Here is a 50,821-nt window from a genome sequence, read left to right as displayed (position 1 = left end):
AACTACACCGTGGTGTTCACCATTAACGCTGACGTTCCACCGCCTCCACCGCCTCCACCGCCTCCGGTTGTGGCTAAGCGAGTGGAAACGCCAATGGTGACGCCTGTACCTGTGCAGCCTGGACGCAATCCGTTCAGCGGCAGCCGTAACGGCAGCAGCACGACTAGCGGAAACGACAGCGGCAGCTTCAGCGGCGAGCGCCAGCCAGCGATTGCCAGCACGGTGACGCCAACGCCACGTCCGTCTTCCCGCGCGCGCAGCGTCTCGGGTGATAAAGTGATTATCGCCATTGATGCCGGTCACGGCGGTCAGGACCCTGGGGCGATTGGCCCTGGCGGCACGCGTGAGAAAAACGTCACCATTGCCATTGCGCGCAAACTGCGTGCGCTGCTGAATGATGATCCGATGTTCAAAGGCGTGCTGACCCGTGACGGAGACTACTTTATTTCGGTGATGGGCCGTTCCGACGTGGCGCGTAAGCAGAACGCTTCTTTCCTGGTGTCGATTCACGCGGATGCCGCGCCGAACCGCGATGCGACCGGTGCATCCGTGTGGGTGCTCTCTAACCGTCGCGCGAATAGCGAAATGGCGGGCTGGCTCGAACAGCACGAGAAACAGTCTGAGCTGCTCGGCGGCGCGGGCGACGTACTGGCCAACAGCCAGGCCGACCCGTACCTGAGCCAGGCGGTGCTGGATCTGCAGTTCGGTCATTCCCAGCGTGTAGGGTATGATGTCGCAACCAGCGTGATAAGCCAGCTTCAGCAGGTAGGGAATCTGCATAAACGCCGCCCTGAACATGCCAGCCTTGGCGTGCTGCGTTCGCCGGATATTCCGTCCATTCTGGTCGAGACCGGCTTTATCAGTAACAGCAGCGAAGAGCGCCTGCTGGGCAGCGACGATTATCAACAGAAGATCGCGGAAGCCATTTATAACGGTTTACGTAACTATTTCACGGCGCATCCGATACAATCCGGCCCTCGTGACGAACAGTCGCAGACCGCCAGCGCCGCGTCATCATCCAGGACGCTCGTTAACTAAGGAGTTTTCATGCCGATACAGGTTTTACCGCCGCAGCTTGCGAACCAGATTGCCGCGGGTGAAGTGGTTGAGCGGCCTGCATCGGTAGTGAAAGAGCTGGTGGAGAACAGTCTCGATGCGGGGGCAACCCGCATCGATATTGATATTGAACGCGGCGGCGCCAAGCTTATCCGCATTCGTGATAACGGCTGCGGCATCAAAAAAGACGAACTAGCGCTATCGCTGGCGCGTCACGCCACCAGTAAAATCGCCACGCTTGACGACCTTGAGGCGATTATCAGCTTAGGTTTTCGCGGCGAAGCGCTGGCGAGCATCAGCTCGGTCTCGCGTCTGACTATCACCTCTCGTACCGCAGAGCAGCAAGAAGCGTGGCAGGCCTACGCGGAAGGCCGTAATCAGGACGTCACGGTGAAACCTGCGGCGCACCCGGTAGGGACGACGCTGGAAGTGCTGGACCTGTTCTACAACACCCCGGCGCGTCGCAAATTTATGCGCACCGAGAAAACCGAATTCAACCATATCGATGAGATTATCCGCCGCATTGCGCTGGCGCGCTTCGATGTGAGCATTAACCTGACCCATAACGGCAAAGCGGTTCGCCAGTATCGCGCGGTCGCCGAAGGCGCACCGAAAGAGCGTCGGCTGGGAGCGATTTGCGGTGTGCCTTTCCTTGAACACGCGCTGGCCATTGAGTGGCAGCATGGCGACCTGGCGCTGCACGGCTGGGTGGCAGACCCGAAACACACCACGCCTGCGCTGGCTGAAATTCAGTACTGCTACGTGAACGGCCGCATGATGCGCGATAGGCTCATCAACCATGCGATTCGTCAGGCGTGTGAAGATAAACTCGGTGCCGATCAACAGCCCGCGTTTGTTCTTTATCTTGAGATAGACCCGCATCAGGTAGATGTGAACGTGCATCCGGCGAAGCACGAGGTGCGTTTCCATCAGTCGCGCCTGGTGCATGATTTTATCTATCAAGGGGTGCTTAGCGTGCTGCAACAGCAGCTCGATACGCCTCTGCCGCTGGCGGAAGATGATGAGCCCGCGCCGCGATCCTTGCCGGAAAACCGTATTGCCGCCGGGCGCAACCAGTTTGCTGAACCAGCGGTGGCGCGCGAACCTGATATGCCGCGCTATCAAACGCCAACCGGCGGCGGTAGCGCCAGTCGGAGCAGTGGTGGTGCCAACGGCAGCTGGCCGAACGCCCAGCCGGGATATCAGAAGCAGCAGGGGGCGCTTTATCGCCAATTGCTGAATACGCCGGAAAAAACGCCGGAACCGGTGAAAGCGCCAGTGGCGGATAATCTTGCCGGGCATAACCAGAGCTTTGGTCGCGTGCTGGCGATTGTCGCTGATACCTGCGCGTTGCTGGAGCGCGGCGGCCAATTAAGCCTGCTGGCGCTGCCGGTGGCGGAACGCTGGTTACGCCAGGCGCAGCTGACGCCGGGCGAAGCGACCATCTGCGCGCAGCCGCTGTTGATTCCGCTGCGTCTTAAAGTGACCGACGGCGAGCGTCAGACGCTGGAACGCGCGCAGGAAGCGCTGAATCTGCTCGGCATTGAAATACTGCTCGAAGGGCAGCACGCTACGATTCGCGCCGTGCCTTTACCCTTACGACAACAAAATTTACAAATCTTGATTCCTGAACTGATAGGCTACCTGGTGGAGCAAAGTATCGTTGACGCCGGGAACGTTGCGCAGTGGCTGGCCCGAAATCTGGCAAGCGATCACGCGCAGTGGAACATGGCGCAGGCAATTTCCATGCTGGCAGACGTTGAACGTCTTTGCCCACAGCTGGTCAAAGCTCCGCCGGGTGGTCTGTTACAACCCGTTGATTTAGATTCTGCGATGAACGCCCTGAGACATGAGTGAAGTAACCGAGGCGAGCCTGCCTAAGGCAATTTTTTTGATGGGGCCAACCGCTTCGGGCAAGACGGCGCTGGCGATTGAATTACGTAAAGTTTTGCCAGTAGAGTTGATTAGTGTTGATTCAGCCCTCATTTATCGGGGAATGGATATCGGCACCGCTAAGCCGAGTGCGGAAGAGCTAGAAGCCGCGCCGCATCGACTGTTAGATATTCTCGATCCGTCGCAGGCATACTCTGCGGCGGACTTCCGCCGCGATGCGCTTGCGCAGATGGCGGAAATCACCGCCGCAGGGAAAATTCCGCTGCTGGTCGGTGGGACGATGTTGTATTTCAAGGCGTTGCTTGAAGGTTTATCACCGTTGCCCTCAGCCGACCTGGACGTTCGGGCGCGGATTGAGCAGCAGGCGGCAGAGCAAGGATGGATGGCGCTGCATCAGCAGCTGCGGGAAATTGACCCCGTCGCGGCCGAGCGTATTCATCCGAATGATCCGCAAAGACTTTCCCGAGCACTGGAAGTTTTTTTCATTTCGGGTAAAACTTTAACGGAGCTGACACAAACGTCAGGAGACGCTCTGCCCTACAAGGTGCATCAGTTCGCCATCGCCCCGGCGAGCCGTGAACTGCTCCATCAGCGCATTGAGCAGCGTTTTCATCAGATGTTAGCTTCAGGTTTTGAAGCAGAAGTGCGGGCGCTATTTGCCCGTGGAGATTTGCATACGGATATGCCTTCCATTCGTTGTGTGGGATACCGCCAGATGTGGTCATACCTTGAAGGCGAGATTTCATATGATGAAATGGTTTATAGAGGAGTTTGTGCCACGAGACAGCTAGCGAAGCGCCAGGTGACGTGGTTACGCGGTTGGGAAGGGGTTCACTGGTTAGATAGTGAGCAGCCGGAGCAGGCGTTTAGCCAATTATTACAGGTAGTGGGTGCTAGTGTAGACTGAATGTGTAAAATTGAGTCGTATCGTGCGCAATTTTCAGAATCGTAAGGTTCATACGCAACATCGCTCAAGTTGCCGCAACGCGGCTTGAAAGACGAAGTGTATAAGTACAAATAAGCATATAAGGAAAAGAGAGAATGGCTAAGGGGCAATCTTTACAAGATCCGTTCCTGAACGCATTGCGTCGGGAACGTGTTCCAGTTTCTATTTATTTGGTGAATGGTATTAAGCTGCAAGGGCAAATTGAGTCTTTCGATCAGTTCGTGATCCTGTTGAAAAACACGGTCAGCCAGATGGTCTATAAGCACGCAATTTCTACCGTAGTTCCGTCTCGTCCAGTTTCCCATCACAGCAATAACGCTGGCGGCGGCACTGGCAGCAACTACCACCACGGTAGCAACGCGCAGGGTTCTGCGCCGCAAGACAGCGAAGAAACCGAATAAGGTTGATGGCTGTTTATCCATGTCGGGGAGCCGGATTATCCAGGTTCCCCGCTGGTATTTCAGGAGATATAACGCTTGTTTGACCGTTATGACGCCGGTGAGCAGGCGGTGCTGGTACACATCTATTTTACGCAAGACAAAGATATGGAAGACCTCCAGGAGTTTGAATCTCTGGTCTCTTCCGCCGGTGTCGAAGCAATGCAGGTGATTACCGGTAGCCGTAAAGCGCCGCACCCAAAATATTTTGTTGGTGAAGGTAAGGCTGTCGAGATTGCGGAAGCCGTCAAAGCGACAGGTGCTTCCGTTGTGCTGTTCGATCATGCACTTAGCCCAGCGCAGGAGCGAAACCTTGAAGCCCTGTGTCAATGCCGGGTTATCGACCGTACCGGTCTGATCTTAGATATTTTCGCCCAACGTGCGCGTACCCATGAAGGTAAGCTGCAGGTTGAGCTGGCGCAGCTGCGCCATCTGGCCACGCGACTGGTGCGCGGCTGGACGCACCTTGAAAGACAAAAAGGCGGTATTGGTTTACGCGGCCCGGGTGAAACCCAGCTCGAAACCGACCGTCGTTTACTGCGTAACCGTATTATGCAGATCCTCTCGCGCATTGAGCGCGTGGAGAAACAGCGTGAGCAGGGGCGTCGTGCCCGCGTGAAGGCCGATGTGCCAACGGTTTCGCTGGTGGGTTACACCAACGCCGGCAAATCGACGCTGTTTAACCATATTACGCAGGCGGAGGTTTACGCCGCCGACCAGCTGTTTGCGACCCTTGACCCGACGCTGCGCCGTATTGACGTGGCTGACGTGGGCGAAACGGTGCTGGCGGATACCGTAGGCTTTATTCGTCACCTGCCGCACGATCTGGTGGCGGCCTTTAAAGCCACCTTGCAGGAAACCCGCGAAGCGACGCTGTTGCTTCACGTGATTGATGCAGCGGACGTTCGGGTACAGGAAAACATCGACGCGGTGAACACGGTTCTCGAAGAGATCGACGCGCACGAGATTCCAACCCTGCTGGTGATGAACAAAATCGATATGCTGGATGATTTCGAACCGCGTATCGACCGTGATGAAGAAAACAAACCTATCCGGGTGTGGCTGTCTGCACAAACCGGGGTAGGCATACCACTCCTTTTTCAGGCGTTAACCGAACGCTTAGCCGGCGAAGTCGCGCAGCACACGCTGCGTTTACCTCCGCAGGCGGGGCGTTTGCGTAGCCGCTTTTATCAGCTTCAGGCAATTGAAAAAGAGTGGATGGAGGAGGACGGCTGCGTCAATTTGCAGGTTCGTATGCCGATTGTCGACTGGCGTCGCCTCTGTAAACAAGAACCGACACTGGCAGACTACGTCGTCTGACCGTGCAGCTTGCCTGAACATTAGCCCTTTGGGCACCCAGCGGTTCAGATTGCCTCAACGCGACCGTCGCCACCAGGAAGGGTAGGACGGTTAACCGCGAAAAAATCTGGACTGGGAAAAGGTATATCACCGCATAACAAATATGGAGCATAAACATGGCGTGGAATCAGCCCGGTAATAACGGACAAGACCGCGACCCGTGGGGAAGCAGCAATAATCAAGGCGGCAACTCCGGGGGGAATGGAAATAAAGGCGGTCGCGATCAGGGGCCGCCGGATTTGGATGATATCTTCCGTAAGCTGAGCAAAAAGCTCGGTGGATTTGGGGGCGGTAAAGGGGGCTCCGGCAACGGTAGTTCAACCCAAGGGCCGCGTAGCCCTATGGGCGGACGCATTGTCGGTATCGCTGCCGCAGCCGTTGTGGTTATCTGGGCGGCTAGCGGGTTCTATACCATTAAAGAAGCCGAGCGCGGCGTAGTCACGCGCTTTGGTAAGTTCAGCCACCTGGTTGAGCCGGGTCTGAACTGGAAGCCGACCTTCGTTGACGAAGTCACTCCGGTGAACGTTGAAGCCGTGCGCGAACTGGCCGCGTCTGGCGTGATGCTGACCTCCGACGAGAACGTGGTGCGCGTAGAAATGAACGTGCAGTACCGCGTGACTGACCCGCAGAAATACCTGTTCAGCGTCACCAGCGCTGACGACAGCCTGCGTCAGGCCACCGACAGCGCCCTGCGTGGGGTTATCGGTAAATACACCATGGACCGTATTTTGACCGAAGGTCGTACCGTTATTCGTAGCGATACCCAGCGCGAGCTGGAAGAGACCATTCGTCCATACAACATGGGTATCACCCTGCTGGACGTCAACTTCCAGGCCGCTCGTCCGCCGGAAGAGGTAAAAGCCGCGTTTGATGATGCGATTGCCGCACGTGAGAACGAGCAGCAGTACATCCGTGAAGCGGAAGCGTACACCAACGAAGTGCAGCCACGTGCGAACGGTCAGGCGCAGCGTATTCTGGAAGAAGCGCGTGCGTATAAGACTCAGACCGTCCTGGAAGCTCAGGGTGAAGTGGCTCGCTTTGCGAAAATCCTGCCGGAATATAAAGCCGCACCGCAGATTACCCGCGAGCGTCTCTATATCGAGACCATGGAAAAAGTACTGAGCCATACCCGCAAAGTGCTGGTTAGCGACAACAAGAATGGCAACCTGATGGTACTGCCGCTGGATCAAATGCTGAAAGGCGGTAACGCCCCGGCAGCAAAGAGCGATAGCAGTGGTGCGAACAACCTGTTGCGCCTGCCGCCTGCGTCCTCTTCCAGCAGCAGCGCAAGCAACACGTCGTCTGCCAGTCAGGGCAATATCATGGACCAACGCCGCGCTAACGCGCAGCGTAACGACTACCAGCGTCAGGGGGAATAACGATGCGTAAGTCAGTTATTGCGATTATCATCATCGTGCTGGTAGTGCTTTACACCTCTATCTTCGTGGTTAAAGAAGGCGAGCGTGGGATCAAGTTCCAGTTCAGCAGCGTCGTGCGTGACGCTGATAAGAAGCCGCTGATTTATGAGCCGGGCCTGCACTTCAAGGTGCCGTTCATTCAGTCGGTGAAAATGCTCGATGCCCGTATCCAGACCATGGATAACCAGGCCGACCGTTTCGTGACCAAAGAGAAAAAAGACCTGATCGTCGACTCTTACATCAAGTGGCGCATCAGCGACTTTAGCCGTTACTTCCTGGCGACCGGCGGCGGTGACGTCTCTCAGGCCGAAGTACTGCTGAAACGTAAGTTCTCTGACCGTCTGCGTTCTGAGATTGGTCGTCTGGACGTGAAAGACATCGTTACCGACTCCCGTGGTCGTCTGACGCTGGAAGTTCGCGACGCCCTGAACTCCGGTTCTTCCGGTGCTGAAGACGAAGTCGCTACGCCAGCCGCGGATAACGCGATTGCCGAAGCCGCAGAGCGCGTAGAGCAGCAAGCAAACATCAAAGGGCCAACCATTAACCCGAACAGTATGGCGGCGTTAGGGATTGAAGTTGTCGATGTGCGCATTAAGCAGATCAACCTGCCTGCTGAGGTTTCCGAAGCTATCTACAACCGTATGCGTGCCGAGCGTGAAGCCGTTGCTCGTCGTCACCGTTCGCAGGGTCAGGAAGAGGCAGAAAAACTGCGCGCTACCGCTGACTATGAAGTGACGAAGACGCTGGCAGAAGCTGAACGTCAGGGCCGTATCATGCGCGGTGAAGGTGATGCAGAAGCTGCTAAGCTGTTTGCCGATGCCTTCAGCCAGGATCCAGACTTCTATGCCTTCATCCGTAGCCTGCGTGCGTACGAAGCAAGCTTCGATAGCAACCAGGACGTGATGGTACTGAGCCCGGATAGCGACTTCTTCCGCTACATGAAAAACCCGGGTACCACGACACGTTAATCGCGCGAAAGCCTGAATAAAACCACCGCCTCCTCAGGGAGCCGGTGGTTTTCTTTTTATAAGGACGATGAATGAATTCCACCATCTGGCTGGCGCTTGCGCTGGTTTTAGTGTTTGAAGGCCTGGGGCCGATGCTTTATCCGAAAGCCTGGCGCAAGATGATTGCTACGATGACTCAATTACCCGATACGATGTTACGTCGATTTGGTGGCGGTCTTGTGGTCGCAGGAGTCGTAATCTACTACATGTTGACGAAAACGATTGGCTGATTAAAAAACAGACTCAGAAGCACGATTTTGTGGGTAAAAAGTGCTGTATATCTGAAAAAGCGATGGTAGAATCCATTTTTAAGCAATCGGTGATTTTGAAAAATGGGTAACAACGTCGTCGTACTGGGCACCCAATGGGGTGACGAAGGTAAAGGGAAGATCGTCGATCTTCTTACTGAGCGTGCAAAATATGTTGTTCGCTATCAGGGTGGTCACAACGCAGGCCATACTCTCGTAATCAACGGTGAAAAAACCGTCCTCCATCTTATTCCATCAGGTATTCTCCGTGAGAATGTAACCAGCATCATCGGTAACGGTGTTGTGCTGTCTCCGGCTGCGCTGATGAAAGAGATGAAAGGCCTGGAAGACCGTGGTATCCCGGTTCGCGAACGTCTGCTGCTTTCCGAAGCATGCCCGTTAATCCTCGACTATCACGTCGCGCTGGATAACGCTCGCGAGAAAGCGCGCGGTGCGAAAGCTATCGGTACTACCGGTCGTGGTATCGGTCCTGCTTACGAAGATAAAGTTGCTCGTCGCGGCCTGCGCGTGGGTGACCTCTTCGACAAAGCGACCTTCGCCGACAAACTGAAAGAAGTGATGGAATATCACAACTTCCAGCTGGTGAACTTCTACAAAGTTGACGCGGTTGACTACCAGAAAGTGCTGGACGATGTGATGGCGGTTGCCGACATCCTGACCAGCATGGTTGTTGACGTTTCTGACCTGCTGGATCAGGCTCGTCAGCGCGGTGACTTCGTGATGTTCGAAGGCGCGCAGGGTACACTGCTGGATATCGACCACGGTACCTATCCGTACGTGACCTCTTCCAACACCACCGCAGGTGGCGTAGCAACCGGTTCTGGCCTTGGCCCGCGCTATGTTGACTACGTACTGGGCATCATCAAAGCGTACTCCACTCGCGTGGGTGCCGGTCCATTCCCGACCGAACTGTTTGATGAAACCGGTGAGTTCCTGTGCAAGCAGGGTAACGAATACGGCGCCACTACCGGCCGTCGTCGTCGTACCGGCTGGCTGGACTCCGTTGCCGTGCGTCGTGCTGTACAGATCAACTCCCTGTCTGGCTTCTGCCTGACCAAGCTGGACGTTCTGGACGGCTTGAAAGAAGTGAAAATCTGCGTGGGCTACCGCATGCCGGATGGCCGCGAAGTGACGACCACTCCGCTGGCAGCTGATGATTGGGAAGGTATCGAGCCAATCTATGAAACCATGCCGGGCTGGTCTGAAACCACCTTTGGCGTGAAGGAACGTAGCGGCCTGCCACAGGCAGCGCTGGACTACATCAAGCGTATTGAAGAACTGACCGGCGTGCCGATCGATATTATCTCGACTGGCCCAGACCGTACCGAAACCATGATCCTGCGCGACCCGTTCGACGCATAATTCTGGTTCGTCGTGCAGCGCCATCAGGCGCTGCGCTTATCAGGCCTACTCACTCTGTAGGCCGGATAAGACGCAAAGCGTCACCATCCGGCTTAATCGTGCGTTAAATCCTCGCTTTTTCCTTCCCGAACTGAAATAAATTAGCGGCGCAGTCGCTGGCTGGTTTATCATCAATATAATTAATATCAACAGGCTCACCCTGTTTTTCCCCTTTTTCCTGAGGTTGATGTGCAGTTAACAAGTTTTACCGATTATGGACTACGTGCGCTGATCTATATGGCGTCGCTGCCGGAAGGCAACATGACCAGTATCTCGGAGGTAACCGAGGTCTACGGCGTGTCGCGTAACCATATGGTTAAAATTATCAACCAGCTCAGCCGCGCCGGATACGTGATGGCCGTGCGGGGAAAAAACGGCGGGATCCGCCTGGGTAAACCAGCTAAGGACATCCGCGTCGGAGACGTGGTGCGTGAACTCGAACCGTTATCGCTGGTGAACTGCAGCAGCGAATTTTGCCATATTACGCCTGCCTGTCGTTTGAAACAGGCGCTTGCTCAAGCCGTGCAATGTTTTCTCAAGGAGTTGGATAACTACACACTGGCTGATTTGGTTGAAAAGAATCAACCACTATATAAATTATTGCTGGTGGAGTAACGACTCCCGCCAGCAGCGATGATGACGGAGGAACCGACATGTCAAAAGATCCTTTCCAGGAACGCGAAGCAGAGAAATATTCGAATCCTATCCCAAGCCGGGAATTTATCCTCGAACACTTAACAAAACGCGAAAAACCGGCTAACCGTGAAGAACTGGCCGTTGAACTCAATATTGAAGGCGAAGAGCAGATTGAAGCGCTGCGCCGTCGCCTGCGCGCTATGGAGCGCGATGGGCAATTAGTCTTTACCCGCCGCCAGTGCTATGCGCTGCCGGAACGTCTCGACCTGCTGAAAGGCATGGTTATCGGTCACCGCGATGGCTTCGGCTTCCTGCGTGTTGAAGGCCGTAAAGACGACCTGTATCTGTCGAGCGAACAGATGAAAATGTGCATGCACGGCGATGAAGTGCTAGCACAGCCGCTGGGCGCGGACCGTAAAGGCCGCCGCGAAGCGCGTATCGTCCGCGTACTGGTGCCGCGCAATGCGCAGATCGTTGGTCGCTACTTTACCGATGCTGGCGTGGGCTTTGTGGTTCCGGACGACAGCCGCCTGAGCTTTGATATCCTCATCCCGCCTGAGTCGGTGATGGGCGCGCGCATGGGCTTTGTGGTGGTGGTCGAACTGACCCAGCGCCCAACCCGCCGCACCAAAGCGATTGGTAAAATCGTTGAAGTGCTGGGCGACAACATGGGTACCGGCATGGCCGTTGAGATGGCGCTGCGTACCCATGAAATTCCATACGTCTGGCCGCCAGCGGTTGAAGCGCAGGTTGCCGGGCTGAAAGAGCAGGTGCCTGAAGAGGCGAAAGTGGGTCGTGTCGACCTGCGCGATCTGCCGCTCGTCACCATTGATGGCGAAGACGCCCGTGACTTCGATGATGCGGTCTACTGCGAGAAAAAACGCGGCGGCGGCTGGCGCCTATGGGTTGCCATTGCCGACGTGAGCTACTACGTGCGCCCGCCAACGCCGCTGGACGGCGAAGCGCGCAACCGCGGCACCTCGGTCTACTTCCCAACGCAGGTTGTTCCGATGCTGCCGGAAGTGCTCTCCAACGGCCTATGCTCGTTGAACCCGCAGGTTGACCGCCTGTGTATGGTCTGTGAAATGACCATTTCGTCGAAGGGCCGCCTAACCGGCTTCAAATTCTACGAAGCGGTGATGAGCTCCCACGCGCGTCTGACCTACACCAAGGTCTGGCATATGCTGCAGGGTGACCAGGAGCTGCGCGAGCAGTACGCGCCGCTGGTGAAACACATTGAAGAGCTGCATAACCTCTACAAAGTGCTGGATCAGGCTCGCGCTGAGCGCGGCGGGATCTCGTTTGAGAGCGAAGAAGCGAAGTTCATCTTCAACGCTGAACGCCGCATTGAGCGTATCGAACAGACCCAGCGTAACGACGCGCACAAACTGATCGAAGAGTGCATGATCATGGCGAACATTTCGGCGGCGCGTTTCGTCGAGAAAGCTCAGGAGCCTGCGCTGTTCCGTATTCACGACAAGCCAACGACCGAAGCGATTACCGCATTCCGTTCGGTGCTGTCTGAACTCGGTCTTGAACTGCCAGGCGGCAACAAACCGGAGCCGCGCGACTACGCTGAGCTTCTGGAATCCGTGGCTGACCGTCCTGACGCCGAAATGTTGCAAACCATGCTGCTGCGTTCAATGAAGCAGGCTATCTATGATCCGGAAAACCGCGGTCACTTTGGCCTGGCGCTGCAGTCCTATGCGCATTTTACCTCGCCGATTCGTCGTTATCCTGACCTGTCGCTGCACCGCGCCATTAAGTATCTGTTGGCGAAAGAGCAGGGCCATAAAGGTAACAGCACCGACACCGGCGGCTATCATTATTCGATGGAAGAGATGCTGCAACTGGGCCAGCACTGTTCGATGACCGAACGCCGCGCTGATGAAGCGACTCGCGATGTTGCTGACTGGCTGAAGTGCGACTTCATGCAGGATCAGGTGGGTAACGTCTTTAAAGGCGTGATTGCGAGCGTGACCGGCTTTGGCTTCTTCGTACGTCTGGACGAGCTGTTCATCGATGGCCTGGTCCACGTCTCCTCGCTGGATAACGACTACTATCGCTTTGACCAGGTTGGTCAGCGTCTGATTGGTGAATCCGGCGGCCAGACCTACCGTCTTGGCGACCGCGTGGAAGTTCGCGTGGAAGCGGTCAACATGGACGAGCGTAAAATCGACTTCTCCCTGATTTCCAGCGAACGTGCCCCGCGCAACGTCGGTAAAACCGAGCGCGAAAGAACGAAAAAAGAAGCGGGCGCTAAACCGGGTGGTAAACGCCGTCAGGTTGGCAAGCGCGTGAACTTCGAACCGGACAGCGCCTTCCGCGGCGAGAAGAAAGGTAAGGCGAAAGCTAAACCGGCTTCTACCGAGAAAGGGGCAGCGAAGAAGGCCAAAAAGCCTTCAACCAAAACGCAGAAAATCGCCGCAGCGACCAAAGCTAAGCGCGCCGCGAAGAAGAACACCGAGAAGTAACCTTCTCCAATAACCCCTTCCAACCGGAAGGGGTTATTCTTTTTAGATGTAAGTCATTCCTTAAAAGCCTGAATGTTCTCACAACCTGCCCTTATTTCCTGCTTAGTTATTTTTGTGAAATCCTTATTTATTCTTTTTGATTAGCCATATTCTCCAGATGTGTATAGTGAATTTCACGATTCAGATTTTCCTCTTATTGAGCAAGGAATATATATGCATTTGGCCCGCTTTCCGAGAGTTTCTCTTGGCCATTTTCCTACGCCGCTTGAGCCATTAAATAATTTAAGCAAGCTCCTCGGTGGCCCCCAAATATGGATCAAACGTGACGATGCGACGGGTCTGGCGAGTGGGGGAAATAAAACCCGTAAGCTGGAGTTTTTACTGGCTGACGCATTGGCGAAGCGCGCTGATGTGGTGATCACCCAGGGCGCAACGCAGTCAAACCATGTGCGCCAGACCATAGCCGGTGCGGCGCGTCTGGGCCTAAAAGCCAAAGCGCTGCTGGAAAAGCGCGTTTCTGATTTTGGTGACGATTATCAGCATAACGGTAACGTCCTCCTCGACACGCTGCTCGGTGGCGAAATTGTTGCTCATTTGCCCGGCGGCACTGACATGCAGCAGGTGATGGAAGATTACGCGGCAACGCTTCGTGAGCAGGGGCATAACCCTTATGTGATCCCTGGTGGCGGGTCTAACCCTATTGGGGCACTGGGCTACGTTGCCTGCGCCGAAGAGTTGCTTTACCAGTCATCGCAACAGCGTCTGCGTATTGACCACGTCGTACACGCCACCGGCAGTACCGGCACGCAGGCGGGTCTGGTGGCGGGTTTCACCGCGACCAACAGCCATATCCCGGTACTGGGGATCAGCGTTCGTGCGCCTAAGGCGAAACAGGAAGAGAACGTCTGGAACCTGGCATCAAGAACACTGGAACTACTGGGCGTGGCGGGTGGGCTGTCGCGCGATGCGGTGGCGGCCAACAGCGACTATGTGGGCGATGGCTACGGTCTACCGACCGCCGGTACGCTGGAGGCGTTGACGCTGCTGGCGCGCCACGAAGGTATTCTGCTCGATCCGGTGTATTCAGGAAAAGGGATGGCAGGGCTTATCGACCTTATCCGCCAGGGACATTTTCGTAAGGACGAGAACGTGGTGTTTATCCACACAGGCGGCTCGGCGGGATTGTTTGGCTATCGCCAGGTGCTGGAGCATGTCTAATTCGTTCCTGTTGGGCGTGCTCGGTGGTATGGGACCGCTTGCCACACTCGACTTTCAGCGTCGTCTGCTGGAGGCGACACCTGCGCGTAACGATCAGCAGCAACTGCCGTCTGTGGTGTGGAATGTGCCGCAAATTGCCGACCGGCAGAAGGCGCTGGCGGGCCTGGGGCCTTCGCCATTACCGCAGTTGGTTTATGGTATCAAGAAGCTTAATGAGGCGGGCGCGAGTCATATTGCGATTCCCTGTAACACTGCGCACCACTGGTACGCTGCGCTAGCAGAAGCTAGCAATGCGCCTATCCTGCATATTGTTGATACTACGCTTGATGCGCTGGCAAAGCAGGTAGTTCGTCCGCAGCGAGTGGGGATTGTTGCCACAGAAGGGACGCTAAAAGCAGGCTGGTATCAGCAAAGGCTGGCTGCGCAAAACATTGAGCCGCTGGAGCCAACGGCAGAGGAGCTGCGGGAATGGTTTGTTCCCGGCTGCTATGCCGTCAAGCGCGGGGCGCTGCGAGAAGGTGGGGAGCTACTGGCGCGTCAGGCTAGCGCATTGTTTGCTCGTGGGGCACAGAAGCTGGTGCTGGCCTGTACCGAAGTGCCGGTAGCCCTGGAAGCGGTGCGTGCGCCGTTTCTGCATTTGACCTACGACCCATCGCAGGCGCTGGCGGAGCGATGTTCGTCTTTATGGCTGGCCCATCAATAAAATTTTGATTACCTACTTTCCGGCTTGGTGTCGGGTTAAAAAGACTATTTTAAAAGGACAAATAAAATGAAAAAAGCACTCAGCTTATTAATTGCTGCGGGTGGTTTATGGGCCAATATTAGCTTCGCCGAAAATCCGGCTGAAGTTCGCGTGGCATATAGCGGTGGTTCTCAGGTATTAATGCTGGCAAAAGCCGACGGCTCTTTAGATAAAGCGCTAAACAGTAAAGTGAAATGGGTTCAGTTTGCTTCTGGCGCTGATGCATTAAATTATTTCGCCAGTAACGCCATTGATATTGCCAATTTTGGTTCGAGCCCGGCAACCGCCGGTATTGTGCGCAAATTACCGGTAGAGATTATTGGCGTATCGGGCGTTATTGCCAGCTATGAACGACTGATTGGCAAAGAGGGAATCAGCAAAATCAGTGATATCGTAGGTAAACGCGTAGCCTATCCGCCAAACTCCACGGCGCAGTATGCCCTTGAGGCCGCCATCAGCGTCAATAAGTTAGACCGCAGCAAAATTACGCTGCTGCCGCTGCGTCCGGCGGAAATGGTGGCAGCATGGAAACGGGGTGATATTGATGCTGGCTATGTCTGGGCTCCATTTGCTCAGGAACTGGAGGCCTCTGGCGGTCATCAGGTGTTCGCCACTAAAGATCTGCAAAAAGATGGCTACCTGATTTACAACAACTATGTGGTGCGTAAAGCCTTTGCTGAGCAGTACCCGCAGGCGGTGAGCGCGTTCCTGCGCGTGCATCAGCAGAAAGTTGACGAGTTCAAGAAGGACCCTGAGCGCGCTGCGGCCATTGTGGCAAAAGAGGTTGGTGCACCGGTGACCACGGCGGCGAATACGCTGGGCGGTCTGGAATATCCAACGCTGGCACAGCAGGGTACCGCTGCCTGGTTGGGTAACGGCACACAAACCTCTGACAGCGGCATCGGCAAAGCGCTGACCAAAACATCGAACTTCCTCGCCGGTATTGGTGAGATTCGTCAGCGTGATATTCCGACAAACTGGGATACCGCGATTAATTCCCGCTACATTCGAGATGCGGCGGTGACGGCGCAATGAGATTAAGCCAGCATATCGCCATTAGCGTGCTGTCGGTGGCGGTCTTCTTTACCCTTTGGCAGGTAGCGGCAACGCGGCAGTGGGTTGACCCGCTGCTGTTGCCCTCACTCACCGATATCGGTCTGACCACCGAAGAGCTGCTGGCTGATGGTTACCGCCAGGTGCCGCTGTGGGAGCACATCGCCGTTAGCCTGGCGCGAGCGCTTAGCGCGTTTGCGGCGGCGATTATCATCGGGATTCCGCTTGGGTTGTTAATGGGGCTGTCAGAAGGACTATCGGCGGTGCTGAACCCGTTTGTTCAGTTCCTGCGACCGTTGCCTAAGATTGCGTTGATCCCACTCGCGGTGGTCTGGCTGGGAATCGGCGAATCGTCGAAATTCTTCCTGATCTTTATCGCTACATTTTTGAGCGTGGTGGTGGGGGCATCGGCGGCGGTTGAGCGTATTGGGCGAGCGCGTATCCGTGTGGCGCAAACACTGGGGGCATCGCGTAAGCAAATCTTCCTGAAGGTGGTGATGCCGGATGCGCTGCCGGATCTCTTTACCACCGTCCGGCTCTCTATTGGCATCGGCTGGACATCGCTGATTGCCGCTGAGATGGTGGCGGCCAGTTCGGGTCTGGGGTGGATGGTGATCAACGCCAGTTCCTACTTGCGAACCGATATCGTCATGCTCGGTATCCTGCTGCTGGGCGGCATTGGCTATCTTCTGGATCTGCTGCTGCTTGGGCTGCAGCGTCTGTTTGTACCCTGGGCGGGGAAAGAATAATGAGCGCAATTACGCTGGAAAACGTTTCACTCACCTTTGCGGCAAAACCACAGCCGTTTACGGTGCTGGAGGATATTAACCTCTCTTTGCATCAAGGTGAATTTGTGGTGCTGCTTGGCCCTTCTGGCTGCGGAAAATCGACCATCCTCAATCTGGTTGCTGGTTTCAATAAACCGGATCGTGGACGCGTAGCGGCAAGTGGGAAAACCGTCCGCCAGCCTGGTCCCGATCGTGGAATGATCTTCCAGCAGCCAAACCTGTTTCCATGGCTGTCGGTGTCAGAAAACGTCACCTTTGGACCGCGGCTAGGTAAGCATCGCAAAGAGGAGACGAATGCTGAAGCGCAAATGTGGCTTGAGCGGGTAGGGTTAAAAGGTTTTGAGCATCATGCTCCCTGGCAGCTTTCCGGAGGCATGAAACAGCGGGTTGCGCTGGCTCGTGCCTGGCTTCCCGGTCCGGAGGTCCTGTTGCTGGATGAACCTTTTGGCGCGCTGGATGCGCAGACGCGTCTGATGATGCAAGAACTGCTACGCGAAGCCTGGCTCTCTACCGGTACCACGCTGCTCTTTGTGACCCACGACGTGGAAGAGGCGCTGTTTTTAGCTGACCGCATTCTTATTATGTCGGCAAAACCGGGCAAGATTGTTGAAGAGATCGTGCTGCCGTTTGAGCGGGAACGTGATATTGAAACCCTGGCAGAACATCCGCAGTACAGTGATATTAAGCACCGTGTCCTGCATCGGGTGAGGCAGGAGGCAAAGCGGCATTTGGCTTAATTGCCCGTTACGGGGCGGACAAAAGTCGATTTGAGCGCTTTGTCGGTTATAATAGGCGCAAGTGACCTTGATTCACGGCCTAATTTAACCCGGCGCACACCGCCCCAAACGAGTATGTTCAATGAGTGAAATGATTTACGGCATCCACGCAGTGCAGGCACTGCTGGAGCGCGCGCCTGAACGTTTTCAGGAAGTTTTTATTCTGAAAGGTCGCGACGATAAGCGCCTGATGCCGCTGATCCATGCGCTTGAAGCGCAGGGCGTGGTGATTCAGTTAGCGAACCGTCAGTTCCTGGATGAGAAAAGCGAAGGTGCCGTGCACCAGGGCATTATTGCGCGCGTGAAACCGGGCCGTCAGTATCAGGAAAACGATCTGCCGGATCTGATCGCTTCACTCGACAGCCCGTTCTTGCTGATCCTCGACGGCGTGACCGACCCGCACAACCTCGGTGCCTGCCTGCGTAGCGCCGATGCTGCTGGCGTGCACGCGGTTATCGTCCCGAAAGACCGCTCGGCGCAGCTGAATGCGACGGCGAAAAAAGTGGCCTGTGGCGCAGCCGAGAGCGTACCGCTGATCCGCGTGACCAACCTGGCGCGCACCATGCGTATGCTGCAGGAAGAGAGCGTATGGATTGTGGGTACCGCTGGTGAAGCGACCCACACGCTGTATCAGAGCAAAATGACCGGTGCTATGGCGCTGGTAATGGGGGCGGAAGGTGAAGGTATGCGCCGTCTGACCCGTGAACATTGCGATGAACTGATCAGTATTCCGATGGCGGGCACCGTGTCGTCGCTGAACGTCTCCGTAGCAACCGGCATCTGCCTGTTTGAAGCGGTACGTCAGCGCAGCTAACACACCGCTCCCGGGGTCGGCGCCAAACCATACGCTGTATGACCTAAGCCACCCTTTCGGGTGGCTTTTTTATTGTGCATCTCCCCCGACCGTCCATACTTAAAAGGTTGCCCATTGACGGAGGGAGACACAATGAATTGGCAAACACACACCGTTTTTAATCAACCTATTCCCTTAAATAACAGTAACCTGTTTTTATCTGACGTTGCGCTGCGTGATGCGGTGACCCGCTATGACGCCGGTTGGGACAGCGAACTGCTGGCGAGCATCGGCCAACAGCTCGGCACCGCCGAATCGCTGGAGCTCGGCAGGCTCGCCAACGCTCATCCCCCTGAATTATTACGCTATGACCCGCAAGGGCAGCGGCTTGACGACGTTCGCTTTCACCCCGCCTGGCATCTGCTGATGCAGGGGCTTTGCGCCAACCGGGTGCATAACCTTCCCTGGGAGGAAGAGGCGCGGAGCGGCGCATTCGTTGCCCGTGCCGCGCGCTTCATGCTGCATGCGCAGGTAGAAGCCGGCACGCTGTGCCCCATCACCATGACTTTTGCCGCCACGCCGCTGCTGCTAAAAACGCTGCCGCCGCTTTTTACCGACTGGCGCTCGGCGTTGCTTAGCGATCGTTATGACCCGCACCAGCTACCCGGCGCGCAGAAGCGCGGACTGCTGATTGGCATGGGGATGACCGAAAAACAGGGCGGCTCCGACGTGCTGAGCAACAGCACACGGGCGGAACGGCTGGAAGACGGTAGCTATCAGCTTACCGGGCATAAATGGTTCTATTCTGTGCCACAGAGCGACGCGCATCTGGTGCTGGCGCAGGCCAGCGGCGGGTTAACCTGCTTCTTCGTACCGCGTCTGCTGCCCGACGGCACCCGTAATGCCATTCGCCTTGAGCGGTTGAAAGACAAACTCGGCAATCGCGCCAACGCTAGCGGCGAAGTGGAGTTCCAGCAGGCGCTTGGTTGGCCGCTGGGTGAGGAGGGAGACGGTATCCGGCAAATCCTCAAAATGGGCGGACTGACGCGCTTTGACTGTGCGCTGGGCAGCCACAGCCTGATGCGTCGTGCGCTGTCGGTGGCGCTGTACCACGCTTTCCAGCGCCAGGCCTTCGGCCATAATCTGGTCGACCTGCCGCTGATGCGTCAAGTGCTGGGGAAAATGGCGCTGCAGCTGGAAGGGCAGACCGCGTTTATGTTTCGTCTTGCCAGCGCCTGGGGACAGAATCACCAGCCGCAGGAAGCGCTGTGGGCGCGTCTGTTCACCCCTGCGGCCAAGTTTGCCATCTGCAAGGCGGGCATTCCGTTCGTGGCGGAGGCGATGGAGGTGCTGGGCGGGATTGGCTACTGCGAAGAGAGCGAGCTACCGCGCCTGTACCGGGAGATGCCGGTGAACAGTATCTGGGAGGGCTCGGGCAATATCATGTGCCTCGACGTGCTGCGCGTGCTGGTGAAGCAACCGGACGCCGTGGCGCTGCTGCTGGCGGAATGTAACGAGGTTAAGGGACAGGATCGCCACTTTGATCGGCACTGGCGGCAGTTACAGCAGCGGCTGCGCAAGCCTTCTGAATCACAGGGACGCGAGATAACGCATCAGCTTTACCTGCTGGGCGTCGGTGCGCAGATGCTGCGTCATGCGTCGCCGCCGATGGCTCAGGCCTGGTGTCGAATGATGCTGGACTCGCGAGGCGGTGCGTTGCTGAGTGAACCGGTGATTAATGACCTGCTGTGTCGAGCGACGGGCGGGGGAAGATAGGCAATAGAAGCGGGTGGAAGAGGCGTGACAAGCGTAACGCTTCTTCCACTAGAGGCGGGTATCAAGCATAGAGAATCGCCTGTGCTCGCCAGTTGTCCTGCTGAGGTTCTTCATACATCTGAACGATGCGATACCAGGATGCGCCTTGTTCATCCGCTTTGCGTGCGATGACCTGTTCGACATCTTCCAGGCTTCCGGTGATGTTATTCACCGAAATCAGCCCGATCTCATTCAGCCCGGTTACGCAGTCTGCGCTGGCGAACTCTGCAGATTGTGCCGCCGCCGTATGGCCGCCGCCTGACAAAAGCAGGGTAGATAAGGTAAGTGTTTGTTTCATCGTCAGCTCCATTTCACATAACCCAGTGGGGGCAATCCATAGCAGACGCATATCCTGTATCCAGACAGAGGCGCCATTGTGCATCAGGGAAACGTGAAACGGTGCAAAGCTGCGTAAAGCTAGTAAAACTACTTACGGTAGAGAATCGCCTGCGAGTACCACTGGCCCGGCACGACGGTGTCATCAATCATGACTATCACGTAGTAATCCGCTTTCCGCGCGGTAACTTTCTCTTTGATAGATGCTTCAACATCCATCGGCGAACCGTACACCAGCGAGCTAACCGTGCCTATGCGCTGCAAGCCTGCCGTCTGGTTGCGGCGTATTTCCTGTGGATGGTCGGTGACCGGTGGAGGCGCTTCAGGAGTGCCTTCCAGAATGGTACAACCGCTCAACAAGAGCGCCAGCAACAGTGGGATAAACCGTCGTTTAGCCATTTCCCGTTTCCTGATAGTCATAGTGTAGTGGGGAAAGCATTTCGCTTTAGGCGAATGTTCCTGATTTGTTAACCATAGCGCTATTTTCGAATGAAAATATCACGATTTCGTAACGAGGTTCTCAATGTTATAAATCAGGGGTATTGTCGTCATCATACTGCATCAATTTTCGTATGCCATCTCAGCATAGCTAAAGGAGATAACCCATGATTGAACTGGAAATGCGCACCCTGGCAGGACAGCAAGTTTTGCACGCTTACCCAAGGGGATGTAGTGAAAAGGCGCTTCCCAGCATAGTGTTTTATCACGGTTTTACCTCGTCGAACGTTGTTTATAGCTATTTTGCCGTGGCGCTGGCGCAGGCAGGTTTCCGGGTGGTGATGCCTAACGCCGCCGAGCACGGGGAGCGCTTCAACGGCGATGGGGCCGAACGTCTTCAGCACTTCTGGCAGATTCTGGTGCAGAACTTTACCGAGTTCCCGGCGCTGCGCGATGCGCTGCTGGCAAGTGGGCTGGTGAGCGAAGGGCGCTTAGCGGTGGCTGGTGCCTCAATGGGCGGCATGACCGCGCTGGGGCTGATGGCGCAGCATCCGGAGCTGAAATGTGTGGCGAGCCTGATGGGGTCGGGCTATTTCACTTCACTTTCTGAGACACTCTTCCCACCGTCTGCAGCAAACGGCATCGAGAAGGCGCGCTTGCTGGCACCGCTAGCGAAGTGGGATGTTGGACATCAACTGGTGCGTCTGGCGGACAGGCCGCTGCTGCTATGGCATGGGGAAGAGGACGACGTGGTACCGGCGGGTGAGACGTTCCGGCTTCAGCAAGCGTTGCGGGAGGCTGAACTGGATGAGCATCTCACCTGCGTCTGGCAGGCGGGCGTCCGCCACCGTATTACGCCTGAAGCGTTGGACAGCACGGTGGCCTTTTTCCGCCAGCATCTTTAAACGCGGATAACCTTCACGCCCTGATCCTCAAGCTTCTTGAGGATCTCCGGGTCAGCCTGTTTGCCGGTAATCAGCAGATCGATCTCATCAGCGCGGCTAAACAGCATTCCTGCCCGTTCGCCAACCTTGCTGCTATCGACCAGTACGACAAGTTTACCCACCACGTTCAGCATTTTCTGTTCTGCCATCGCGGTGAGCATGTCGGTTTTATATAACCCTTCCGCCGTCAGCCCTTTGCCGCTGGTAAACATCCAGTGCCCGGCGTACAGGCTGTTTTCGCTGCCCTGTGGGCTGAGTGTGATGGCGTGGCTGCGGTTGTACTGCCCGCCCATAATGATCACGCTGTCGTGCTCTTGATCGATAAGGTAGTTAGCCAGCGGCAGGTAGTTGGTGATTATTTGCACCGGTTTGCCGCAGATCTCCTGGCCGACCAGAAAAGCCGTCGAACCACAGTTGATCACCACGCTTTCACCGGGCATCACCAGCTGCGACGCCGCTTTCGCGATGCGTACTTTCTCGTCGTGATTTTGTGCCTGATGAATGTTCATCGGGGACCAGCGCGGGCGCAGCTGGTTAACGGCCTCGGCGCCGTTGCGCACTTTTTTCAGCTTGCCGCTTTCATCAAGCTTGTTGATATCCCTGCGGGCCGTGGCGGGTGAGATCCCCAGACGGGAAATCACCTGCTCTACTGTTATAAAACCCGCTTGCGCCAGCAGGTCCAGTAGAATCTGATGTCTTTGCGCTTCCGTCATGAGCTAATCCGAAAAAAAATGATGATTAAAGATGATATTTGAAAAATAGCCAAAATACTAAAACTATATAGGGGTCAAGGTGGGTTTCCCGGCGTCGCTGCGCTCGGCCGGGAATACTCAATTACAAGAACGATTTAAACGGCAGATCCGGCTCAATGGTAAAGCAATCGTCGAAGCCACGCGGATAGTGATACTCGAAGTTATCTTTATCCAGTGGCCAGGTAAACTTGCCGCCAACCTGCCAGATAAACGGCTTAAATCCGTATTTCAGGCGGTCTTTTTTCATCTCCCACAGAACGCGAATTTCCTGCGGATCGGCCTGGAAGTTTGACCAGATATCGTGATGGAAAGGGATCACCACTTTGGTGTTCAGCGCCTCGGCCATACGCAGCATATCGGCGCTGGTCATTTTGTCGGTGATCCCGCGCGGGTTCTCGCCGTAGGAGCCCAGCGCCACGTCGATGTGATGCTCGTTGCCGTGTTTGGCGTAGTAGTTAGAGTAGTGGGAGTCACCGCTGTGATACAGGGTGCCGCCCGGCGTCTTGAACAGGTAGTTTACCGCGCGCGCGTCCATACCGTCCGGCAGTACCCCAGCGGCTTTTTGATCGGCTGGCAGCGTAATTAACGCTGTGCGGTCGAAAGCATCAAGCGCATGAATTTCAATATCTTTTACCTTAACCACGTCGCCCGGTTTTACCACGATGCAGCGTTCTTTCGGCACGCCCCAACCTACCCACAGGTCGACGCAGGTTTGTGGCCCGATAAACGGCACATCGTCCGCGCAGTTCTGCATGACGGCTGCTGCGACGTTCACATCGATATGATCGTTATGATCGTGAGTGGCCAGCACGGCGTCGATCTGACGGATGGCGAACGGATCCAGCACAAACGGCGTGGTGCGAAGGTTTGGCTGTAACTTTTTCACCCCCGCCATACGCTGCATCTGATGACCTTGTTTCATCAGCGGATTGCCGTGGCTTTGTTTGCCGGTGCCGCACCAGAAATCGACACAGACGTTAGTGCCGCCTTGTGATTTCAGCCAGATACCGGTGCAGCCCAGCCACCACATCGCAAAAGTACCCGGTGCGACCTGCTCCTGCTCGATCTCTTCATTCAGCCAGCTGCCCCACTCTGGAAAGGTGCTCAGGATCCAGGATTCTCGCGAAATGGTTTCAACTTTACTCATCGTGTTTTCCTCTTAAATTGTCATAAGTAATCATATTGTGATTTGTTATGATTGATATTGTCACCGTTTTTTCATTATTGCAATGATGTATTTTGGCGTGTGAGAGCACGATCTCAATGCAAAGTAACGATAGAACAATAATTGTTAATCTATGTTTTTTGGTTATTTTATTGATTTAATTGGTTTATTTTTGTTTAATTTGAATGGTTATTAATACGATTATTGAAATGTGCTTATTATTGCGGTGCGCGTCACATTTAATCAAATTGAATCTTGTTGTGATTATTTTTGATTATTAGAGTGTGTCACACCACCGCTGAGCAGGGTTGCTGGTTCAGCCACTTCATTTATCGGAGAGCGTTATGGAGATCCTCTACAACATCTTTACCGTCTTTTTTAATCAGGTGATGACCAACGCCCCGCTGTTGCTGGGTATCGTGACCTGTCTCGGTTATATCCTGCTGCGCAAAAGCGTTAGCGTGATTATCAAAGGCACCATCAAGACGATTATCGGCTTTATGCTTTTGCAGGCGGGGTCGGGCATCCTTACCAGCACCTTTAAACCGGTAGTGGCGAAGATGTCTGAGGTTTACGGCATCAATGGTGCTATCTCCGACACCTACGCCTCAATGATGGCGACCATCGAACGCATGGGTGATGCCTATAGCTGGGTGGGATATGCGGTGCTGCTCGCGCTGGCATTGAACATTTGCTACGTGGTGCTACGGCGCATTACGGGGATCCGCACCATCATGCTCACCGGGCACATCATGTTCCAGCAGGCCGGGCTGATTGCGGTGTTCTTCTATATCTGCGGCTACTCCATGTGGACCACCATTATCTGCACCGCGGTGCTGGTGTCGCTCTACTGGGGCATAACCTCCAACATGATGTACAAACCGACGCAGGAAGTGACGAACAACTGTGGTTTCTCCATCGGTCACCAGCAGCAGTTTGCTTCGTGGATTGCCTACAAGGTTGCACCGTTCCTCGGTAAGAAAGAGGAGAGCGTAGAGGACCTGAAGCTGCCGGGTTGGCTCAATATTTTCCACGACAACATCGTCTCTACCGCTATCGTCATGACGGTCTTCTTCGGTGCGATTCTGCTGTCGTTCGGTCTGGACGTGGTACAGGCAATGGCCGGTAAGACGCACTGGACTATCTACATCCTGCAAACCGGCTTCTCGTTTGCGGTGGCGATTTTCATCATCACTCAGGGCGTACGTATGTTCGTCGCCGAGCTGTCAGAAGCTTTTAACGGTATCTCTCAGCGCTTGATTCCCGGTGCCGTGCTGGCGATTGACTGCGCTGCGATTTATAGCTTCGCGCCAAACGCCGTGGTATGGGGCTTTATGTGGGGCACCATCGGCCAGCTCATTGCCGTGGGCATTCTGGTCGGCTGCGGCTCTTCCATCCTGATTATCCCGGGCTTTATCCCGATGTTCTTCTCTAACGCCACCATCGGCGTCTTTGCTAACCACTTCGGCGGCTGGCGTGCGGCGCTCAAGATTTGTCTGGTGATGGGGATGATCGAAATATTCGGCTGCGTATGGGCGGTGAAACTGACTGGCATGAGCGCCTGGATGGGGATGGCCGACTGGTCAATTCTGGCACCACCGATGATGCAGGGCTTTGCCTCCATCGGGCTGATTTTCATGGCCGTCATCATCGTGATTGCCCTGGCTTATATGTTCTTCGCTGGCCGCACCCTGCGCGCTGAAGAAGACGCGGAAAAACAAATGGCAGAAGTATCTGCTCATTAAGGAGAGTTTGATTATGACCGTACGTATTCTGGCTGTATGTGGTTGTGGGCAAGGCAGCTCCATGATTATGAAGATGAAAGTCGACCAGTTCCTCAAAGAGCAGGGCGTTGATCACACGGTGAATAGCTGCGCGGTGGGTGAATACAAAAGCGAGCTGAGCGGGGCCGACATCATTATCGCCTCCACCCATGTGGCAAGCGAAATCACCGTCTCCGGCAACAAATATGTGGTGGGCGTACGCAATATGCTCTCGGCGGCCGACTTTGGTCCGAAGCTGATGGAAGTCATCAGCGCGCATTTCCCGAAAGACATGAAGTAAGGACAACCCATGAAGCTACGTGATTCATTGGCGGAAAATAAATCCATCCGCCTGCAGGCGGAAGCCAATACCTGGCAGGAAGCGGTCAAGCTTGGCGTTGACCTGCTGGTGGAGGCAGAGGTTGTCGAGCCGCGCTACTTCCAGGCAATTCTGGATGGCGTTGAACGTTTCGGCCCTTACTTCGTCATTGCCCCTGGCTTGGCGATGCCGCACGGACGCCCTGAAGAAGGGGTGAAGAAAAACGGCTTTGCGTTAGTCACCCTGAAAACGCCAATGGTGTTTAACCACGAAGACAACGACCCGGTCGATATCCTCATCACCCTGGCGGCGGTGGATGCACGCACTCATCAGGAAGACGGCATCATGCAGATCGTCAACCTGTTTGAAGATGAAGCCAATTTCGACCGTTTACGTGCCTGCCGTACCGAGCAGGAAGTGCTGGATTTAATCGATAGCGCCACCCAGGCGGCGACAGCTTAAGAAGGAATTGAACATGTCATTACCAATGTTGCAGGTTGCGCTGGATAACCAGACCATGGACAGCGCCTATGAAACCACCCGCTTGATTGCGGAAGAGGTTGATATCATTGAAGTCGGCACCATCCTTTGTGTTGGTGAAGGCGTGCGCGCGGTGCGCGACCTCAAGGCGCTGTATCCGCATAAAATCGTGCTGGCCGATGCCAAGATTGCCGACGCGGGTAAAATCCTTTCCCGCATGTGCTTTGAAGCCAATGCTGACTGGGTCACCGTTATCTGCTGTGCGGATATCAACACCGCCAAAGGCGCGCTGGACGTGGCAAAAGAGTTTAACGGCGACGTGCAGATTGAGCTGACCGGCTACTGGACCTGGGAACAGGCCAAAGAGTGGCGCGATGCAGGCATTGGGCAGGTGGTCTATCACCGTAGCCGCGATGCGCAGGCCGCGGGCGTGGCGTGGGGGGAAGCGGATATTACCGCGATCAAGCGCTTGTCTGATATGGGCTTCAAAGTGACCGTTACCGGTGGGCTGGCGCTGGAAGACCTGCCGCTGTTCGCGGGCATCCCAATCCATGTCTTTATCGCGGGTCGTAGCATTCGTGATGCGGCATCTCCGGTGGAAGCCGCGCGTCAGTTCAAGCGCTCTATTGCTCAGCTTTGGGGCTAAGGAGCGGTTATGTTGTCGAAACAGACACCGCTTGGCATCTATGAAAAAGCGCTCCCCGCAGGGGAGTGCTGGCTGGAACGCCTGCGTCTGGCAAAAGAGCTGGGTTTTGATTTCGTTGAGATGTCGGTGGATGAGACCGACGAGCGACTGTCGCGCCTCGACTGGAGTCGCGAGCAGCGTTTAGCGCTGGTGAGCGCCATTGCGGAGACCGGCGTACGCGTGCCGTCGATGTGCCTGAGCGCGCATCGCCGCTTTCCTTTAGGCTGCGAAGATGACGACGTTCGCGACCAGGGGCTGGAGATCATGCGTAAAGCTATCCGCTTCGCGCAGGATATCGGCATCCGGGTGATTCAACTCGCGGGATACGACGTCTATTACCAGCAGGCAAATGACGAAACGCGTCGGCGCTTTCGCGACGGCCTGAAGGAGAGCGTTGAAATGGCCAGCCGCGCTCAGGTTACGCTGGCGATGGAGATAATGGATTACCCGCTGATGAACTCCATCAGCAAGGCGCTCGGCTACGCACACTACCTGAATAACCCGTGGTTCCAGCTTTATCCGGATATCGGCAACCTGTCGGCGTGGGATAACGACGTACAGATGGAATTGCAGGCCGGGATAGGGCATATCGTCGCCGTACACGTGAAAGATACTAAACCTGGCGTCTTTAAAAACGTCCCATTTGGTGAAGGCGTTGTCGATTTCGAACGCTGCTTTGAAACGCTGCGTGAGAGCGGCTACTGCGGCCCGTATCTGATTGAGATGTGGAGTGAAACCTCGGATGACCCGGCACGAGAAGTGGCAAAAGCACGCGACTGGGTGAAGGCCAGAATGGCCCGCGCTGGATTGGTGGAGGCGGCATAATGCAACAGCTAAAACAGCAGGTGTTTGACGCCAATATGGATTTACCGCGCTACGGTCTGGTGACTTTTACCTGGGGCAACGTCAGCGCTATCGACCGTGAACGGGGTCGGGTGGTGATTAAGCCGAGCGGCGTAGCCTATGAGACCATGACCGTGGATGACATGGTCGTTGTGGATATGGACGGCAACGTGGTGGAAGGGCGCTATCGTCCTTCTTCCGACACGGCGACACACCTGGCGATGTACCGCCGTTACCCATCTCTCGGCGGCGTGGTGCATACCCACTCGACCCATGCCACATCGTGGGCACAGGCAGGTCTGGCGATTCCCGCGCTTGGCACCACGCATGCGGACTATTTCTTTGGCGATATTCCCTGTACCCGTGCGTTAACGGAAGCTGAAGTGCAGGGCGAATATGAGCTGAACACCGGTAAGGTAATCATCGAGACGCTCGGTGACGTCGAGCCGCTGCATACGCCGGGAATTGTGGTGTACCAGCATGGCCCGTTCGCCTGGGGGAAAGATGCGCACGATGCGGTGCATAACGCGGTGGTGATGGAAGAAGTGGCGAAAATGGCGTGGATTGCGCGCGGTATCAACCCGGCGCTAAGCCCAATCGACAGCTACCTGATGAACAAACACTTTATGCGTAAGCATGGGCCGAACGCCTATTACGGTCAGTGATCGTTTTATCCAAAAAATATGCTCCGGGATTTGTACGCCTTCGGGATGTTACTGGTCTGATTCCGGAGCCTTTTTACGGCAGGCGTTCTTCGCCCTCGTGGAGGGGGCGAAGAACGAAGCACGGGGTTAGCGATACAGCGCAGCGCTCGCGTGGATCAAACCGTTGCTTCCGGGTTCATGTATCAGGATAGGCTGGAAGTATTTAGCCCCCTGAGCATCGCTCTCCTGACTGAGCGCCTTATCGGCCTCTTGCTCAGTGGCGATATTATGGTTGATATAGATAACCCCCAGGCTCTGTACATCGTCCATGTTACGTGCCTGATGGCCATCGATCTTAATGGCGGCCTGTGCGCTGACGCTAACCAGTAGCGCAGCCATTGCGGCAATGACGATAGTTTTCATACTCGACTCCTTACTGACAGTCCTGACGCTAACGCGGGGGCTCTCCTCTTGTTGTGGTTGACTACTGATGTAATTGCAATCGGTTTTTGGCTGCGGTATGGCGACCTTTTCTGATGCTGTTGTTCAAAAAATTGCCGCATTCGTGGCTGTTTAATTTTAAATCACTGACTTAGACCGACTTTGCCTTTTGTGTGAATTTTTTGTGCAATTCACTTGAGTTTCCTGGGGGCGGCAAGTATTATTACGCGTCATTTTTCAGCCGACCTTTAACACGTTCCTTGCCTCCATGGGCCTCGGCTGACCCAGACAGGAGGCTGAATAATCCGTAAGGAGCAATTCGATGCGTCATTACGAAATCGTTTTTATGGTCCATCCTGACCAGAGCGAACAGGTTCCGGGTATGATCGAGCGCTACACTGGTGCAATCACTGCAGCAGAAGGCACGATCCACCGTCTGGAAGACTGGGGCCGTCGTCAGCTGGCTTACCCGATCAACAAACTGCACAAAGCTCACTACGTTCTGCTGAACGTTGAAGCACCGCAGGAAGTGATCGATGAGCTGGAAACTAACTTCCGCTTCAACGATGCCGTTATCCGCAGCATGGTTATGCGTACTAAGCACGCTGTTACCGAAGCGTCTCCGATGGTTAAAGCGAAAGACGAGCGTCGTGAACGTCGCGATGATTTCGCAAACGAAACCTCAGATGATGCTGAAGCTGGGGATTCTGAAGAGTAATTTCTGATGACCAATCGTCTGGTGTTATCCGGCACAGTGTGCAGAACACCGCTTCGCAAGGTCAGCCCATCAGGAATTCCTCATTGCCAGTTCGTGCTTGAGCATCGTTCTGTGCAGGAGGAAGCCGGCTTTCACCGGCAGGCGTGGTGTCAAATGCCCGTTATTATTAGCGGACAAGAGAACCAAGCCATTACTCACAGTATAACGGTCGGTAGTGCAGTCACCGTTCAGGGTTTTATCTGTTGCCACAAAGCAAAGAATGGCCTGAGCAAAATGGTTCTGCATGCCGAGCAGATTGAATTGATAGATTCTGGAGACTAGCCATATGGCACGTTATTTCCGTCGTCGCAAGTTCTGCCGTTTCACCGCGGAAGGCGTTGTTGAGATCGATTACAAAGACATCGCAACGTTGAAAAACTACATTACCGAAAGCGGTAAAATTGTCCCGAGCCGTATCACCGGTACTCGTGCAAAATACCAGCGTCAGCTGGCTCGCTGCATCAAGCGCGCTCGCTACCTGTCCCTGCTGCCGTATACCGATCGTCATCAGTAATCGGCCGCCGTCTATTAACGACTTTAAGAGGATAAGGTAATGCAAGTTATTCTGCTTGATAAAGTAGCAAACCTGGGCACCCTGGGTGATCAAGTTAACGTTAAAGCGGGCTACGCTCGTAACTTCCTGGTACCACAGGGCAAAGCTGTTCCTGCTACCAAGAAAAACGTTGAATTCTTCGAAGCACGTCGTGCAGAACTGGAAGCCAAACTGGCTGACGTTCTGGGCGCTGCAGAAGCTCGTGCTGCACAGATCGTAGCACTGGAATCAGTAACCATCGCGTCTAAAGCAGGCGACGAAGGTAAACTGTTCGGTTCCATCGGTACTCGCGACATCGCTGATGCAGTTACTGCAGCTGGCGTTAAAGTTGCTAAGAGCGAAGTTCGTCTGCCGAACGGCGTTCTGCGTACTGTTGGCGAGCACGAAGTGGACTTCCAGGTTCACAGCGAAGTATTCGCTAAAGTTATCATCAACGTTGTTGCTGCTTAATCAGCAACCCACGTTTTGATAACAACAAACCGCCGGCCTTGTGCCGGCGTTTTGCTTTTTAGGCCCACCACTTTTCGACTGGCTATCTTTCATCCTTTTCGCGATAATCAAAAAATTAAAACAATATTTTAATTTTTGGTAAAAGAATGGAAACTCTGCGCCAGCACCCTCTGTTTTCCCGTAAAAATATCGTTTATCTCTGTGCCGCATTCTGCTGTCTGCTGTGGGGAAGTGCTTACCCGGCGATTAAGAGCGGGTATGAACTGTTTCAGATTGCCACTGATGATATTCCGAGCAAAATCGTCTTTGCGGGCTACCGCTTCCTGTTTGCCGGGGCGCTGCTGCTCCTGCTGGCGATGGCACAGCGTAAGCCAATTGCTCGTCTGAACGCGCGTCAGTTTGGCCAGCTAACCTTGCTGGGGCTCACGCAGACCTCGCTACAGTACATCTTCTTCTACATCGGCCTGGCTTTCACCACCGGGGTGAAGGGGTCAATTATGAACGCCACGGGTACCTTCTTCAGCGTGCTGCTGGCGCACTTTATCTACCAGAACGATCGGCTGAGCTATAACAAGACGCTGGGCTGTATTCTCGGCTTTGTCGGGGTGATGGTGGTGAACTTCAACAGCGGGCTGCTGGATTTTAGCTTTAGCCTGGGAGATGGCTCGGTGGTGCTGGCGGCGTTTATTCTGTCAGCGGCGTCACTCTACGGTAAGCGTATCTCTCAAACGGTCGATCCTACGGTGATGACGGGTTACCAGCTGGCTTTCGGTGGCCTGGCGTTGGTGGTCGGCGGCTATCTGAGCGGTGGCACGCTGACCTTCCACGGCTTCTCATCGGTGGCGATTCTCGGTTATCTGACGCTACTGTCATCGGTGGCCTTTGCGCTGTGGAGCATTTTGCTCAAGTACAACCGCGTGGGGATGATTGCGCCGTTTAACTTCCTGATCCCGGTATCCGGTTCGGTGCTGTCGGCGATTTTTCTCGGGGAAAATATTTTCGAGTGGAAATACGCGCTGGCGCTGGCGCTGGTCTGTTCGGGGATTTGGTGGGTGAACAAGGTGAAGCGGTAATGCCTGATGGCGCTGCGCTTATCAGGCCTACGTTCACGGTTTTGTAGGCCGGATAAGGCAAAGCCGCCATCCGGCAGTCTGCAAGTTTAACGCGCGCGAATAAAACTACCGTCCTGCTGGCGGGTGAACAGCACCTGACCGTTATCCGATTCGATGGTTAACCCGGTAACCACACCGTTGGCGTTCTTACGAATCTGCACTTTCTGGCCGTTTTTCAGGTTACTCAGCGGCTTACCCGCCCCCTCAACCTGCGCCATGGCATAGACATCGGTTGGCGGCAGGTTATTGTCGCGGAAAAGCTGCGCCAGCGTTTTACCGGCTTCAACCTGATAGGTATGCCAGTCGCTGCTGCTGCGGCTCTCCTGATAGGGCTGCGTTCGTGACGGAGCGGCCTGCTGCTCGCTCGGCTGTTCTTCCTGCACCGGTTCTGGCGCAACAGGGGCGACCTGATCTAAATCGTTAGACGGTGTGACCAGCTGAGCGTGCAACGGCTGAGCGTCTGGCTGCGGCGTTTGCGACTGTGACTGGAAGTCCAGCTGCGCGGAGCGGGTCACCTGAGGCGGCGGGCTGTCGTCAGCGGAAGGCAGCAGGAAGCCGACGATAATGGCCAGCGCAGCAACAATCACGCCGCGACGGTGGGCAGGCGGCAGCGGGTCCAGGATGCGAAGATCGTCCGGCGCATGCCAGATTTTCACCAGCAAAGGTTTTATTTCAAATCTCCCGGGCATGGCTCTCCTCCTGCTCCGTGTCGATGCTATCCAGTATAGATGGCTAACTGCCTGATGAACGTGGCAAAGCGCACTTTCATCATATCCTATAGGCAAAAGGTATTGTTTCTTTTTCCCGGTAATTTGTCATCTTTCCTGACACAAAGTTTTACCCTGTGCGGCGTGGCTGCTATGCTGCCCGCTACTTTATACCCGAAGAAAGGAAAGACGATGGCCACCCCGACTTTTGACACTATTGAAGCACAGGCAAGCTACGGTATCGGCCTGCAGGTAGGGCAGCAGCTGAGCGAGTCCGGTTTGCAGGGTTTACTGCCGGAAGCACTGGTTGCCGGTATCGCCGATGCGCTGGAAGGCAAGCAGCCTGCTGTGCCGGTAGACGTTGTTCATCGCGCGCTGCGTGAAATCCACGAACGTGCTGATGCAGTACGTCGTGAGCGTTTTGCGGCGATGGCCGAAGACGGCGTGAAATATCTGGAAGAAAACCGTGAGAAAGAAGGCGTAAACAGCACCGAATCCGGTCTGCAGTTCCGCGTTCTGACCCAGGGTGAAGGCGCAATCCCAGCGCGTACCGATCACGTTCGCGTACACTACACCGGCAAACTGATTGACGGCACCGTGTTCGATAGCTCCGTCGCACGCGGCGAACCTGCTGAATTCCCGGTTAACGGCGTTATCGCTGGCTGGATTGAAGCACTGACCCTGATGCCGGTTGGCTCTAAGTGGGAACTGACTATCCCTCATAGCCTGGCCTACGGCGAGCGCGGTGCGGGTGCTTCCATCCCTCCGTTCAGCACACTGGTCTTCGAAGTCGAGTTACTGGAAATCCTGTAATCCTCGCACTTATCCTCTCTCCGTCCGGGGAGAGGATACAAACTCCTGAAGTTAGATATATGTTGGGATTTAATCTTGCAAATACAGCAATTGCGTGTATTTTTGTGAGCTGTTTCCCATAGGTGAGGTGATATAACACTCACTTTAAACATAAAATTAACATTATATTTAAATCATAGTATTCATCCCTCCGATTCTTACCTAATATCGAGACATCCTATAGATAGGATCGTCTTGCATGACGACATAAAGGGCCAGTAGAGCCCGCACAACACAGACAGAAACAACAGGAAGAAAATCACATGGTTGATCAGATTAAAGTCGCTGCTGCCGAAGAGCAGGAGCCGGCTGAACAATCGCTACGGCGAAACCTTACAAACCGACATATTCAGCTTATTGCCATCGGCGGCGCCATTGGCACCGGGCTGTTTATGGGATCGGGCAAAACTATCAGTCTCGCTGGGCCTTCGATCATCTTCGTTTATATGATCATCGGTTTTATGCTTTTCTTCGTGATGCGTGCGATGGGCGAGCTGCTGCTCTCCAACCTCGAGTACAAATCGTTTAGTGACTTTGCGGCCGACCTGCTTGGCCCATGGGCCGGGTATTTTACCGGCTGGACCTACTGGTTCTGTTGGGTGGTGACAGGGATGGCGGACGTCGTCGCTATTACCGCCTACGCGCAGTTCTGGTTCCCCGGACTCTCTGACTGGGTGGCTTCGCTGGCGGTCGTGGTCCTGCTGCTGAGCCTCAACCTTGCCACCGTGAAGATGTTCGGTGAGATGGAGTTCTGGTTTGCGATGATCAAAATCGTCGCTATCGTCGCGCTGATCGTTGTCGGCCTGGTGATGGTGCTGATGCACTTCAAATCACCAACCGGCGTAGAAGCCTCGTTTGCTCATCTGTGGAACGACGGCGGCTGGTTCCCGAAAGGCATCAGCGGCTTCTTTGCAGGCTTCCAGATAGCGGTCTTCGCCTTCGTGGGGATTGAGCTGGTGGGCACCACCGCGGCGGAAACCAAAGATCCTGAGAAATCACTGCCGCGTGCGATTAACTCGATTCCAATCCGTATCATCATGTTCTACGTGTTCGCGCTGATTGTGATTATGTCCGTGACCCCGTGGAGCTCGGTGGTTCCGAACAAGAGCCCGTTCGTTGAACTGTTCATGCTGGTCGGTCTGCCGGCGGCGGCAAGCATCATTAACTTCGTGGTGCTGACCTCGGCAACCTCTTCCGCCAACAGCGGCGTGTTCTCAACCAGCCGCATGCTGTTCGGTCTGGCGCAGGACGGCGTAGCGCCAAGCCTGTTCGCCAAGCTCTCCAAGCGTGCGGTACCGGCGAAAGGGCTGACCTTCTCCTGTATCTGCCTGCTCGGTGGCGTGGTGATGCTGATGGTGAACCCAAGCGTGATCGCAGCCTTCACCATGATCACCACCGTATCGGCGATTCTGTTTATGTTCGTCTGGACGATTATCCTGTGCTCTTACCTGGTATACCGTAAGAAGCGTCCACACCTGCATGAAAAATCCATCTACAAAATGCCGCTGGGCAAAGTGATGTGCTGGGTCTGCATGGCGTTCTTCGCCTTCGTTCTGGTGCTGCTGACTCTGGAAGCGGATACCCGTGAAGCGCTGATGGTGACGCCAATCTGGTTCATCGTGCTGGGGCTGGGTTGGATGTTCCTGCGTAAGAACAAGCTGGCTAAGTAAGAGAATTTCGCTCCTCACCCTCTCCCCTGGAGGAGAAGGTGAGGAGGAAACGACACAAAGCGCCCATCGTGGCGCTTTCTTCGTTTTTGAGCCTCACTTCGTAGTCCCCCCATTCTTAACGTGCTACTTTCCCCGCCACAAACGAAAAGCGTATGGAGATGAAATGCGTCAGAGAACGATTGTCTGCCCGGTGATTCAAAACGAGGGCGAATACCTGCTGTGTAAAATGGCCGATGACCGCGGCGTTTTCCCTGGGCAATGGGCGATTTCCGGCGGCGGTATGGAGCCGGGCGAAACCATGGAAGAAGCGCTGAGACGCGAGATAGGTGAAGAGCTGGGTGATGCGCTGGAGATTACCGAAGTGAAGCCGTGGACCTTTCGCGATGACGTACGGGTGAAAACCTACGCCGACGGGACGACCGAGCAGATCTACATGATTTATCTCATCTTTGACTGCGTGAGCGCCAACCGGGATATTACTTTCAACGAGGAGTTTCAGGAGGTCGCCTGGGTGAAACCCGAAGCGCTGGCCGATATGGACCTCAACGTCGCGACGCGAGAAACCTTCCGCCAGAAAGGTCTGCTGTAAAAAAACGCCTCCCGCAAGAGGAGGCGCTTAGTCATCTTATTCGCCTTTGAGCGCGCGTGGGAACAGCACGTTATTCTCGAGGCTGATGTGCTCCATCAGGTCGTCGATCATTTCGTTGATGCCGTTATACATTGCCTTCCAGGTGGTGCAGGCTTCTGGCGGAATGGTGACGTTTTGAGTGGTGTGCTTGATCACTTCCAGCAGTTCCCCTGCCTCGTCATGCTCGCTTTCCATCACGCTGATTGGCCCCATCGCCTGGCTGCCCATACCTTGTTTGATCATCGGGAACAGAATCTGCTCCTCTTTCATCATGTGGCTGGAAAGCTCCTGATGCAGCATGGTCAGATATTTCGCCAGGCCTCTTGGCACGTTCGGTTTGTCGGCGTGTACACGTTCGACTTTGGTGGCCTGCAGAATCAGCTCTGGTAGCTGTTCGCGGTGACGGTCGTGGTAACGTACGATGATGTGGTCGATGATTTCAGCCAGCGGTGCTACGCGCCAGTCTTTTTCCACCGGCTGCTCGGCCAGTTTTGCCAGTTCAGCTTCAATCACGGCAACGTCGAGCTCTTTGCGGTCCGCCGCACGGGCCAGCGTCTGCTTACCGCCGCAGCAGTAATCCATATCATATTTACGGAACAGCGCGGATGCGCGTGGGATGGAGAGCGCCAGCTCGCCTAATGGTTGGTCGCGAAAGGCCATAGCAGTTACCTCGTCATCAATAATATAAGATGTATTTTAAATGCATCTTTAAATCGAAGATATACCCCTTTATAGGCAGGGGAATTCAGTGATGTTTGTCACAAAAAATTATTACGCTTTAACGTGCTGAATCTTATTAAGAATGCCTCTGGTAAGACCTGAATCGATTAAACAAGCGCGTGGCGCTGCCGATAGTGAGACTTCAGACCACCTGCACTTAAAGGCAAAAGATGTTTAAAAGAATAAAAGTGATTACCGTACTGATTGTCGTACTGGTCGCGCTGGGCGCGATGCAGCTGATTTCGGCGGGCGTATTCGTTCGTGCGCTGAATAACGACAAGCAGAATTTTACCGTCTCTCAACTCTCCAGCCAGAACGTGGCGGAGTTTACCGACGCGTGGATTAGCCTCAATCAGGCTCGTGTCACCCTCAACCGCGGCATGCTGCGTTTGCAGGGGACCATGGCAAGCAGCGTCAACGGCGGCGAGCTGAAAACGCTGGTGGATACGGCCAATAATCTGTTGGCTGAGGCGAAACGTCACTACGACACCTATTACGCGCTGCCGGAAACGCCTGGGCTGGACGGCCATCTCTCAGACAGCCTCGAGAAACAGTATGGCATCTATTCCGCGACGCTTGCGCGCATGAATGAGCTACTGGCGGAAGGCAAGTTGGAAGACATGTTCAAGCAAAACGCCGAGCAGAAACAGCAGGCGATGCAGGCGGTTTACCAGGACTGGCGTGCGGCGCAGGCATCGCTGACCAGCGCGGGGGTTAAACAAAATGAGAGCGACTACATTCGAATTTTGTGGAGCCTTGGGGTGATGCTGGCGCTGGCGCTGGCGGTTATTGTGGTGAGTTGGGTGGCGATGCAGCGCGTGCTGCTCAAGCCGCTGCATCAAGTGATGGACCACATTCGTCATATTGCCGAAGGCGACCTGACCAACAATATCAATACCGAAGGCAGCAACGAAATGGCACTGCTGGCACGTAACGTCAACGACATGCAGCAGTCGCTGGCGAAGACGGTCGGCGTGGTTCGCGAAGGCGCAGACACCATCTACACCGGTGCGGGCGAAATTTCTGCTGGCAGTAACGATCTTTCCTCGCGCACCGAGCAGCAGGCGGCCTCGCTGGAACAGACCGCCGCCAGCATGGAGCAGTTAACCGCGACGGTGAAACAGAACGCCGATAACGCGCGTCAGGCCACTCAACTGGCGCAGAACGCGTCTGAAACCGCGCAGAAGGGCGGAAACGTCGTCGACGGCGTGGTGCGTACCATGGACGAAATTGCCGCGAGTTCCAGCAAAATTGCCCAGATCACCAACGTCATTGACGGCATCGCCTTCCAGACCAATATTCTGGCGCTGAACGCGGCGGTAGAAGCGGCGCGAGCCGGCGAACAGGGACGCGGCTTTGCCGTGGTTGCCGGTGAAGTTCGCACACTGGCACAGCGCAGCGCGCAGGCTGCGAAAGAGATTAAAGGGCTGATTGATGACTCGGGCAACCGCGTCAGCGCCGGTTCCGCGCTGGTGCACGAAGCCGGAGAGACAATGGCTGAGATCGTTAACGCCGTTACTCGCGTCAGCGACATCATGGGCGAAATCGCTTCCGCTTCCGATGAGCAAAGCCGCGGCATTGATCAGGTGGGCCAGGCAGTTGCCGAGATGGACCGCGTCACCCAGCAGAACGCCTCGCTGGTGGAAGAGTCCGCCAGCGCCGCGTCAGCGCTGGAAGAACAGGCTGCACGTCTGAACGAGACGGTGGCGGTCTTTAAAATCTCCCGCCAGCAGTCCATGCAGAAAGCACCAATGAAGAAAGCCTTCGTGCCAACGGCGAAAGCCGCGCCGCTCAACGAAGCGAACTGGGAAACGTTCTAAGCCTCAGGCCTCAGAAACCGGCACCACCGCCGGTTTCTGCGGTTTTGACCGCACCGCAATCACCACGCCTATCACCAGCAGCGTAATCCCACTTAGCGTCAACATCGGCGGCATTTCCTGGCGCAGCAGGAAGGTGTACAGCAGCCCCGCCAGCGTTTCAAAGACAATCAATGGTCCAAGGATCACCGTCGGCAGCCGCTGGCTCGCCACGTTCCAGCATAGCGCGCCGACCCACGAACAGAGCACGGCGATGGCGATCATCAACCCAATAAACACCGTCGGTCGCGGGCCGAATGGCAGCGAGAAATCCGGCGTCTGGGCGTGCAGCCACAGGCAGGCCGCGATGTAGCCGATGACGGAAACCGGCAGCGTCACCAACGCCTGCGCGGTGGCCCACATCAGCGGCGGCTGGTGCGGGTTTTCTCGCAGCCAGCGGGCGTTACGCAGGGCATACCATGCCCAGCACACGACCGAAACGCTCGCCAGCGCAATCCCGGAACCGTAGCGCCAGCCGCTGAAGTCCGGTAAACCCTGGCGCAGCTCGGCGATATTCACGCACAGCAGGCCAATGCCAATCAGCACCAGTGGCGGCATCAGCCGCATCCACGACAGTTTGCCGTCGCGCTGGCTATAGAGCAGGTTAGCGAAAATCGGGATCACCACCGGCAGCGTGGCGATAATCATCGTTGAAACCGGCGCGCCGGTGCGCTGAATAGCGCTGGCAAGGCAGACGTAATAGATAAGGTTGCCGACCATGGTCAGCCCCAGCGCCGTCCACCAGTCCTGACGCGTAAGCTGACGCAGACGCGCGCGGCCCAGCCACGCCAACGGCAGGGCAATCAGCCCCAGCGCCAGATAGCGCCCCATCGACTGCAGCACCGCCGGGTAATCCGGCACGATTAACGGCCCGACAAAAATCAGCCCCCACATCAAACCCGCTAACAGGGCATACAGCACACCGCTAATCATTATGATTTCCACTTCTGTTAAACATGTTGAAAAGTGTAGGAGGGGAAAGGCGTGCAGTATTGTATGAGATTGCTGATTAGCGACGGACAACCTGTTTTTGGTAGCGCACTGGGGTAATGCCGTAGCGCTGGGTAAAGGCGCGGGTGAGATGTGACTGGTCGGTCAGCCCGGTCGCGGCGGCGACTTCGGCGGCTGGCATACCGTGGGTGAGAAACTCTTTGGCACGCCAAAGGCGTACGGCCATCAGCATCTGATGCGGCGTGACGTGGAAATGGGCCTTGAACTGGCGCTGGAAGTGCCACGGGCTCAGCGCCGCGACGTTCGCCAGCTCGTCGAGGGTAATGGGGTGCATGTAGTTGTCGTAGAGATAGTCGCGCACGTGGGCAAAGCGGTGCGCGCCTTCCGCTAGCACCGGCGCATGACAGGCCAGCGGCTGGAAGGTGTCTATCATATCCAGCAGCAGCCCTTTCTGGGCGAGCGGGTCGTCGGTATGCCACAGGGCGTGGATCTGACGGCCAATCAACAACGAACGCTGCGGGTCGTGGCGGGTGACGTCGTCAAACCACCAGTGGCGGATGCCGGTCACGTCTTCGAGCAGGTCGGGCTGGAGATAAATCATCCGGTAGCGCCAGCCGTCGGCGGTTTCCGCCTCGCCGGTGTGCAGTTCGTCGGGGTTCATGGTGACAACCGAGTGGACCGGTGCAACGTGCTGGGTTCCGCGATAGCGAAAACGCTCGGCTCCGGCTTCAATTACGCCGATGCCAAACGCTTCGTGGGTGTGGGGTTCAAAGGCGTAGCGGGAGATATGGGCATGATAAAGCTCAACGCCCGGCACCTGCGCCAGATGGCGAAAGCGGGCACTATCTTTCTCATCGCTGAACTGTTCTGGTACGCCTTGCACGTGATAATTCCCCCTGGACCATTCTTTTATTATCAGAGATGGCCCGCGGGGGCGCTACCACATTTAACCGATTTTTAACGATTACAGAATGCCTTTGACGCTCTCAGCCAGCGGCGTAGTTGGACGGCCAATCAGTTTGCTCAGCGTGTGACTGTCGTCGAACAGGCCGCCTTTTGAGGCACCAACGTCAGAGTCCGCCAGCATGTCAGCCAGCCCGGCAGGCAGGCCGACGCTTTTGAGCGCGGCGGCAAAATCGGCCTGGCTCAGGTTCTGATAAACCACCTTTTTACCGCTCTGTTTTGCCAGTTCAGCGGCCAGTTCACCGAGCGTCCAGCCGTGGTCGCCCGCCAGTTCGTAAACTTTCCCAGCGTGACCCTCTTCAGCGATGACGCGCGCGGCGGCAGCGGCGTAGTCTGCGCGGGTTGCCGAGGCGATTTTGCCTTCACCGGCTGCGCCAATAAACACGCCATGCTCCAGCGCAGCCGGTGCGCTCGCCAGATAGTTTTCGGTGTACCAGCCGTTACGCAGCAGCGCGTAAGGAATGCCAGAGTCGGCCAGCATCTTCTCGGTTTCAACGTGTTCAACGTGTAGGCCCAGCGGGGATTTATCGGCGTGCAGCAGGCTGGTGTAGGCGATAAATTTCACGCCCGCGGCTTTGGCGGCATTGATGATATTACGGTGCTGCGGCGCGCGCTGGCCGACTTCGCTAGAGGAGATAATCAGCAGCTTGTCCACGCCCTGCAGCGCTTTGGTCAGCGCCGCTTCGTCGCCGTAATCGGCCTGACGAACAACGACGCCCTTCTGGCTCAGCGCTTCGGCTTTCGCCGGGTTGCGGACAACGGCAACCAGTTGGCTGGCGGCAGTCGTGTTGAGCAGGTTAGCAATGACGTGCTGGCCAAGCTGGCCGGTGGCTCCGGTAATCGCGATCATGGGTCTTCTCCTTCGTGTTCGTATGGTGTTGTGGTAAGCTATCACCATAACTAACTTTTAGTAAGTACGTACAAAAAGGTAAGTATGAAAGAAATAAATCCGACGCTGACGCAAAAGCTGCGCAACGGCAACCTGTTTGCCGAAAGTTGCCCTTCGCGGGACGTGCTCAAACACGTGACCAGCCGTTGGGGCGTACTGATTCTGGTGGCGCTGCGTGAAGGGACGCATCGCTTTAGCGACCTGCGCCGCAAGATGGGCGGGGTCAGCGAAAAAATGCTCGCCCAGTCGCTACAGGCGCTGGAGCAGGACGGTTTTATCAACCGTATTTCCTACCCGGTGGTACCGCCGCACGTTGAGTATAGCCTGACGCCGCTGGGGGAAGAGGTGAGCGAAAAGGTAGCTGCGCTGGCAGACTGGATTGAGGTGAATTTGCCGGTAGTGATGGCGCAGCAGCTCCCGGCGTCGGCGTAAACGCCTCGGCCGGGCTACATGCTATCGTAGCCCGGCCGAGCAAAGCGACGCCGGGAAGCGCGCAGAACTTACTTACTCAAATCCAGCTGATAAATCGCAAACCCAATATCATCCGTCGCCACCTGCTTCATCGGATACTGCGCTTTCTCTTTGATAAACGCCGCGGCTTTTTCTGACGGCGAGGTTTCAAAGCGGATATCCAGTTTGGTATCGCTGTGAATCGGCGCCAGACGCCAGTTGTTGTCCGCCGCCGGGTGAATTTCTCCGGCTTTCTTCGACTGCTCGCCAATCCACGCTGCCAGTACCGAACGGTTTTCATCCGGTGAAGCAAAGGCAATGTGCGCATCGCCGGTGCCCGCGAACTTACCGCCGTAAGCGCGATAGTTGTTGGTGGCAACGAGGAACGTGGCGTTCGGGTCGATAGGCTTGCCGTTAAAGGTCAGATTCTTGATGCGCTCGGATTTCGGGTTAATGCTCTGACATTCGCCGTCGTAGCGCGCCGGTTGGGTCACATCGACCTGATAATCTACGCCGTCGATAATGTCGAAGTTATAGGTACGGAAACCGTCCCAGTTAATCAGCGACTGTGGCTTGCTGCTGTGCGGGTCAATTTGATTGAACTGCCCGGCAGAGCACTCCAGCCATTCTTTCACCTCTTTACCGCTAGCTTTCACCACCACCAGGGTGTTCGGATAGAGATAGAGGTCGGCGGCGTTGCGGAAGGTCAGTTGACCTTTTTCCACCTCAACGTAGCTTGCTGGGTCGTTCTTACGCCCGCCAACTTTAAACGGTGCGGCAGCGGAGAGCACCGGCAGTTTCGCCAGATCCGGGTCGCCCTGAATAAAGTGCTCAACGTAGGCTTTCTGCGCCATGTTGACCACCTGCACGGTTGGGTCGTCCTGCACCAGCGCAAGGTAGCTGTACATATTGTCGGAGGACTTGCCAATCGGCTTGCTGACGAATTCGCGGGTGGCGTCGTGGTCGGTCTTCAGCGCATCAACCAGCTTGTGGTCTTCTGCCGCCAGTGATTTTTTGGCGACGGCGTCGTAGATTGGGCGAGCCTGGGCCTGCGCGGAGGTCACCTGCCATTTGCCGCTGTCGTTGTTCAGCACCAGGTCAACCACGCCAAGATGGTCGCCCCACATTCCCGGCATCACCGCTGGAATACCGTTAAGCGTCCCTTTTTCGATATCCGCGCCTTTGATGCTGGCGAAGTCTTTGCTCGGGAAAACCGCGTGCGCATGACCAAACATAATGGCATCGACGCCCGGCACCTGGCTTAAGTAATAAACGGAGTTCTCCGCCATGGCCTGATACGGGTCAGCGGAAAGGCCGGAGTGGGCAATCACCACCACCACGTCGGCACCATTGGCACGCATCTCCGGCACGTAGTGACGCGCGGTTTCGGTGATATCGTTCACCGTCACTTTACCGCTCAGATTGGCCTTATCCCAGGTCATTATCTGCGGTGGCACAAAGCCGATATAGCCAATCTTCAGCGTTTGCTTATGACCGTCTTTATCGACAACCTCGGTTTCTTTAATCAGATAGGGCGTAAACAGCGGCTTTTTGGTCTTAACATCGATGATATTGGCGTTAACGTACGGGAATTTGGCGCCAGCCAGCGCTTTATGCAGATAATCCAGCCCGTAGTTGAATTCGTGGTTACCGAGGTTGCCGACGCTGTAATCGAGCAGATTCATGGCTTTATAAACCGGGTGTACATCGCCCTGTTTCAGCCCTTTGGCCGCCATGTAATCGCCCATTGGGCTGCCCTGGATAACGTCACCATTATCGACCAGTACGCTGTTTTTCACTTCGTCGCGAGCGGCATTAATCAGGCTCGCGGTGCGCACCAGGCCGAACTTCTCGGTGGCGGTATCTTTGTAGTAATCAAAATCCATCATGTTGCTATGTAAATCAGTGGTTTCCATAATGCGGAGATCCACCGTGGCGGCATTCACGCTGGCGGCAATCAGCGTCGCCAGAAGCGTTGCGCTAAACTTGATCATCAGAGGCATCCTTTTTTTAGAACTGACACACAGATTTAAATGTATTTGTATTCTGTTACTTACGAGGATGTGAATCATGCCAGAAAAGCGTGACAGGAAATCGGCAGCGGTTCACAGATATCCGGGACGATGATGGGAATAGCAGAATTAACGGCGATGCGATATAAATAAAACAATAAGTTAACGCCACTGTAATCTTAACGAGGTGGAGAATGTTAGAACAAGTCTGTCAGCTTGCGCGCGACGCAGGCGATGCCATTATGCAGGTATACGATGGAAAGCTGCCGCTGGACGTCACCAGCAAGAAAGATGATTCCCCGGTGACGGCGGCCGATATCGCGGCACATCATGTCATCATCAAAGGGCTGAAGGCGCTGACGCCGGACGTGCCAATTCTTTCAGAAGAAGACCCGCCGGGCTGGGATGTACGCCAGCACTGGCAGCGCTACTGGCTGGTGGACCCGCTCGACGGGACCAAAGAGTTCATCAAACGCAACGGTGAGTTCACGGTTAATATCGCGCTGATTGAAAACGGTAAAGCGGTGCTGGGCGTGGTGTTCGCGCCGGTACTCAAGGTGATGTACAGCGCGGAAAACGGCAAAGCGTGGAAAGAAGAGTGCGGCGTGCGTAAGCCGATTCAGGTGCGCGACGCGAACCCGCCGAAGGTGGTGGTGAGCCGCTCCCACTATGCTAACGATGATGAGTTGAAAGAGTATCTGCAGCAGTTGGGCGAGCACGATACCGCGTCTATTGGCTCATCGCTGAAGTTCTGCCTGGTAGCGGAAGGCGAAGCGCAGCTTTACCCGCGCTTCGGGCCAACCAATATCTGGGATACCGCCGCAGGGCACGCGGTGGCTGCGGCTGCCGGTGCACACGTCAACGACTGGCAGGGCAAAACGCTGGATTACACCCCGCGTGAATCGTTCCTGAACCCTGGCTTCCGGGTGTCTATTTTTTAATTCAGTAGCTTATGCAGCAGGGCAACCACCTGCTGCACTTCTGCCTGCGTCAGTGCGCCGTCTTTGGCCCACTGAACCCGTCCCTCTTTATCCAGAACCACAATCGCCGAGCTGCCTTCATCCAACTGCCAGGCTTTGCGCACCAGACCATCGCTGTCGACAATAAACTGTGACCACGGGTAGAGCTTCTTATTACTCTCAATGCTGCTACGCACGAAAATAGAGGAACCTGGAATCGCATCATCGGTGTTAACAATCGTGGTGGTCTGGTAACGGTCATGCGGCAACTGAGCTGCTTTTATCGCCTCGACCAGCGTGGCATTTTTCTCTTTTGCCGACGTACGACCGGCAATATGTTGCACCACTCTCACTTTTCCAGGCAGCTGCGCGCTGTTCCAGTTTTTATAGCTAAACTTATCATTATCGAGAATGAGTTCGCCGCGATCCGCCACGCCAACCGGGGAAACGCGCTGTCCGTTTGTAAAGTTATGTGCGGCTGCCATTAACGGCATTAACAGGCATGAAGCCGCCAGAAGGGTACGTAGGGTCATGGTTTTTCCTTTTTATATGCAGGTGATCCGACCACTTGGCCGATAGCTTTAATCATATGTGCGATCTATGTTTTTTTCCCGCAAAGGCGGTGCCAGTTTGTGGAGGAACGCACACAATCTCAAGAAATCGAAGCCTTATACTGTGTTCATCGTATGGCTGAAAAGAAAGTTCTGAATTATTGTAATAAAAAGGTAAATAAGGTCCTCTATGATAGAGGACCTCTGTTGTTATGGACTATAGTTAACAAGTACTTCACTTTGCGCCCCGGAGCGTTGAGCCAAATGTGGACAACAAGGGCGTAGTACTTGCAGGAGATTAGAATGAAAATTTTCCAACGCTACAACCCGTTTCAGGTAGCAAAATACGTTAAAACCCTGTTCCGTGGACGGTTGTACATCAAGGACGTTGGCGCTTTTGAATTTGATAAGGGCAAAATTCTTATCCCAAAAGTCAGAGACATTCAGCACCTTTCTGTGATGTCTGAAGTTAACCGCCACGTGTTACGCCTACAGACTGATATGGCGTAATCAGAACACGATGCGGCAGAATTAAAAACGGCTCCCAATGGGAGCCGTTGATGTTTCTGGCACTGGCGTTTTACGCGCCGTGCTGTTCGCTTTCTGCGATATCAGACTGCTTCGGTACCAGTACCGTTGGCTTGTTATCAATGCGCGTTACCAGCAACTGGTCGATACGGTAGTTATCGATATCCACTACTTCAAACTTGTAGCCGGAGAACTTCACCGCATCGGTACGTTTCGGGATTTTGCGCAGCATAAACATCATGAAGCCGCCGATGGTTTCGTAGTTGTCCGACTGCGGGAAATCATCGATATCCAGCACGCGCATGACGTCATCGATTGGTGTACCGCCGTCAATCAGCCAGGAGTTCTCGTCGCGTGCAACGATTTGCTCTTCCAGCCCCTGACCAACCAGGTCGCCCATCAGCGTGGTCATTACGTCGTTGAGGGTGATGATCCCCACGACCAGTGCGTATTCGTTCATGATAACCGCGAAGTCTTCCCCGGCGGTTTTGAAGCTTTCCAGCGCCTCTGAAAGGGTGAGGGTGTCCGGCACAATCAGCGTGTTGCGGATCTGCACGCCGCTGTTCAGCGCCATGCTCTGGTTAGCCAGTACGCGGTTCAGCAGGTCTTTGGAGTCGACGTAGCCAATGATGTGGTCAATGTCTTCGTTACACACCAGGAACTTGGAGTGCGGGTGTTCGGCGACTTTGTTTTTCAGACTCTGTTCGTCTTCGTGCAGATCGAACCAGATAACGTTCTCGCGCGGGGTCATGGATGACGGCACGGTACGGGATTCCAGCTCGAAGACGTTTTCAATCAGCTCATGTTCCTGCTTACGCAGCACGCCAGCCAGCGCACCGGCTTCCACTACCGCGTAGATATCGTCGGAGGTAATGTCGTCTTTACGCACCATCGGCAGTTTGAAGATGCGGAAGATAATGTTAGCCATGCCGTTGAAGAACCACACCAGCGGCCGGAAGACCGCCAGGCAGAAGCGCATCGGGTTGATGATACGCAGAGCCACGGCTTCAGGCGCAATCATACCGATGCGTTTCGGGGTTAAATCCGCGAACAGGATAAACATCCCGGTCACCAGCGAGAAGGAGAGAATAAAGCTCAACTGCTCGGAGAGTTCCGCTGACATATATTGGGAGAACAAGGAGTTGAACGCGGGAGAGAAAGCTGCGTCGCCGACGATACCGCCGAGGATGGCAACGGCGTTAAGGCCGATTTGCACCACGGTAAAGAACATACCGGGGTTTTCTTGCATTTTTAGAACACGTAGGGCGTTGATATTGCCTTCATCAGAAAGCAGTTTCAGTTTGATCTTGCGTGATGCCGCAAGTGAGATCTCAGAGATAGAGAAGAACGCACTTACAGCGATCAGACAGAGTATGATTAATATACTGTTTAACATATCTTATCCAGCCCGTCGGGCCAGATCCTCGGAAGGGGAAGTTTATAAATCCGTGTGGAATACACATTGAAAACCGCCCCGTAGGTGATGGGGCGACAATTTCAGCGGTTAGTATAGCGTAAAGCACTGTAAAGCCGCCAGAGGTCACATTTTGTTTAGATGGGGGAGCGGTAGGCCGGATGGCGCTTCACTTACCCGGCCTACGGTGTGACGTTTGTTACCTGAGGTTATCCGCTGGTGGCGAGCGATTTGCCTTTCTCGTGCCCCTGCGGCTTCGCATCCCAGACCTCGTTATACGCATATCCCGTCAATGCTATAATCACCTGACGCGTCTCTGGGTCACAGTCCTCCGCGTTTCCCCCGAGCTTCCGCCGTGCCACCTCTTTAATCAGCAGGCTGTGCGTTTTTTGCGTCAGCTTAAAGCGATAGGTCATGTAGAAGCTCACGGCCAGCATCCCGGCGGTGGCAAACACCATCAGGCCGATGATTGCATGTAGGGCGCTGGCAGGCTGTGCACCGCCGCCTTTTACGAAACCGCTCTCCTCCAGCACGATACCAATCAGCATAATCGCCAGCGCGACGGTGCTTTTGCGCGTCAGCACCATTACGCCCGCGAAAATCCCCTCACGGCGCTGGCGGGTGACAATCTCATCCACATCAGGGATAAAGCTGTAGATATTCCAGGGAATGTAGTACAGCCCGGCCTTCGCCAGCCCCAGCAGCACAAACACGGCGGAGAACAGCAGCGTCGGTACCTGTAAATTACCGATATAGATGATAAACAGGAACGCCAGCACCACCATAATGCTGCCGTACGAAAGCCTCAGCGCCGCGGAAGGGGTGAGGTTAAATTTATTCATCAGCATCATAAAGCCGAAGGTGCCGGGAATCGAAACAAAAGCGGCAATACTTAATAGCCCGGAAACCATTTCGGTATCGTGGTGTAATGCGTAAACCACGTAATAGGTAAATACCGAACCAAAAACATCCATGGCGGTAAATGAACAAATATAAATCAGAATGTGCTGACGAAATATTCTGATTTTGAATGAAGATATAAGATCAATAACCAGGTATTTTAAGTGGTTAAAAAGGCCGCCGCCGCGCTGATTATCCGGCTGGAATTCATATTCTTCACGAACGTCTTTTGCTTCCCAGGTACAAGCCCAGGTGGTAAATACCGCGACGCAATAAATGGTCGCAAAAACAATCCCGGTTAAGGTGTAGGTGAACGAATTATCTTTACCGGTGTACTGCATAATAATACCCGGCACGGAAACCGCCAGAAAACCGCCGAGCGCGGAGCACATCATACGCACGCCTGAAAGGCGCGTACGCTCGCTAAAGCGGTTGGTCATTTCGGCGGACAAGGTTTCCCACGGCACCAGCACCATTGCAGAGAGCAGTTCGATGGAAAGATAGGTGCCCAGGTAGTACCAATAGTTCATGTCGGTAATCCACACCAGCGCGTAGAGAAACATCAGCGGGGAGCTTATCAACAGGAAAAAGCGACGACGGCCAAACTTGCGGCCAAGCCAGGTATTACCAAAGTTATCCGTGATATAGCCCATCACTGGACTCAGAATAGCGTCAATAATACGAGCGATAGCAAAGATTGACCCCGCTTCTAAAACGCTCAGGCCACAATAGGTGGTGTAAAAAAATAAAAGCCAGGTTCCTATAACGGCAAATGCGCCGCCGCCAAATAAATCAGTGACGCCGTAGCCAATGGCAGTGCCATAGCCAACGCGACGTTCAGTTGGTTTAACCATAATATTATTATTCCTGTACTGGTAGGGTTTCAGTGCAGAGTTGCCTCCGCACTGTATATTATTGACAGCAGGAAAAATCGGATGACGATCGCTAGTCTATATTCACCCATTTCCTCAATAGTGACGATTGGTAAATGGCATTAACCATCTGTAATGATTTGGCCGCCTCAGCAATATCGCAGTAGTCTGCACTAGCGGGATCGTTTAATGCCTGGTAAAAGTGGAGAATGGCCAGCCGATGGCCGATTCCCCAGTAGCTTTTGCCGATGCCGTCGGGCGCAGCGTCGCTGGCAAGCTGCGTGCGTTCATCGCCGCAGACCTGCCACAGCACGTTGTCCGTCAAGCGCAGCATTCCCTGTTCAAACTCCAGCTCCAGCAGCAGCGGCGAGTCGCTGATATGGCAGTTGCTGGCGTAAAACAGCCCGCGCGCGCCGTTATTGAAACGCAGAGTGACCATGGCGCTGTCTTCGGTTTCAATCTCGTCGGCCAACAGTGTGCTGTCGACGACCCCTTTCAGACTCTTGACCCCTTCGCCAAACCACTGCATCAGATCCAGCGTATGAATCGCCTGATTAATCAACAAACTGCCGCCTTCGGTGGCAAAGCTCCCGCGCCACGGGCTGGCGGCATAGTAATCCCCGGATCGTGACCAGGTGAGCACCGCCTTGATGGCACGCAGGCGGCCCAGCGTACCGTCGGCAATGCAGCGCTCAATGGCCAGGCTAGTGGGGTTCAGGCGATTCTGGTAGCAGACGCCGACGCGGCTCTGGTGGCGTTCAGCCGCAACCTGTATCTCAATCACCTCCTGCGGGTTCATCACCACCGGTTTTTCGCAGAAAACCTGTTTTCCGGCCGCCAGCGCGGCAAGGATCATTGGTTTATGCAGGTAGTGCGGCGTGCAGATATGCACCACGTCAATGGCGTCATCCAGCAGCATCTCGCGGTAGTCCTGATAAAAATGACAGCCGTAGTTGGCCGCAAGCTGGCTTCCTTTGGCACTATCACTATCCACAATCGCCCGCAGGACAACGCCCGGTACATGGCGCAGCGCGTCTACGTGGCAGGTATGGATAGCACCGCAGCCGATAATGGCGACATGACGTGTGTTCATTGGTGCCTCCCGTTATTCCACCGCGTTTGCCAGCATTTGCGCTTTGACGCATAGCTCGGCCGCTTTAAAGGTGTGCGCCTGGGTCATGGCGTTTTCGGTGCGGTTCAGGCAGTCCCGGATAAGCTCACCGAAATAAGGGAAGCCCACTTTGCCCGCCACCGGATAGCGGAACTCGCCCTCTTTGTTGACCAGATACACCACGTCCTGCTCGCCGTGGGTGATGTCGACGTATTTACGGATTTCGATATAGCCGTCGGTGCCGAGCAGGGTTAAGCGGCCGTCGCCCCAACTGGAGAGGCCATCTGGCGTAAACCAGTCGCAGCGGAAATAGCCGGTGGCGCCGTTGTCGCCCGCCAGCATGGCATCGCCGAAATCTTCAAACTGCGGATACTGTGGATGGTTTACGTTGCGAACCTGACTTGCCACGATGCGCGCATCGCTGTTGCCGGTATAAAACAGGAACTGCTCAATCTGGTGGCTGCCGATGTCGCACAGAATGCCGCCGAAGAATTCTTTCTCGTAGAACCAGTCAGGGCGACCGGTACCTTCGCGGTGCGGACCAACGCCCAGCGTCTGCATGACGCGGCCAATTGCGCCCTCGGCAACTAACTGCCCGGCAAAGACCGCGCTTTCCACGTGCAGGCGTTCGCTGTAGTACACCGCATATTTGCGGCCGGTTTCCGCCACTTTGCGCTTCGCGGCTTCGAGCTGCGCCAGCGTGGTCAGCGGGGCTTTATCGGTGAAGTAGTCTTTCCCGGCATCCATCACTTTCAGCCCCAGCGCGCAGCGCTCGGACGGAATCGCCGCCCCGGCAACAAGCTGGACGCTGCCGTCGTTTAAAATCGTTTCCAGCGTTGGCGCAATCTGCGCCTGCGGGTACTGCTGCACAAACTTGTCGACCTTCGCCGGGTCTGGGTCATAAACCCATTTTAGCGTCGCACCGGCTTCTATCAGGCCATTACACATCCCGTAGATATGGCCGTGGTCTAACGCCGCCGCCGCAATAATAAACTCACCCTGGCCAACAACTGGCTGTGGTTTGC

53 protein-coding genes are annotated in these 50,821 nt (G+C 55.2%); 37 read left to right on the top strand and 16 right to left on the bottom strand.

From position 1 onward, the window contains the following. The 18 genes from amiB to GKAS_RS08135 form a co-directional block, all read left to right on the top strand. On the top strand, window positions 1-1,038 hold a 1,038-nt coding region (amiB, locus tag GKAS_RS08220; RefSeq protein WP_035893331.1), incomplete at its 5' end, for an N-acetylmuramoyl-L-alanine amidase AmiB. 9 nt (window positions 1,039-1,047) lie between these two features. Next, window positions 1,048-2,913, top strand: coding sequence for a DNA mismatch repair endonuclease MutL (mutL, locus tag GKAS_RS08215; RefSeq protein ID WP_035893330.1), 1,866 nt, complete (start codon window positions 1,048-1,050; stop codon window positions 2,911-2,913). Beyond that, complete coding sequence (miaA, locus tag GKAS_RS08210; protein ID WP_035893328.1) at window positions 2,906-3,856, top strand: tRNA (adenosine(37)-N6)-dimethylallyltransferase MiaA; 951 nt, start codon at window positions 2,906-2,908, stop codon at window positions 3,854-3,856. The genes mutL and miaA overlap by 8 nt, the downstream gene beginning before the upstream one ends. A 134-nt stretch (window positions 3,857-3,990) precedes the next feature. Next, window positions 3,991-4,296, top strand: coding sequence for an RNA chaperone Hfq (hfq, locus tag GKAS_RS08205; protein ID WP_035893326.1), 306 nt, complete (start codon window positions 3,991-3,993; stop codon window positions 4,294-4,296). 75 nt (window positions 4,297-4,371) lie between these two features. Beyond that, on the top strand, window positions 4,372-5,652 hold the full coding sequence (gene hflX / locus GKAS_RS08200; protein ID WP_035893324.1) for a ribosome rescue GTPase HflX: 1,281 nt from the start codon (window positions 4,372-4,374) through the stop codon (window positions 5,650-5,652). 155 nt (window positions 5,653-5,807) lie between these two features. Beyond that, complete coding sequence (gene hflK, locus GKAS_RS08195; RefSeq protein WP_035893322.1) at window positions 5,808-7,070, top strand: FtsH protease activity modulator HflK; 1,263 nt, start codon at window positions 5,808-5,810, stop codon at window positions 7,068-7,070. Between the two features lie 2 nt (window positions 7,071-7,072). After that, on the top strand, window positions 7,073-8,077 hold the full coding sequence (hflC, locus tag GKAS_RS08190) for a protease modulator HflC (RefSeq protein WP_035893319.1): 1,005 nt from the start codon (window positions 7,073-7,075) through the stop codon (window positions 8,075-8,077). A gap of 71 nt (window positions 8,078-8,148) precedes the next feature. Continuing rightward, window positions 8,149-8,346, top strand: a complete 198-nt coding sequence (locus tag GKAS_RS08185; RefSeq protein WP_035893317.1) for a DUF2065 domain-containing protein — start codon at window positions 8,149-8,151, stop codon at window positions 8,344-8,346. A 102-nt stretch (window positions 8,347-8,448) separates the two neighbouring features. Beyond that, on the top strand, window positions 8,449-9,747 hold the full coding sequence (gene purA, locus GKAS_RS08180; RefSeq protein WP_035893315.1) for an adenylosuccinate synthase: 1,299 nt from the start codon (window positions 8,449-8,451) through the stop codon (window positions 9,745-9,747). Between the two features lie 228 nt (window positions 9,748-9,975). Continuing rightward, a complete protein-coding gene (nsrR, locus tag GKAS_RS08175; RefSeq protein WP_035893314.1) occupies window positions 9,976-10,401 on the top strand; it encodes a nitric oxide-sensing transcriptional repressor NsrR in 426 nt (141 codons plus the stop codon). 38 nt (window positions 10,402-10,439) lie between these two features. Further along, window positions 10,440-12,896 carry a ribonuclease R gene (gene rnr, locus GKAS_RS08170; RefSeq protein WP_035893312.1) on the top strand — a complete coding sequence of 819 codons (2,457 nt, stop codon included), beginning with the start codon at window positions 10,440-10,442 and terminating at the stop codon, window positions 12,894-12,896. A gap of 213 nt (window positions 12,897-13,109) precedes the next feature. Next, window positions 13,110-14,114: a D-cysteate sulfo-lyase gene (gene cuyA / locus GKAS_RS08165; protein ID WP_035893310.1), complete on the top strand. Its 1,005-nt coding sequence runs from the start codon at window positions 13,110-13,112 to the stop codon at window positions 14,112-14,114. Further along, a complete protein-coding gene (gene cuyB, locus GKAS_RS08160; protein ID WP_035893308.1) occupies window positions 14,107-14,817 on the top strand; it encodes a cysteate racemase in 711 nt (236 codons plus the stop codon). Before cuyA ends, cuyB begins: the two co-directional genes overlap by 8 nt. 66 nt (window positions 14,818-14,883) lie before the next feature. Continuing rightward, a complete protein-coding gene (locus GKAS_RS08155) occupies window positions 14,884-15,891 on the top strand; it encodes a taurine ABC transporter substrate-binding protein (RefSeq protein ID WP_035893307.1) in 1,008 nt (335 codons plus the stop codon). Beyond that, complete coding sequence (locus tag GKAS_RS08150) at window positions 15,888-16,658, top strand: ABC transporter permease (protein ID WP_035893305.1); 771 nt, start codon at window positions 15,888-15,890, stop codon at window positions 16,656-16,658. Before GKAS_RS08155 ends, GKAS_RS08150 begins: the two co-directional genes overlap by 4 nt. Continuing rightward, entirely contained in the window at window positions 16,658-17,434 is a 777-nt protein-coding gene (locus GKAS_RS08145; protein ID WP_035893304.1) for an ABC transporter ATP-binding protein, read from the top strand. Before GKAS_RS08150 ends, GKAS_RS08145 begins: the two co-directional genes overlap by 1 nt. Window positions 17,435-17,555: 121 nt before the next feature. Beyond that, window positions 17,556-18,287 (top strand): 23S rRNA (guanosine(2251)-2'-O)-methyltransferase RlmB, encoded by a 732-nt coding sequence (gene rlmB / locus GKAS_RS08140; protein ID WP_035893302.1) that lies wholly within the window; start codon window positions 17,556-17,558, stop codon window positions 18,285-18,287. A 132-nt stretch (window positions 18,288-18,419) separates the two neighbouring features. Next, window positions 18,420-20,042 carry an isovaleryl-CoA dehydrogenase gene (locus GKAS_RS08135; protein WP_035893301.1) on the top strand — a complete coding sequence of 541 codons (1,623 nt, stop codon included), beginning with the start codon at window positions 18,420-18,422 and terminating at the stop codon, window positions 20,040-20,042. A 61-nt stretch (window positions 20,043-20,103) separates the two neighbouring features. On the opposite strand, the gene yjfN is transcribed toward GKAS_RS08135, so the two are convergent. Together yjfN and bsmA are read right to left on the bottom strand one after the other, a co-directional pair. Beyond that, window positions 20,104-20,391, bottom strand: coding sequence for a DUF1471 family protease activator YjfN (gene yjfN, locus GKAS_RS08130; protein WP_072011369.1), 288 nt, complete (start codon window positions 20,389-20,391; stop codon window positions 20,104-20,106). A 116-nt stretch (window positions 20,392-20,507) separates the two neighbouring features. Next, window positions 20,508-20,816, bottom strand: a complete 309-nt coding sequence (bsmA, locus tag GKAS_RS08125) for a biofilm peroxide resistance protein BsmA (protein ID WP_035893297.1) — start codon at window positions 20,814-20,816, stop codon at window positions 20,508-20,510. Between the two features lie 206 nt (window positions 20,817-21,022). Here bsmA and yjfP point away from each other — a divergent pair, with 206 nt between their 5' ends. Then, window positions 21,023-21,760 (top strand): esterase, encoded by a 738-nt coding sequence (yjfP, locus tag GKAS_RS08120; RefSeq protein WP_035893295.1) that lies wholly within the window; start codon window positions 21,023-21,025, stop codon window positions 21,758-21,760. Here the strand turns inward: yjfP and ulaR are convergent. Continuing rightward, window positions 21,757-22,512, bottom strand: coding sequence for an HTH-type transcriptional regulator UlaR (gene ulaR, locus GKAS_RS08115; protein ID WP_035893293.1), 756 nt, complete (start codon window positions 22,510-22,512; stop codon window positions 21,757-21,759). The genes yjfP and ulaR overlap by 4 nt on opposite strands. A gap of 121 nt (window positions 22,513-22,633) precedes the next feature. Beyond that, on the bottom strand, window positions 22,634-23,698 hold the full coding sequence (ulaG, locus tag GKAS_RS08110; protein WP_035893292.1) for an L-ascorbate 6-phosphate lactonase: 1,065 nt from the start codon (window positions 23,696-23,698) through the stop codon (window positions 22,634-22,636). A 362-nt stretch (window positions 23,699-24,060) separates the two neighbouring features. Here ulaG and GKAS_RS08105 point away from each other — a divergent pair, with 362 nt between their 5' ends. The 6 genes from GKAS_RS08105 to GKAS_RS08080 are packed head-to-tail and all read left to right on the top strand — an operon-like array spanning window position 24,061 to window position 28,471. After that, window positions 24,061-25,461, top strand: a complete 1,401-nt coding sequence (locus GKAS_RS08105) for a PTS ascorbate-specific subunit IIBC (RefSeq protein ID WP_035893291.1) — start codon at window positions 24,061-24,063, stop codon at window positions 25,459-25,461. Between the two features lie 13 nt (window positions 25,462-25,474). Next, window positions 25,475-25,780, top strand: a complete 306-nt coding sequence (gene ulaB / locus GKAS_RS08100) for a PTS ascorbate transporter subunit IIB (RefSeq protein ID WP_035893290.1) — start codon at window positions 25,475-25,477, stop codon at window positions 25,778-25,780. Window positions 25,781-25,789: 9 nt separating this feature from the next. Continuing rightward, on the top strand, window positions 25,790-26,260 hold the full coding sequence (gene ulaC / locus GKAS_RS08095; protein ID WP_035893289.1) for a PTS ascorbate transporter subunit IIA: 471 nt from the start codon (window positions 25,790-25,792) through the stop codon (window positions 26,258-26,260). Window positions 26,261-26,273: 13 nt separating this feature from the next. Further along, a complete protein-coding gene (gene ulaD, locus GKAS_RS08090; protein ID WP_035893286.1) occupies window positions 26,274-26,924 on the top strand; it encodes a 3-keto-L-gulonate-6-phosphate decarboxylase UlaD in 651 nt (216 codons plus the stop codon). Window positions 26,925-26,933: 9 nt separating this feature from the next. Further along, a complete protein-coding gene (locus tag GKAS_RS08085; RefSeq protein WP_035893284.1) occupies window positions 26,934-27,788 on the top strand; it encodes an L-ribulose-5-phosphate 3-epimerase in 855 nt (284 codons plus the stop codon). Further along, on the top strand, window positions 27,788-28,471 hold the full coding sequence (locus GKAS_RS08080) for an L-ribulose-5-phosphate 4-epimerase (protein ID WP_035893282.1): 684 nt from the start codon (window positions 27,788-27,790) through the stop codon (window positions 28,469-28,471). The genes GKAS_RS08085 and GKAS_RS08080 overlap by 1 nt, the downstream gene beginning before the upstream one ends. 126 nt (window positions 28,472-28,597) lie before the next feature. Here GKAS_RS08080 and GKAS_RS08075 read toward each other — a convergent pair whose 3' ends face one another. Next, window positions 28,598-28,873: a YdgH/BhsA/McbA family protein gene (locus GKAS_RS08075; RefSeq protein ID WP_035893281.1), complete on the bottom strand. Its 276-nt coding sequence runs from the start codon at window positions 28,871-28,873 to the stop codon at window positions 28,598-28,600. A 340-nt stretch (window positions 28,874-29,213) separates the two neighbouring features. Here GKAS_RS08075 and rpsF point away from each other — a divergent pair, with 340 nt between their 5' ends. The 5 genes from rpsF (at window position 29,214) to GKAS_RS08050 (ending at window position 31,724) form a co-directional block, all read left to right on the top strand. After that, window positions 29,214-29,609, top strand: coding sequence for a 30S ribosomal protein S6 (rpsF, locus tag GKAS_RS08070; protein ID WP_035893279.1), 396 nt, complete (start codon window positions 29,214-29,216; stop codon window positions 29,607-29,609). Window positions 29,610-29,615: 6 nt separating this feature from the next. Next, window positions 29,616-29,930, top strand: coding sequence for a primosomal replication protein N (gene priB / locus GKAS_RS08065; RefSeq protein ID WP_035893276.1), 315 nt, complete (start codon window positions 29,616-29,618; stop codon window positions 29,928-29,930). A 4-nt stretch (window positions 29,931-29,934) separates the two neighbouring features. Then, window positions 29,935-30,162, top strand: coding sequence for a 30S ribosomal protein S18 (gene rpsR, locus GKAS_RS08060; RefSeq protein WP_002210155.1), 228 nt, complete (start codon window positions 29,935-29,937; stop codon window positions 30,160-30,162). 39 nt (window positions 30,163-30,201) lie between these two features. Beyond that, window positions 30,202-30,651: a 50S ribosomal protein L9 gene (rplI, locus tag GKAS_RS08055; protein WP_035893274.1), complete on the top strand. Its 450-nt coding sequence runs from the start codon at window positions 30,202-30,204 to the stop codon at window positions 30,649-30,651. 146 nt (window positions 30,652-30,797) lie between these two features. Next, window positions 30,798-31,724, top strand: a complete 927-nt coding sequence (locus tag GKAS_RS08050; RefSeq protein WP_035893273.1) for a DMT family transporter — start codon at window positions 30,798-30,800, stop codon at window positions 31,722-31,724. 86 nt (window positions 31,725-31,810) lie between these two features. Here the strand turns inward: GKAS_RS08050 and GKAS_RS08045 are convergent, their stop codons facing one another. Beyond that, window positions 31,811-32,452, bottom strand: coding sequence for an OapA family protein (locus tag GKAS_RS08045; RefSeq protein WP_035893272.1), 642 nt, complete (start codon window positions 32,450-32,452; stop codon window positions 31,811-31,813). 210 nt (window positions 32,453-32,662) lie between these two features. Between GKAS_RS08045 and bamJ the strand changes: the two genes are divergently transcribed. From bamJ to nudI, 3 genes are all read left to right on the top strand, one after another. Beyond that, on the top strand, window positions 32,663-33,283 hold the full coding sequence (gene bamJ / locus GKAS_RS08040; protein ID WP_035893271.1) for a BamJ family beta-barrel-assembly machinery protein: 621 nt from the start codon (window positions 32,663-32,665) through the stop codon (window positions 33,281-33,283). A gap of 302 nt (window positions 33,284-33,585) precedes the next feature. Then, complete coding sequence (gene cycA, locus GKAS_RS08035; protein ID WP_035893269.1) at window positions 33,586-34,992, top strand: D-serine/D-alanine/glycine transporter; 1,407 nt, start codon at window positions 33,586-33,588, stop codon at window positions 34,990-34,992. Between the two features lie 163 nt (window positions 34,993-35,155). After that, entirely contained in the window at window positions 35,156-35,581 is a 426-nt protein-coding gene (gene nudI / locus GKAS_RS08030) for a nucleoside triphosphatase NudI (protein ID WP_035893267.1), read from the top strand. A 36-nt stretch (window positions 35,582-35,617) separates the two neighbouring features. Here nudI and ytfE read toward each other — a convergent pair whose 3' ends face one another. Further along, window positions 35,618-36,280, bottom strand: coding sequence for an iron-sulfur cluster repair protein YtfE (gene ytfE / locus GKAS_RS08025; protein WP_035893265.1), 663 nt, complete (start codon window positions 36,278-36,280; stop codon window positions 35,618-35,620). Between the two features lie 230 nt (window positions 36,281-36,510). Between ytfE and GKAS_RS08020 the strand changes: the two genes are divergently transcribed. Beyond that, window positions 36,511-38,160 carry a methyl-accepting chemotaxis protein gene (locus tag GKAS_RS08020; RefSeq protein WP_035893263.1) on the top strand — a complete coding sequence of 550 codons (1,650 nt, stop codon included), beginning with the start codon at window positions 36,511-36,513 and terminating at the stop codon, window positions 38,158-38,160. 3 nt (window positions 38,161-38,163) lie between these two features. Here GKAS_RS08020 and GKAS_RS08015 read toward each other — a convergent pair whose 3' ends face one another. The 3 genes from GKAS_RS08015 to GKAS_RS08005 form a co-directional block, all read right to left on the bottom strand. Continuing rightward, complete coding sequence (locus tag GKAS_RS08015) at window positions 38,164-39,129, bottom strand: DMT family transporter (RefSeq protein WP_035893261.1); 966 nt, start codon at window positions 39,127-39,129, stop codon at window positions 38,164-38,166. A gap of 76 nt (window positions 39,130-39,205) precedes the next feature. Beyond that, entirely contained in the window at window positions 39,206-40,030 is an 825-nt protein-coding gene (locus tag GKAS_RS08010; protein ID WP_035893259.1) for an AraC family transcriptional regulator, read from the bottom strand. 81 nt (window positions 40,031-40,111) lie between these two features. Next, a complete protein-coding gene (locus tag GKAS_RS08005; RefSeq protein WP_035893257.1) occupies window positions 40,112-40,960 on the bottom strand; it encodes an SDR family oxidoreductase in 849 nt (282 codons plus the stop codon). An 84-nt stretch (window positions 40,961-41,044) separates the two neighbouring features. Here GKAS_RS08005 and GKAS_RS08000 point away from each other — a divergent pair, with 84 nt between their 5' ends. Further along, window positions 41,045-41,431: a winged helix-turn-helix transcriptional regulator gene (locus GKAS_RS08000; protein WP_035893256.1), complete on the top strand. Its 387-nt coding sequence runs from the start codon at window positions 41,045-41,047 to the stop codon at window positions 41,429-41,431. Window positions 41,432-41,499: 68 nt separating this feature from the next. On the opposite strand, the gene GKAS_RS07995 is transcribed toward GKAS_RS08000, so the two are convergent. Continuing rightward, a complete protein-coding gene (locus GKAS_RS07995; RefSeq protein WP_115074778.1) occupies window positions 41,500-43,443 on the bottom strand; it encodes a bifunctional 2',3'-cyclic-nucleotide 2'-phosphodiesterase/3'-nucleotidase in 1,944 nt (647 codons plus the stop codon). 212 nt (window positions 43,444-43,655) lie between these two features. On the opposite strand from GKAS_RS07995, the gene cysQ reads away from it, so the two are divergent. After that, entirely contained in the window at window positions 43,656-44,402 is a 747-nt protein-coding gene (cysQ, locus tag GKAS_RS07990) for a 3'(2'),5'-bisphosphate nucleotidase CysQ (RefSeq protein WP_035893252.1), read from the top strand. Here the strand turns inward: cysQ and GKAS_RS07985 are convergent. Beyond that, window positions 44,399-44,953, bottom strand: coding sequence for a YtfJ family protein (locus tag GKAS_RS07985; protein ID WP_035893249.1), 555 nt, complete (start codon window positions 44,951-44,953; stop codon window positions 44,399-44,401). The two genes, cysQ and GKAS_RS07985, sit on opposite strands and share 4 nt — an antisense overlap. Before the next feature lie 321 nt (window positions 44,954-45,274). On the opposite strand from GKAS_RS07985, the gene GKAS_RS07980 reads away from it, so the two are divergent. Further along, entirely contained in the window at window positions 45,275-45,481 is a 207-nt protein-coding gene (locus GKAS_RS07980; RefSeq protein WP_035893246.1) for a DUF1107 domain-containing protein, read from the top strand. 70 nt (window positions 45,482-45,551) lie between these two features. Here the strand turns inward: GKAS_RS07980 and paeA are convergent, their stop codons facing one another. From paeA to GKAS_RS07960, 4 genes are all read right to left on the bottom strand, one after another. After that, window positions 45,552-46,895, bottom strand: a complete 1,344-nt coding sequence (gene paeA, locus GKAS_RS07975; protein ID WP_035893244.1) for a polyamine export protein PaeA — start codon at window positions 46,893-46,895, stop codon at window positions 45,552-45,554. Window positions 46,896-47,122: 227 nt separating this feature from the next. Then, a complete protein-coding gene (locus GKAS_RS07970; protein ID WP_035893242.1) occupies window positions 47,123-48,667 on the bottom strand; it encodes an MFS transporter in 1,545 nt (514 codons plus the stop codon). Window positions 48,668-48,758: 91 nt separating this feature from the next. Beyond that, window positions 48,759-49,778, bottom strand: a complete 1,020-nt coding sequence (locus tag GKAS_RS07965; RefSeq protein ID WP_035893240.1) for a Gfo/Idh/MocA family protein — start codon at window positions 49,776-49,778, stop codon at window positions 48,759-48,761. Between the two features lie 12 nt (window positions 49,779-49,790). After that, window positions 49,791-50,821, bottom strand: a 1,031-nt coding sequence (locus GKAS_RS07960; protein WP_035893238.1) for a Gfo/Idh/MocA family protein, incomplete at its 5' end; no start/stop codon positions are given.

The sequence above is a fragment of the Kluyvera ascorbata ATCC 33433 genome, assembly GCF_000735365.1.
Classification (GTDB): domain Bacteria; phylum Pseudomonadota; class Gammaproteobacteria; order Enterobacterales; family Enterobacteriaceae; genus Kluyvera; species Kluyvera ascorbata.
Note: the sequence above shows the minus strand (reverse complement) of the source record. Positions and strands in the feature narration are given on the sequence as shown.

Coding starts and splice junctions, on each gene's coding strand:
- GKAS_RS07965 (WP_035893240.1), bottom strand. CDS start 49,778: ATGAACACACGTCATGTCGCCATTATCGGCTGCGGTGCTATCCATACC.
- ulaC (WP_035893289.1), top strand. CDS start 25,790: ATGAAGCTACGTGATTCATTGGCGGAAAATAAATCCATCCGCCTGCAG.
- yjfN (WP_072011369.1), bottom strand. CDS start 20,391: ATGGAGCTGACGATGAAACAAACACTTACCTTATCTACCCTGCTTTTG.
- GKAS_RS07985 (WP_035893249.1), bottom strand. CDS start 44,953: ATGACCCTACGTACCCTTCTGGCGGCTTCATGCCTGTTAATGCCGTTA.
- hflC (WP_035893319.1), top strand. CDS start 7,073: ATGCGTAAGTCAGTTATTGCGATTATCATCATCGTGCTGGTAGTGCTT.
- GKAS_RS08085 (WP_035893284.1), top strand. CDS start 26,934: ATGTTGTCGAAACAGACACCGCTTGGCATCTATGAAAAAGCGCTCCCC.
- GKAS_RS08045 (WP_035893272.1), bottom strand. CDS start 32,452: ATGCCCGGGAGATTTGAAATAAAACCTTTGCTGGTGAAAATCTGGCAT.
- GKAS_RS07995 (WP_115074778.1), bottom strand. CDS start 43,443: ATGATCAAGTTTAGCGCAACGCTTCTGGCGACGCTGATTGCCGCCAGC.
- bamJ (WP_035893271.1), top strand. CDS start 32,663: ATGGCCACCCCGACTTTTGACACTATTGAAGCACAGGCAAGCTACGGT.
- cuyA (WP_035893310.1), top strand. CDS start 13,110: ATGCATTTGGCCCGCTTTCCGAGAGTTTCTCTTGGCCATTTTCCTACG.
- GKAS_RS07980 (WP_035893246.1), top strand. CDS start 45,275: ATGAAAATTTTCCAACGCTACAACCCGTTTCAGGTAGCAAAATACGTT.
- ulaG (WP_035893292.1), bottom strand. CDS start 23,698: ATGAGTAAAGTTGAAACCATTTCGCGAGAATCCTGGATCCTGAGCACC.
- rpsF (WP_035893279.1), top strand. CDS start 29,214: ATGCGTCATTACGAAATCGTTTTTATGGTCCATCCTGACCAGAGCGAA.
- hflK (WP_035893322.1), top strand. CDS start 5,808: ATGGCGTGGAATCAGCCCGGTAATAACGGACAAGACCGCGACCCGTGG.
- GKAS_RS08185 (WP_035893317.1), top strand. CDS start 8,149: ATGAATTCCACCATCTGGCTGGCGCTTGCGCTGGTTTTAGTGTTTGAA.
- ulaR (WP_035893293.1), bottom strand. CDS start 22,512: ATGACGGAAGCGCAAAGACATCAGATTCTACTGGACCTGCTGGCGCAA.
- ulaB (WP_035893290.1), top strand. CDS start 25,475: ATGACCGTACGTATTCTGGCTGTATGTGGTTGTGGGCAAGGCAGCTCC.
- rpsR (WP_002210155.1), top strand. CDS start 29,935: ATGGCACGTTATTTCCGTCGTCGCAAGTTCTGCCGTTTCACCGCGGAA.
- cysQ (WP_035893252.1), top strand. CDS start 43,656: ATGTTAGAACAAGTCTGTCAGCTTGCGCGCGACGCAGGCGATGCCATT.
- GKAS_RS08080 (WP_035893282.1), top strand. CDS start 27,788: ATGCAACAGCTAAAACAGCAGGTGTTTGACGCCAATATGGATTTACCG.
- rnr (WP_035893312.1), top strand. CDS start 10,440: ATGTCAAAAGATCCTTTCCAGGAACGCGAAGCAGAGAAATATTCGAAT.
- miaA (WP_035893328.1), top strand. CDS start 2,906: ATGAGTGAAGTAACCGAGGCGAGCCTGCCTAAGGCAATTTTTTTGATG.
- GKAS_RS08135 (WP_035893301.1), top strand. CDS start 18,420: ATGAATTGGCAAACACACACCGTTTTTAATCAACCTATTCCCTTAAAT.
- GKAS_RS08015 (WP_035893261.1), bottom strand. CDS start 39,129: ATGATTAGCGGTGTGCTGTATGCCCTGTTAGCGGGTTTGATGTGGGGG.
- GKAS_RS08005 (WP_035893257.1), bottom strand. CDS start 40,960: ATGATCGCGATTACCGGAGCCACCGGCCAGCTTGGCCAGCACGTCATT.
- GKAS_RS08150 (WP_035893305.1), top strand. CDS start 15,888: ATGAGATTAAGCCAGCATATCGCCATTAGCGTGCTGTCGGTGGCGGTC.
- ulaD (WP_035893286.1), top strand. CDS start 26,274: ATGTCATTACCAATGTTGCAGGTTGCGCTGGATAACCAGACCATGGAC.
- ytfE (WP_035893265.1), bottom strand. CDS start 36,280: ATGGCCTTTCGCGACCAACCATTAGGCGAGCTGGCGCTCTCCATCCCA.
- purA (WP_035893315.1), top strand. CDS start 8,449: ATGGGTAACAACGTCGTCGTACTGGGCACCCAATGGGGTGACGAAGGT.
- nudI (WP_035893267.1), top strand. CDS start 35,156: ATGCGTCAGAGAACGATTGTCTGCCCGGTGATTCAAAACGAGGGCGAA.
- GKAS_RS08145 (WP_035893304.1), top strand. CDS start 16,658: ATGAGCGCAATTACGCTGGAAAACGTTTCACTCACCTTTGCGGCAAAA.
- yjfP (WP_035893295.1), top strand. CDS start 21,023: ATGATTGAACTGGAAATGCGCACCCTGGCAGGACAGCAAGTTTTGCAC.
- GKAS_RS08105 (WP_035893291.1), top strand. CDS start 24,061: ATGGAGATCCTCTACAACATCTTTACCGTCTTTTTTAATCAGGTGATG.
- priB (WP_035893276.1), top strand. CDS start 29,616: ATGACCAATCGTCTGGTGTTATCCGGCACAGTGTGCAGAACACCGCTT.
- paeA (WP_035893244.1), bottom strand. CDS start 46,895: ATGTTAAACAGTATATTAATCATACTCTGTCTGATCGCTGTAAGTGCG.
- cuyB (WP_035893308.1), top strand. CDS start 14,107: ATGTCTAATTCGTTCCTGTTGGGCGTGCTCGGTGGTATGGGACCGCTT.
- rplI (WP_035893274.1), top strand. CDS start 30,202: ATGCAAGTTATTCTGCTTGATAAAGTAGCAAACCTGGGCACCCTGGGT.
- GKAS_RS08020 (WP_035893263.1), top strand. CDS start 36,511: ATGTTTAAAAGAATAAAAGTGATTACCGTACTGATTGTCGTACTGGTC.
- GKAS_RS07970 (WP_035893242.1), bottom strand. CDS start 48,667: ATGGTTAAACCAACTGAACGTCGCGTTGGCTATGGCACTGCCATTGGC.
- GKAS_RS08000 (WP_035893256.1), top strand. CDS start 41,045: ATGAAAGAAATAAATCCGACGCTGACGCAAAAGCTGCGCAACGGCAAC.
- GKAS_RS08155 (WP_035893307.1), top strand. CDS start 14,884: ATGAAAAAAGCACTCAGCTTATTAATTGCTGCGGGTGGTTTATGGGCC.
- GKAS_RS08050 (WP_035893273.1), top strand. CDS start 30,798: ATGGAAACTCTGCGCCAGCACCCTCTGTTTTCCCGTAAAAATATCGTT.
- cycA (WP_035893269.1), top strand. CDS start 33,586: ATGGTTGATCAGATTAAAGTCGCTGCTGCCGAAGAGCAGGAGCCGGCT.
- GKAS_RS08075 (WP_035893281.1), bottom strand. CDS start 28,873: ATGAAAACTATCGTCATTGCCGCAATGGCTGCGCTACTGGTTAGCGTC.
- rlmB (WP_035893302.1), top strand. CDS start 17,556: ATGAGTGAAATGATTTACGGCATCCACGCAGTGCAGGCACTGCTGGAG.
- bsmA (WP_035893297.1), bottom strand. CDS start 20,816: ATGGCTAAACGACGGTTTATCCCACTGTTGCTGGCGCTCTTGTTGAGC.
- mutL (WP_035893330.1), top strand. CDS start 1,048: ATGCCGATACAGGTTTTACCGCCGCAGCTTGCGAACCAGATTGCCGCG.
- hfq (WP_035893326.1), top strand. CDS start 3,991: ATGGCTAAGGGGCAATCTTTACAAGATCCGTTCCTGAACGCATTGCGT.